Genomic DNA, 55294 nt, shown 5'->3' on the forward strand with positions numbered 1-55294 from the left:
TTAAGTACGATTCAGGCGGCTTACAGACGGATTTACGAGCGTGGTTTATTCCAGGTAGGGCAAGCTTATTGGGGGATGATTCTGGCGCATCTAGGTGTGGCAACTACGGTAATTGGTATTGCGGTGTCCACAGCTTATGGTGTGCAGGATGATGTGCAAATGGAGCCCGGAAAAAAAGTTACTCTGCAAGGCTATTCTATTGAGTTTATGCAGCAAGAGCCATTATCAGGCCCTAATTATAAAGGAACCAAAGCGCAATTTAAAATAAATTATCAAGGCAAGACGAAGATGATTTATCCTGAGAAACGGCTGTATACAATAGGTCAAATGCCTATGACTGAATCGGCAATTGATGTGACACCTTTTCGAGATATTTACATTGCCCTCGGTGAGCCATTAACTAATGATTCATGGTCAGTAAGACTCTATTATAAACCTTTAATTCGCTGGATTTGGGCGGGTGGATTTATGATTTTAGCGGGTGGATTTTTTGCATTGACTGACAGACGATATTATCGAAAAAGGCAGTCGGTAGCAGTTGGTGTACAGGAGTTAAAAGTATGAAAAAAATAGGATGGAAGGTGATTCCAATTACTCTTTTTTTGCTGCTTTGTGTTTTTCTGTGGCGTGGTTTATCTCTAAATCCACATGAATTACCTTCCGTTCAGTTGGGAAAGCCATTGCCTCAGTTTAGCCTGCCTCAATTGCAGGATCCGAATTCCTTTTTTAATTCCAATCAATTACGCGATCAGGTGATTTTATTAAATGTTTGGGCCAGTTGGTGCTCGGCCTGTATTGATGAGCAAGTCTTTATGTTGCAACTGGCGCGCCAAGGAATACCAATTTATGGGTTAAATTATAAAGACAAACCAAATGATGCGCTCCGATGGTTAAAACAATGGGGAAATCCCTATAAACTTATTCTCCAGGACCAAGATGGTAAGGTTGCGATTGATTTAGGAGTTTACGGGGCACCGGAGACTTTTGTGGTGGACAAGAAAGGAGTAATTCGGTATCGACATGCAGGAGTGATGACTCAAGAAGTCTGGTTAAAAGAGGTTTCGCCCTTGATAAAGCAATTGGAGCAGATCTCATGAGAATAGACCACATTTTGTTTGGATTTTTGCTTTTTCTATGTTCATCACTTTGGGCAAATAGCACTTATCCTTTGGATTCAGTTCAAAAAGAAGCTCAGTTTAATCATCTACTCAAAGATTTACGGTGTCTGGTTTGTCAAAATCAAGACTTGGCTGATTCTAATGCTGAATTAGCCAAAGACTTGCGTGCTCAAGTGTATCAAATGGTTAAAGAAGGTAAGAGTGATAGTGAAATTACAGATTATCTAACTGCTCGTTATGGCGATTTTATCCTATTCAAACCACCTGTTAAGGCGGTGACCTTTTTGCTGTGGTTTGGACCCCTTTTATTTTTATTATTAGGATTTGTTATTTTCTGGCGAACTTGTTTTAGAACTCGAGAGAAGAAGTATATTTCACTTGAACTAGGATAGTCAGTCATGGAATGGGATCTCGAACCCAAGTATTATTTAAAATGAGTGAGTTTCTTATGAATGAATGGTGGTTATTGGGATTATTAGCAGGTCTAGCAGGGTTGGCTTGTATGTTCATAATTTATCCATTCAGACGTCATTTTCTAGCTGGCGTGTTGCTGGTTCCGGCTATATTTTTGGTTGCGTTTACTGGATACTTTTATTGGGGTGGTTTTGGTGGATGGCAAGAACACATTCATCAACTTAATTCTCAGGAACAAGCTAAAAAAATGCTGAAATCAGTACAAAGTCCGCAAGAGTTAATCGATAAATTACGTGCAAAATTAGATGATACTCCCAAGAGTGCTAAAGGATGGTATCTTTTAGGGCGTTTGTATGGTAGCCAAAATAGACCGCAAAATGCTGTAGATGCCTTTGCAAAAGCATACCAATTTAATCCAGACGATGAACAATACGCTGTCAATTATGCGCATAGCCTGTGGGTCTTGAATAATCAGCAATTTACTGAACAAATTACGGAGATATTTAGTCGATTATTAAAAAATAACCCAAATCAGCCAGATGCATTAGCCATGCTTGCGATGGATGCTTTCGTGAGTCATGCTTATGAGGATGCAATAAGTTATTGGCAACGCTTGTTAAAGCTGGCGCCAGAACAATCAGAAGAAGCGAATGCAATTCGGAACGCTATTGCTAAAGCTGAAGAGCATATTAAATTAAGAGATAAAAATCTGGATTAATTGTTGAATCTGATGGGATGAAGCAACGTGCCTGAAATGAGGCACGCTGAATTTTAAGAATAGGTCAAGAGAGCAGGGATTTCAAAGTGTGCTCATGGATGGTGTATCATGGTAACCTGAATCCTTAGAATTATCCTTATTGGAAAGGAAAAATCCTCGTTTGAATCCTCCGAAAGTAGGTTTATCATCTTTCTGCTTAGTAGCAGGAGCAACAACCGAAGTTTGCTTTGTTGTAAGATCTTCTTTAGGAAGAGTATTCGCATCATGATATGCTTGTACAAAGCTTTGATGTTCTTCGTCTGAAATAATAGAATATTTTTGCAATACACCTAAAATGCTATCTAATTTACCTTCATTAATGGTTATTGAAAATTGAGCATGATAATGATCATCCTCCATTTCAAAATCATCTTGATGATATAAATAATGATCCGTATCTTCGCGATGTACAAAGCGATAAACACCTAACTCGTTTGAGCGCTGCATAAAAAAATTACGGACCTCAGCGCTAGAGCAATTCATTTTAGAGAACAATAGAAGAAAAAGTAAGCTTAATTCATCTTTTACTGGAGGTAGGCTACTTTGTTGTAGGCTAGGCTTGGGATAAACAGTCAAGGTATCATTATATAAACTTAGATTAACTTTTTTGCATAAATGGGTAAAAGCCTTAGGCATGAAAAACTCCTAATTGTTGGATGGTTCTGGTACAAAATTGCTCCAATAGCTTATTGTAAAAACATTAAGGTTTTATTAAGAAAAGTTTAAATTTGGCAAGAACCGAATTCATCTACTTATTAAAGTGGGACCTATCTGCATTAAGAAAATAATTACAAAACTGGTTATAAATCTATAATACTTTCGATACGATAGAGAACACGTTCTATTTGTAATGCAATTAATTTTAAATCTGCTAGTCTATAAGTAGGCATCAGAATTTTAAGGAGAAAATGATGTATAAGAGGGTATTGTTTGCTACTGACTTTGACGAAGTTGGTATTATAGCAGCGCATAAGGCAAAAAAAATTGCCGATGAGAATGGCGCTGATTTGATATTAGTTCATGTCGTAGAGCCCATTCCTGCATATGCTTATCCTGGTTTTGCAGGATTTGCTGAAGTTGAATTATCTATTCGTGAGCAAGCCGAAAAAGAACTCAATGAACTAGGTGAAAAGTTGGGAGTGGATGCAAAACACCGATTTATTGAATTTGGTTCCACCAAAAATGAAATATTAAGAGTCGCACAGGAGCGACATATCGATTTGATTGTTACAGGAAGTCATGGAAAGCACGGTCTTTCATTATTATTAGGCTCAACAGCAAACTCTATTTTGCATGGAGCTCAATGTGATGTTTTGATTGTCCGCTCTATTCATCCAGAAAAATCATAAGAATGCATCTCGGGGCAACGAAGCGAAATTAAGAGAATATAAGAAACATTTAAAACCTGATTTATGCTTTTGTTTGCTCCTGCGTCTGCATTGATTTCTAAAAGTTTATTTTCAATCGTCTTATTATTTCTCAACTGGGCAGAAAACAAGTATACTACTACGTTTCGAGTTACACGATTGAATTATTATGAAATTGTTGCGCGGGATTCAACATTTTTCTGCTTTTGATAAAGGTGTGGTAGCTACTATTGGTAATTTTGATGGTGTGCATTTAGGTCATCAAAATCTTATTAGAACTTTAAGAGCTAAAGCAAATGACTTAAAGTTGCCTTTAGTCCTTATTCTATTTGAGCCACAGCCCAGAGAATATTTCCAACAGGAGAAAGCACCTGCAAGACTCTCCAGTTTAAGAGAAAAATTAGATGCATTACGCTCATGTCAAATTGATTATATATACTGTTTAAAATTTGATAGTGGACTAGCGCATACATCAGCAACTGATTTTGCACGTACTTATTTGTTTTCTACGCTCAATGTGAAATATCTACTCATAGGTGAGGATTTTCGTTTTGGCAAAAATAGAGAAGGCGATGTGAGCTTGTTGAAGGAACTCAGTTCTGAATATGCCTGCGATGTGAATATTTATTCAAATTTTTGTATTAACGAAAATCGAATCAGCTCAACTCGAATTAGAACAGCCTTACAGCATGGTGAGCTGAGCACAGCTACCAAATATCTGGGTAGACCTTATAGTATTTGTGGGCGTGTATTACATGGAGATGGACGAGGACGTCAGTGGGGAATTCCTACAGCGAATCTGGCTCTTCATCGATCCTCGTTACCTTTACAAGGAGTATTTGCAGTTCAGGTTCGAATTGCCTCCAAAATGGTTTATGGTGTGGCTAACGTTGGACGCCGTCCTACGGTAGACGGCAGCAAGAATATTTTGGAAGTTCATTTATTCGATTTTGAACAGTCAATATATGGTGAATTATTGCAGGTGTTTTTCTTGCACAAATTGCGTGATGAGGTTAAATTCACTTCGGTGGATGCTTTAATTGCACAGATTTATGATGATATTGCGGTGGCGAAAGAATTCCTCAAGAATTGTAATGAAATTACCTCTATATCTAAGCTAGGTGTAGATTTGAGTGCAGGTTGAATGAAAAACATTTTGGAAGGGCATGGATGCGTGCTTTTCCAAAATGTTTTTCATACTGAGATGCACCAAAAACGAGCTATATCCTGATACGGGGTGAGAAGTCACCAAAAGTTTAACGATTTTGCAGAGCGAACTCTTATGGCAGAATATAAAGATACATTAAATCTTCCTAATACTTCATTTCCGATGAAGGCAAGCCTGGCTACCCGAGAACCTGAGGTTTTGGCAGATTGGCAGGCAAAAAAAGTATATGAAAAAATTCGTAAAGCCCGATCCGGAAGTAAGCGTTTCATTCTGCATGATGGCCCTCCTTATGCGAATGGACACTTGCACTGCGGACACGCGTTAAATAAGATTCTTAAAGATATTATCATTAAATCAAAATCACTTAGTGGATATGACGCACCATTTGTTCCTGGATGGGATTGTCACGGGTTACCCATTGAACTTAATGTAGAAAAAAAAATAGGCCGAGTCGGTGATAAGGTATCCGCTCGAGAGTTTCGTGCTAAATGCCGTGAGTATGCTGCGAGCCAAATTGATATTCAGCGTGATGAGTTTCAAAGGCTTGGAGTTTTTGGTGATTGGTATAATCCCTATATCACTATGGATTTTCGTTATGAAGCCAATATCGTTCGTGCATTGGGTCTAATGATTAAAAATGGTCATTTGCAGCAAGGTTTTAAGCCAGTTCATTGGTGTATTGATTGTGGTTCTGCTTTAGCTGAAGCAGAGGTCGACTATGACGATAAAACTTCTCCATCGATTGATGTCGCTTTTTTTGCAGTAAATCCTGAAGAATTTATTCATTCATTTCAAGTAAATGCAGAAATAAAGCCACTAGGTCTTCCTATTTGGACAACTACTCCATGGACTTTGCCTGCTAATGAAGCGGTATGTTTGCACCCCGAGATTGATTACTCCTTGGTTGATACTGGTGATGCATATTGGATACTTGCTACTGATTTGGTTGAGTCTGCCATGGCTCGTTATGGGATGAGTCAATATACAATTTGTGGATCTGCAAAAGGAAAGGTATTTGAACATTTGAAATTGAAACATCCTTTTTATAATCGCTTTGTACCTGTGGTATTAGGTGAGCACGTAACTACCGAATCCGGAACTGGAAGTGTACATACTGCACCGGCTCATGGGCCAGATGATTATCTGGTTGGTAAAGCGTATAATTTGCCTTTGATTAATCCAGTTAAAGGAAATGGTTGTTTTGCGGATGATGTTGAACTCTTTGCAGGCCTTTCTGTATTAAAGGCTAATGAGACCATCTTGGGTGTTTTAGCTGAAAAAGGGGTCCTTTTAGCCAAAGAAAATATTAGACATAGCTACCCTCATTGCTGGCGGCATAAATCACCGATGATTTTTTTGGCTACACCTCAATGGTTCATCTCGATGGATAAAAGCCAGCTAAGAGAACATATTGTCAAAGAAATTGATAAAGTAACTTGGGTTCCTGATTGGGGCAAGGCTCGTATTAGCAATATGGTTGAAAATAGGCCTGATTGGTGTATATCAAGGCAAAGAGCCTGGGGTACTCCCATGCCTTTATTTGTACATAGCACGACGCGTGAATTGCATCCTAATACACTTGAGCTGATTGAAAAGGTCGCTTTACTTATCGAGAAGTCAGGGATTGATGCCTGGTTCGAAATGGATGTAAAAGAGTTACTTGGGGATGATGCTGAATTTTATGAAAAAATTACTGATACCATGGATGTGTGGTTTGACTCAGGCGTAACCCATTTCTGTGTTTTACAACAAAATAATGCATTGGCTTTTCCTGCAGATATTTATTTTGAGGGCTCAGACCAGCATCGCGGTTGGTTTAACTCCTCGTTAACTACTTCTGTGGCGATGTATGGTGTTGCTCCTTATAAAACCGTATTGACTCATGGCTATACGGTTGATGCTGAAGGTAAGAAACTTTCTAAATCGAAAGGAAATTATGTTGCTTTGGATCAATTGGTTAAGCAACACGGTGCTGATATTTTACGTTTATGGGTAGCCTCTACTGATTACCGGCATGAAGTGAGCATTTCAGATGAAATTATTAAGAGAAATGCAGATGCTTATCGCAGAATTCGTAATACGGCTCGCTTTTTGTTAGCTAATTTATTTGATTTTGATCCAGCAAGTGATTGTGTCCAAGATAAGGATCTTTTGGAGTTGGATAAATGGGCATTAAAGCGAAGTCAGCTCTTGCAAAAGGAAATTATAGAAGCTTATGAAAGCTATCAATTTCATATTATTTACCAGAAGATTCATAATTTCTGTGCAGTAGATATGGGAAGTTTTTATCTTGATTTGATTAAGGACAGACAATATACCACCGCAAAAGAAAGCAAAGCCCGTCGTTCTTGTCAAACTGCGATGTACCATATCATTAAGGCATTCTCTCTTTGGTTAGCCCCTATATTATCCTTTACGGCTGAGGAGATAGGGCGCTATATACCTGGAAATACCCAGGAGTCAGTCTTTACTGAGCTTTGGTATGAGGCTTGGCCAAAGATTGATGATGTAAACATGGCGGATTGGGATGAATTGCATTTAATTCGTGATGAAGTAAATAAAGCTTTGGAGGAAACACGTCAAAAAGGAGAAATCGGTTCTGCTTTGGCTGCAGAGGTAACTTTATATGCAGACAACAAAGTGTTACCTAAACTGACTCGTTTGGGCGAGGAATTGCGCTTTTTATTAATTACATCAGCTGCGGCAGTTCATCCCATGAGTTCAGCCCCTGTCGGCTTGTCTGCTACGGCATATGGTGTTTCGATTGCTGTTTCAGCAAGTACTCATGAAAAGTGTGCTCGTTGTTGGCATAGACGACCCGATGTAGGGCAAAATACTCAACATCCTGAGCTCTGTTTACGTTGTGTTGGCAATATCAGTGCTCAAGAGGAAATGAGGCAATTTATATGAAAAAATGGCCATGGTTTATATTAAGTCTTGTAGTAATTATTTGTGATCAAGCAAGCAAATACTTGGTGAGTGCTTTTTTAACTCCCTATAAACCATTACCTGTTTTTCCAATGTTTAATCTTACCCTGGCTTATAATTCTGGTGCTGCTTTTAGCTTTTTAAGCGGTGCCGGAGATTGGCACAGATGGTTTTTTGCCGTATTTAGCTTAATAGTGAGTAGTATACTTGCTATCTGGCTATATCGTACTGCGAGTCATGCTAAGTTACTTTTGGCAGGAATAAGCCTTATTTTAGGTGGGGCTATAGGTAATCTGTTCGATAGAGCGTATCATGGTTATGTAATTGATTTTATAGATGTCTATTATAAACACCATCATTTTGCTACTTTTAACATAGCAGACAGTGCGATTTGTATCGGAGCTGGATTTTTCATTTTGGACTTATTGGTTAATAAAAGCAATTAATCAGACTCTGAGCGAGCTTATTATTGGTATCTCTTCTATAGGTTCCTCACTTAAAACTTCTTGTGCTTCTTCTTTTAGTTTCTGAAATTGACTTGCAATTTCTTTATTATGATGCGGTTCATTAGTGATGCCTAATGCCGCTTTCATTTTATTTAAACAATCCTCTGTTGATTTCTCATTTAGAGCATCCTTTAACTCGTTAAACATTATATTATAAGAAGATGAAAAAAAGGATAGTAATAAATGGCCTAGCGTATTTTCTTTGGCATGAATAAATTGCGTTACCAATTCAATTATATTCATCTTTTGATGATTAAATGCTTTAACCATCTGATTGAGACTTAGTTGGAGTCCCAATACATTAGATTGGGCTCTAGCCACTGAGTGTTCCAAAGTAGTGATTATTTTTGCTGTTTGCAAGTCAACGGGAAAAGGTTGTGATGTCTGGTTTATTGTATTGCTTGCTTCATTTAGGAATAATCTAAAAGTATCTTCTACACGACTACAATCCACGTGTTTCTTCAATACTTCTATTTTTTCATGAATGCTTTTGAGAGATTGAACTATTTTCTTATGTTGTTCCAAACGCTTGTTCAATTCCTCAATCTCACTATTTATCTTTGTCAATGCATTCGTTGTTTTATGCTCCAGAACATCGACGAGTTCTTCTCCTAGTAAATCCATATTAATATTTTTTAATCCTCCTATGCTTTCCAAGTCTTCTTTTATACTGTTTAAAAGTTGAGATGGATTTTCTTTATCCGGAATCATTTTTTGCATTTCAATTCGAGTGTGAATTACTAGTAGAGGTTTTATAGCTGTATCACTTTTGCGACGTAACACGTCTATACAAATCGTATTACTTGGTATGCCACCCATAAATTGAGGCAGTCCCCAACCCCCTGTCCATAATGTTGAGGTAGCCTGTTCTCGATAGGAGCCATGTTGGTATTTAAAATATTCGCGCCATCCAGTTCTCTCATTTTCAGGTATATCAAGGTCGCTCAGAAGTTGATTGAATCGCTCTTGAGTATCATACTGTTTCCAAAATTGTTCCATTTGGTTATTTTCGCTTTCTGAGGATTGCTTCTTTAATAATTGCTGTAATTGAGCAATTCGTTTAAATTGTTCTTGAGGAAAGGTACGTATATTTTGCTGAATTTGCTCTTGTTGCTTTTTTAAGTGATCTAATTGTTCTTTGAACTGTCGATATAAAATATCTTCTCTAGGAGCCAGTCCTTTTAATGGCTCGATTAGTTGAACCGAAGCTCTATTTTTAATTTCCAAATTACATTTTAATTCATTAAATTTATCAATCAACTGGGCTTTTATGGTTCCCATTTCATCTTTAAATCTTTTAGGAGTTAAGTATGAGCTTGAAAATTTTTCCTCAAGTGAAGATATAGAAGTGTAAAGACCCAATAAGGTATCATGATTGGATTGTTCTCCTTGCATGATATCGTATTTTTGAAGCCAACTTTTCATTCCAATTAGTATGTTATTAGTTGCTTCTTCATTAAGTGTTAATCCAAACCCTATAGAACCAAATTCATTTACCCACCCATTGCTTAATCCGGATAATAGCATATCAATAGATGCGTTTTCTTGATGATCTTTAGGTAAATCTTGTTTTCGTTCGATTGCTAATGCCGCTAAAGCAAAAATTAAAGTCCAACTACGCTTTTTATTACTTTCATTGTCAATTTTGGCAGACATACTACCGGTTTTTTCTTTCATTTCTTTGGTAATATGATCCAATTGTTGTGCAAGAGGCAAGCTCTTACATTGATTAATAAAATCAACAAGTGCTTTTTTTATGCCTTGTTTGTATTTATCAAAAGAAGGATCATTTTTAGTTTTTCCATTATAACTAGAAAGAGTCGCTATTGTTTCATCTAATATAGCGTCAGACAGCATGGTAGAAAGCCTATAAACACGGTGATTAGCCTATTATAGGCAGGGTAACATTAAGGAAATATTATATACAGGTATACTTCTCAAGATTAGATTTTGAATTCATTAACAAAACATAAAATCATGCCAAAATACTTGTTGTAAGCAGGTCTAGCTGTTTTGTATCAGGATTATGTATACTCACTGCGGCTACGGAGGGTAAATTAAGAAAATGTTCTGCTTCTTCCCATTCAATTTCAGCTGGAAATAGTTTTAAGTGGGGAAGGCATTTGTTCAATAGAGTACAAAAGGCCAAGTCAGCGGGAAAAGGGCGCACGTGTACAAACCCAAGGCTCATCACAGCCATTGCTTCTGAAATCGTAGCGACTCCTGGCAAGTAATTGAATGAATAGACACTCGCTGTTTGTGCAATTGCTGGTAAGTAACCAGGACTGGTAGCAAAATGTACACCTGCTTGATAGCAGTTTTCAAGTTGCTGGGTATCAATAACACCACCGGCACCAATTTTAAGAGAAGGGCATCGATCGATTGTTTGAGCTAATAATTTTTGATCTGTTGAATTAATTTCAACTAAATCGAAACCGGCTGCTTTAATTTGCTCTAACCGTTCAAACAAAAAATTGTCTACATCCAGTGATATAATCACAGATTGCTTTCCCAGTAACTTATCTAAGATCATATTGAGTCCTACGGTGATGTATTTTTTTTAGTAAACTTTGCTTAAGTCACAAGTTTTAATGTTAGAAGAGTTAGTTTGTATTGGCAAGTATATTTGTGATTCTCATTAGAAGAAATTAGGGTTATTAAGTAGTTTTGCAACAAAAAGATAGCTTATATAAAAAGTACCCCAATTATCCAGGTCGATAATATCGAGGTACATTTTTTCTATGATGAACTGTGTGGAGAAAGGGGTTGTGTTTGCTCGCGCTGTGCCACAGGACTTTCTTCTGAAGTAACATTAGGTTTATAGGCATCTTCAAATTCAGCCATATGCTTTAAGAAACTATTCATTGCAACCTCAGGAATAGGAGCCTTTTCTAACATACTCATCAGTTTTCGTTTTAGAGCTTCAGGGTTAAACTTATCCAGTTCATTTTTTTGCTCTTCTGGCAAGTTTTTCTTAGCTTCTTCAGTAAGAAATTTATCTAAATCTTTTTGGGCTCTTGGATCCTGTATCGTTTTAACTTTAGAAAACATAAAGCCCCAAGTCGGTTTTGGTTCATTACTTATAGTTTGTACAAAGGCGGCGGCATTAAAAATCTGTGGTGATGGCGCTGAAGATATCTTAGGTGATTGAGTAGCGGTTGGAATTGATGTGAGACCTAGGCCAATCTTTTGAGTCGTGATTGTTGAGCCTGGCGACTGCATAGGTAAATCAAGGGCTGATTTAAACGCCGCTTGTTGTGCATTTGCGCGGGCAGATTGGAGCAAGGTAATTTGGTTTTCAACCATTAATTGTTCTGCTTTATTAACCGCAATTTTTGAACGAGTTTCTTCTTGTCGAGTTGTATTTAGTTCGACTTCTTGCTTTTTTACGTGTTGAACTACATTTTTTACACTCATGATCTCCGGTTTGGTTTTTTCAAAGCGGGCTTGGGCATTTGCTAATTTTGACGAATCACTTTTGACGTCTTCCCAATTTTCTCCTTTATCAAGAAGAAAATACTCACCGTTGTGTTTTACAAGTCCTTGGGCTTGATCTTTCGGAAGAGCAAATAATGCTTTGTCATAGGTAACACCTTCAGAGTTTAAGTCAGCATCAAAAAATACTTTCTCATTTCCAACTTTTGATTTTATGTCCTTTAGGCTTGCCAATTGCAGGTTTAAAGCATTTTGTTGATTCAATATCTTACGCGCTTCCTTTTCATTGCCTTTGTCTAATTCGTTAAATACACTCTGAGTCATTCTATCTATTTGTCTTTCAAGTGAGCTAATTTCCAGCTCTAACATTTCCGGATTATTTTCAAAGGTTGGAGCAGATCTATCATATGCATTCAAAACGTTATTATAAGTGTTATGCCTTTCATCTATGGCCACACTTTCCTCTTCAAGCATACTTAGCTCTAGGGTAAGTGCTTTCTCTTCTTCTTTAAGATTTGCTTGCTGTTTTTGAAAACTTCTAATGGAGCTGTCATAACGGTCTAAAGTATCTTTAAGCGCTTCATTCTCCTTTGGGGTCGTTTTATTCTGCGGAGTTTGTTGATTGGATTTTAGAATTTTCTCCTGTTGCATCTCAATTAACTCATTTTGAGCTTTTTTAGCTTCGGCTTCTTCCGCGAGCAGCAAATGAAATAGTAAACCTCTTCTTCGTTCCTGCATTGTGATTTGTTCTTGTATTTGCAGCTGCCGTTCTTCTTCAGTGGCTCGCTCAAGAGCTAACTCAGTACCAATTTCATGGGTCACGGTTTCCCCAGCAGGTGACAATAAGAAGATCTTTATGTCTTCAGGATTATGTAAGCCAAATTGGCTAAGATCGATTGTAGAGGGATTAGGATCTGCTACGTCCTCAGGTGAAGAAAAACTAAGCGCCCCAGTGTCTATTTGTGATTGTATGGCAACATCAAGCCTTTCATTTATACGGGCGAATTCATCTGAGGCAAGATATTCTGTTAGGTTTTCTTTTGAAATCGACATAGATCTATATCCTCTTACACCATATTATAATTATATACAAAATTGTTCAATAAATCACCAGCCTCATGTGGCTTGCAATAAGCACGTTAAATACTATAGCTGATTGTTTCCTTTTGCAAAGGGACTTTTGAGTTACTTTTCGAATTTTTTACCGCTAATATGGGAGCATGATGAGAAATCGGCTCATGATTTTTTTCTTTTAAATGCGGTTCACTGCTTTTGTCCAGGAGAGTTTGTAAAAGACAGTGGCTTTCTGAGTGCGGGATTAATTCGTAACGTCTAGGGTCGCTAGAGTAATATTCTGTATCATCCAAAGTAGAATGTAATTTTAGATCTTCTTCTGAAAATGCCCAATAATATAAATGGCCGCGTTGACTTTCTATAAATGATAATGAGGTTTGTTTTAATGCACTGGCTTGATTATCGATCCAATTACAAATTAAAGTGATTCCTTTTGCACTTTTTGTAAATAGAAATCCAAACGAATGATCCCAGAACTCGCCAATAGTGCAGATAATACTTCCTAAAGCATAGGCAAAAATACGTGTTATAGGATCTAAAATGGTAAGTGTTATGCGCACAGAAAAAGAAATAAAATCAAAAATGGGCAAAATAAAGAGATTTTTTATTGATTGTAATAGTGGAATGCATAAACCACGAACCGTGTTAATACAGAGATTGAGCAATGGATTATCTGAAAAGTGTCCGAATGGCCAGCTAAAACCATAAAGTGGTGATAATCTAAAATTGGCGATTAAGTTATCTGATGGGGATCTTGTTGAAAAGAAAAGTAATAATTCTCCAATCGCACTGATATTTCCAGGAATAGCAAGCATTTTAGTCAGTAAATTTGTAATGCCACGGAATGGTACATGAATAAAAAGGGCGCTGACTTCGATAAGTGGAATAGTGAGTAGCGCTAAAACAAAATCAGCAGATGCTGCAAGAATTTGCTTGCTGAAGCTCTTGAAAAGGATTCCACTTTTTTTCCAACCGCTAAGAAACCCTTCATGAAATCCATAATGATATCCTTCAAAAAATGGCGCGATACACAATTTTCCTAAAGTGACAAAAATTTTACACACCCATTTGCAGGTACCAAGAAACCAATCCTCACCAGGATGCATAATGGTATCATAAATCGCCGCGCCACCTTTTCCACCTAAAGCGGCATAATTGGTGTAAGGAAAATCCCCCATTTCATGGCCTAATGATGGAATCATTTTGGTTAATCCATAACCGAGGCTAAGGGCTAATGAAGCGATAATCGCAATTTCTGCTGGATCCTCTTTGAGTACATTGAATGCTTCAACAAAAAATTTATCCAGGTTTCCACCGGCTACGATGCTTTGCCAGTAGGTCATCGATGCAGAAATCGCTTCAGAGATTGTTCCATGACTCATCCAGTGAGCCAGTTTTTGTGTTGGTTCAATCCCTGCAATTAAGCCGTGTAAGTGTAATTTGGTTAAAATTGATTTAAGAAACTCTGGAGCAAGTACTGCTCCACCGCCGTAAGCATATGCAGCCATTGCCAAAGTACCGATCAATGGATTTTGCTCGCTTACATCGATGAAAAAACTGGCGATGTGGCGTATTATTTCTAAGATTCGATGAAATGGATTATCATAAGCATGGTGGCTTGGTGGATGATTAGGACGAGCAATGATGTAAGGGCTGTTGTTAATCTGCTCTTTAATGAATTCCTCCAAAGTTTGGCCATTAGCTAAAAGACCCTTATTTTCCAAAGCTAATCTCAGTGAATTCCTTACTTTGCTGTTTTTGCTTCGTTGTTCGTTAAGCTCATCTGATTTTGGAATGTGCTTGTCATGAATATGGTTGGAAAAATCATCACGCAGATCATGAATAATAAAGTGGCGCATACTTTTGTAGAACTTATAAAAAAACCTGGGTATACGTGATATAAACGCATTCAGTCTGAGGCTAACACGCTCTGGTAAGTAGAGATGACGTTTACTGATTTGTCCTAAAGTATATAAATCCTGACCTTCTGGCAAAGGGTAGAAGAGCCTATCATGAACAAAATAGCGTAATTTCATTATTTTGTTTTCCTGCCTGATTAGGATAAGTTCCTCATCAGCAATAATTATACAACTGCCATGCGGCAGTTTACTGATCATTTTATTCGCTTTTTTTGTGGTATGAACAAGTATTGGTTTGCTGGTGCTTTTGATGAGTTTGCTGATTAGGGTTTGTAAATCGGAGTAACCTTTTTGTGGAAATCCTTGTAACTTATAGTAAGGTGTGATTTTCGTTATAGTGAGGCCGTCTAATCGTTGTAGTATTTCTGTTTTGTGTTCTGGTTTCGTATCTATTGCCAGATAATTGATCCAATCATGGCCATCTTGCCATAATTTACTAAAAAAAGCGGCAAGTTGTGCAAATCGATTTGCAGGGATATTGCTCAAGTTTGCTGCAGGAACTAATTTATAATAGCCACAAATCGCGTTTAATGCATCATCTAAATCTTTGCTGTTATGTCCTATATGAAGCTCGCTATCCCACACAAGGCATGGTTGTTTTACTTCATGATTTTTTACTACATGGCTAAAATCCATTTGATCTTGCCGTGACACAGAATAGACACGATTAAAAGAATAATGTTGTGCTGTTTTATGGGCTTCATAAAGAATGTTTCCCAAGGTGCCTTCGGATATCAGGGGAGAAGTTGCTAACAAACGATTTTGATCGGAACAATGACCGATAATTTTAATCACTTGTTTTCTTAATGCTTCATGGCCTTCATGATCCTGACTGGCTAATCGACGCTCTTTTTTTAACAATATTTTTAAAGAATCAATGCATTCATGAGCAAGCTGTAGTTTTTGTTCTTGTGCCGAAGTGAGTGGCTGGCTGTAACTTGCTGAACGTATACGGTAGCGATGAATTTTACTAATAACATTTGCTACTAATGAAGAGGATCGATCTCCTGGAAGAAGTTTAATTACCTCTGCATTGTAGGTAAATAACATGAGTTGCACTGTTTTTTTATCATGATTGGCGATTAAGCGTAGTCTATCTCCTCCAGGAAGGAGGTATTCCATATTATAATGACCGTATACTACTGCTCCTGCTTCACTGCTAAATGGACTTCCTGTTATTGTAGGCAGTGCTTGATGGCTAGAGGGCGTAATGGTTAAGGGGACGATAAGTTGAGTGTGGCCTTTTGATGTTACAAAATAAGACATTGGAACTATCCTTTGTTCACATACTGCACAGGATACTTGGTTTTTTAGTGAAATATCAAGTAGGAACGCTACAAATCTGGAAATTTTATAGTGTCACTGATAAAATGTTTTAAAAATAAACAGGAATATATTTTAATGATTAGTTATTGTGGTTATATCGCTTTAGTTGGCAGACCTAATGTAGGTAAATCAACTCTTCTTAATTGTATTATGCAGCAGAAAGTTAGTATTACCTCAAGAAAGCCACAAACAACTCGGCACAGTATCTTGGGGATACGCACTGAAGGTGATTATCAATTTGTTTATGTGGATACTCCTGGAATTCACCAAGGAACTAAAAAAGCAATGAATCGCATGATGAATAAAACTGCGATTAGCGTATTGCGGGATGTTGATGTGATTGCTTTTTTAGTTGATGGAACGCATTGGCAAGAAGAAGATGAATATGTTTTGAATTTAGTAAAACAAGCTAAAGTACCTTGTATTCTAGTCGTGAATAAAGTGGATAAAATTGATGATAAAGCTCAGTTGTTACCCTGGATAGAGCAAATAAGCCAAAAACATGAATTTGCAGCAATTATTCCAATATCAGCAAAAACAGGGGTACAGGTCGATGAATTACAAGAAAAATTGCAGAATTATTTGCCTGAGGGGCCGCATTTATTTCCAGATGATCAATTGACCGATCGACCGATAAAATTTTTATGTGCGGAATTACTGCGTGAAAAAATTTTCCGCTTTTGCGGACAAGAATTACCTTATTCTGTTACTGTAGACATTGAATCATTTAAAGATGAAGGCGCGCTCGTACGTATCCATGCACTAATTCTTGTGGATAAAGACAATCACAAACGAATGATCATTGGAGATAAGGGGCAAAAATTAAAAGAGATGGCAACGAATGCGCGAGTGGATATGGAAAAACTATTAGGCAAGAAAGTATTCTTACAGTGCTGGTGCAAGGTAAAATCAGGCTGGTCGGATGACGAGCGTATACTAAAACAATTAGGTTATGACCACTAGGACAATAGCAGGTTGGGTTTTACACAAAAAATGGTCTGGGGATACCAGTGCTCAAGTCAGTTTTTTTACACGTGAATTAGGCGTGATTCAATGCCTTTATAAGGGCGGGCGTACTCCTAAAAAGCAAGCCCTTTTACAACCTTTTACTCCGTTATGGATCAATCTTGTCGAGCGTCGTGAGCGATATTATGCACAAACTGTTGAAAGTACTTCGCCATCACTTCAACTCGCAGGCAGCTCACTTTTTGCAGGTTTATATATAAACGAAATTCTTTATTATGCGCTAAGTCGCAATTATTCTGACCCGGCATTATTTGATGCTTATTTGTTTACTTTAAATGGTCTTACGTTAGCAAAAGAACGATTAGTTATTGAAGCGTTATTAAGACGTTTTGAGTGGGCTTTGCTTCATGCATGCGGTTATTCCTTCTCATTAACACAGGAGGCGGGAACAGCAAATTCGATTGTCCCGAACTCGTATTACCAATTTGTCGCAGGCGCAGGTTTTATTCTCGACAGCAAAGGAATTCCGGGGGAGCATATTCTTGCTCTGGCACAAAATAATTTAAATGAGGTCCTCTATCTTAAATCAGCAAAAATGATTATGCGTCAAGCGATCGATCATCTTCTTGGCGGACGAGAGATTAAGACAAGAGCCTTGTATCTTGCTGATGTTAAATAAACAGTTGGAAGGTCGTTGTATGCATTCATGGATTTTTACCGCGTTTAACTGATGTAACGAATATATATGTTTTCAAGCAACTTGAGTTTAGGTCAGAATGGACTTTATACTCTTTATTTTATTTGTAAGGTGTAAAATGAAGAAGCCGATACTATTGGGTGTCAATATTGATCATATAGCTACTGTACGCCAGGCACGTGGTACCCGTTATCCAGATCCTGTTCAAGCGGCTATGGATGCGGAAGAAGCGGGGGCTGATGGTATTACTTTGCATATGAGAGAAGATCTAAGGCATATTCAAGCTCGTGATGTACGTTTGATTAAACAAGTCTTACAAACGCGAATGAATCTTGAATTGGCAGTTACCAATGCCATGCTTGATTTTGCAGAAGAAATTTCACCCGAGCATACCTGTTTGGTTCCGGAAAAACGAGAGGAATTAACAACAGAAGGGGGCCTGGATGTAATAACACACCAGAAATCAGTAGAACATGCAGTACGACGATTGCAATCCATGGGTAGTGAGGTATCTTTATTTATTGACCCAGATCGTGAGCAGATTAAAGCTGCAGCAGATATTGGCGCCCCTGTGATTGAATTACATACTGGTTGTTATGCTGATGCTACTGATGTGGAGCAGCAGCAGTATGAATTAGCGCGAATAAAAAACGCTGCGGAGTATGCAGCCAGTTTAAATTTGATTGTCAATGCAGGTCATGGTCTTAATTATCATAATGTACAGCCTATAGCGTCTATAAAAGAATTGCATGAACTTAACATAGGCCATGCAATTATTGCCCGAGCTTTATTTTGTGGTATGAAAGAGGCAGTAAGACACATGCGTCAACTAATGCAGGAAGCAAGACTTTATGTCAACCTCTGACGTGATTGCTATTCGTATTACTGGAAATTCAGGTGATGGTGTGTTTATTATCAAAAAACGATCTAACTGAAGAGGTAAAAAAGACTGTAAATGACTTACCCGAACTATGCAGGGCAAAAGCCACTTGGCAACAGAGTTAAGCCTGGATGAAGTCGCAAGCCGTACCCCGGGATTTTATTAGCAGGAATCCCGGGTTCTGCTTGATTGTACCAAAGTTATATCTTAGCTTTCTTTAAACCAATATCATGAGCAGTTATTTTAATAATAGCCAACACTCTGTAAGCAGCTCTGTCTCAGCTACCTCATGGTCAAAGTTGTAATAGCAAAAAATACAGGGTAAATCACCTAATTGCTCACCCGAGTCAGGTAACCAATCACGATATAAACTATAGACAGTGTTCCCAATAGCATCTCGTGAGCCCTTATGCACTGCCACAGCATAACGTCCTGCTGGGAGACGCTTTTCAATGATATAACCTTCAAGTTTTATCGGTTCTGGCACTGTAATTCCTAAGTCGAAACGAAAATCTTCAGGATCAGTTACTTTAGGATCGTCATAAGCAAATCCAAACGCCTCTCCTGCTTTCGGTTTTAGGTTCATCGATTGAGATTTTGCCCAATGAATTAACTTATTGACACTCTCGCCCAATGTTGCAGGTGAACCTCGATGTTCAAATACAGCCAAACGTCTGGCTGGTATATCTTTGATCAATACATTCATGATGTTGCCTTGTTTTGGCAAAAAATACGGTGGATTTTCCCAAGAATCCCAATTTGACTGTAATCTAAATTCACTTGGGTTCAGACCACAAGCTTGTTTAAATACACGAGTAAAGGCCTCATGGGATTCGAATCCCGCATTTATTGCAATTTCAATAATGGTCTTATCCTTATCAACAATTAATTGATGAGCTGCCCGTTTTAGGCGAAGCCAACGAATATACTGTTGTAGTGATAACCCTGTATAAGCAGTAAATAAACGATGAAAATGATATTTAGAAAAGCAGGCAATCTTGCTTAATTGAGCCAAATCAAGCTTTTCATCAAGATGTTTGCCAATAAACTCAATTACTTTTTCTAATTGGTACTTATAATTCATACTGTTCTCAACTTTAGGTCATCAATTTATTTACACAAGTAATGCTATCGAATTTAGGAAAGAATGCTTTGACCATTTTTGCTAACTTAAGCAAACAGGAAATTGGTTACAGGAAAACACGGGTTACATTCCATTTCACCCTGGTAATAGACTATATTGACAGCTCGTGATTTGGCGCTTCAGCTAGCTACTAAAAAAAATCCCGGCAAAACATAACCGGGATTCAGGTAGAGGAGAACGATAACTAGTCGCGGCCTGAAAATGCACTGAGTATATTGAGCAAGCTGACGAACAAGTTATAAATTGATACAAAAAGACCTACTGTAGCCGAAATGTAATTTGTTTCACCTTCATGAATAATTGCACTCGTTTGCATGAGAATTAATCCTGAAGATATAAGTATAAAAATCGCTGAAATAGCTAATTGTAGCGCAGGTATATGAATGAAAATTCCGGCTATCATTGCCAATAAAGCGACCATTACACCAACAAAAAGAAATCCGCCTAAGAAACTGAAGTCTTTTTTAGTTGTTAAAGCATAACCTGATAATGCAAAGAAAATGATTCCTGTACCGCCTAAGGCAGTTGCAATAATTTGTGGGCCGTTAGTAAAGTGGCTGATATAAAAATTAAGCACAGGGCCTAGGGTATAACCCAGGAATCCAGTGAAAGCAAAAACACTGACTAGTCCCCAAACACTATTTCGTAACGCTTGAGTCAAAAACATTAAACCATAAACGCCAACGATCATCAGAAGAGGATTCATAGGGCGTGCACCGCTTGTTAGAGATAAAACTGCCATACCTGCACTGAACAGAAATGTCAGACTTAGTAATAGATAGGTGTTTCGCAGTACCTTATTGCTCGAAAGCGCAGATTCATGGCCTCGCGTAAGTATAGTGACATTATTTCGGTTCATTGTTTAGAGCTCCTCTATGTTTATATTTAGTCTAGCATATCTATGGGGTAGTTTCCCATATTTCAAGTTTAAAACGAATTATTTTTGTTTTGAGGTTCTACGGTACTATAGTAGTATTATAAATAAATTTTGATAGAACAAGTATACTGGTTATTGCCGTTTTGATTATCGTAACCAGGGTAGGGTTAAGAGGCATCTAGGTTTAACCAATTCATATCAGTAACCTGGTTTGGCGATGCCCCGCAGACTCAGAGTATGGAAAAAATCTCGACATTTTTGATGTCATAAATTTTAGGATTTGGTATGGCACGGGCAGCTTTGGTACAAATGGTTTCTTCAGCAGATGTTGCTGACAATTTGCAACAAGTAGAAAAATTAATGATCCACGCTCGTGAAGAGCAAGTTGAACTAGTAGTCCTGCCTGAAAATTTTGCGTTCATGGGACTTCATGAAACAGATAAATTGCAGATTGGCGAAGTGTATGGAGACGGTCCCATACAACAAAAAATGAGTCAATTGGCAAAAAAATTAGGCTTATGGATAATCGCAGGGACTATTCCTCTTAAAAGTTCAGGTTCCAAAGTACGTGCCAGTTGCCTGGTATATGATGCGCAAGGCAAGTGCGTAGCTCGCTATGATAAAATTCATTTATTTGATGTGAACGTCTCATCAAATGAAGCATATCAAGAGTCAATGTCCATTGAACGCGGACAGGAGCTGGCTCTTGTTGATACTCCAGCTGGAAAAATAGGATTAACGGTTTGTTACGATCTACGTTTCCCTGAGCTTTATCAACAGTTGATGTTGCAAGGGGCGCAGATCTTTACAGTTCCTTCTGCATTTACGGCCATCACAGGTCTTGCCCACTGGGAGGTATTATTGCGCGCTAGAGCCATTGAAAATTTATGTTACGTTTTGGCCGCAAATCAAGGGGGGCGACATCAAAATGGACGAAGCACTTTTGGTCATAGCATGATTGTTGATCCCTGGGGAATAGTACTTACTCAAAAAGAAATGGGTTCTGGATTAGTGACAGCAGATATTGATTTACAACACCAAAAGGAAATACGCCGAAAATTCCCCTGTATAGAACATCATGTATTAAACTTATAAAGTAGATGCTATTTTTATAGCAAAAACCAACAGACACTATTTTTATATATTAAAGGTAATTAAATGACAGAAGCCCTTACTACAGCAAAAAAGATTTTACTAGCTCCTGCCTCACTGGATGAAACGGGTATAGATAAATTATTTAAAACAATGATGCATCATCATATTGATGATGCAGACCTCTATTTTCAAAGTTGCAGTTATGAGTCCTGGTATTTGGAAGATTCGGTTGTGAAAAGCGGGAGCTATTCCCTCGATCGGGGTGTAGGGATTCGTGCTGTTAGTGGTGATAAAACAGGATTTGCTTATTGTGATGACATTTTATTACCTTCCATGTTGCGAGCTGCCGATGCAGCACGTTCTATTGCACTGACTGGTTCGAGACCAACTCAATCCGTCCAGGTAAAGGGAGCCGCTGTAAGTCGCTATCAAGGTTTAAATCCTATTGAAGGCATGAGCAAGCAAGAAAAAATTGCTTTGTTGGAAGCGATTGATAAAGAAGCGCGTAGTATTGATCCTCGCGTAATTCAGGTTAATGCTTCATTAAGTGGCTGCTATGAAGTTGTGATGGTAGCTGGAATGCACGGACAGATGATTGCTGATGTCCGACCGCTGGTGAGTATCAATGTAAGCGTTATCGTAGAAGATAAAAATGGGAGAAGAGAATCTGCACGTTCTGGTGGTGGGGGCCGGGTACCTTATTCCTATTTTCATGAAAAGGAAAATGCCTTAAGTTATGCTCGTGAAGCAGTACGTGAGGCCTTGATTAACCTGGAAGCACAACCTGCACCAGCAGGAACAATGCCTGTGGTTTTGGGCCCGGGCTGGCCGGGTGTTTTATTGCATGAAGCAGTAGGGCATGGTTTGGAAGGAGATTTTAATCGCAAAGGATTATCTGCATTCTCTGGCCGTATTGGTCAACAAGTCGCAGCGCCAGGAGTCACTGTAGTTGATGACGGTACTTTGAAAGACAGACGTGGTTCCATAACTATTGATGATGAAGGCACTCCATCACAGTGCACTACATTGATTGAGAATGGTGTCTTAGTGAATTACATGCAAGATAAACTAAATGCCAAATTGATGGGGATGAACTCTACAGGAAACTGTCGTCGTGAGTCTTATGCGCATGTACCTATGCCCAGGATGACCAATACCTATATGTTGGCAGGACAGCATGATCCTGAAGAAATTATTCGTTCTGTACAACGTGGTTTATACGCAGTTAATTTTGGTGGTGGACAAGTTGATATTACCTCTGGTCAATTTGTATTCTCTGCCAGCGAAGCTTATCTCATTGAGAATGGAAAAATTACGGCGCCTGTCAAAGGAGCTACTCTGATTGGCAATGGTCCGGATGTGATGAAAAAAATCAGCATGATTGGAAATGATTTGGGATTAGATCGGGGAATAGGTGTTTGCGGTAAAGAAGGGCAATCCGTTCCAGTTGGAGTGGGGCAACCTACTTTGAAAATCGATGCATTGACCGTAGGTGGAACAAGTTAAAGCAGGTAGTTAGTAACCTCGCTGATGCGAAAGCAGAACCCGGGGTTTACCCAGGGAAACGCTCCCTGGGGGCGGCGGTGACTTTCACGCCCTAGTCGCTGAGTGTCTTTATTTGGCGCGTATTGCGCGAAATTAAAGCTTGGTAAGCCCGCACATACTGTGACGTACGCTTCGTTTTATTAGCGCTAATTTCGCACAACCCGCGCTTAAATTCAACCGCTCCGAAGATTCAAGCATACCCTCTGAACGTTTCAGTTCGACTAGCACATTCACCCGGGTCTTTTATGCCGCACTTAACCTCTCAACCCAGCAGGAATTCGAACACTGATGGAGTTGTTGGATTGCGCTTGCACAGTGCCTCCCATACCATTAGTTACGGTGTACGCTACGGTAAATCTTGGATCGGCAGGATTATTGCTTTGATAACTACAAATGATGTTTCCTGACGCACTGTTATAAGTAACTGAATCATTATTATAGTTTATTAAATTAGCGGGAACATCTTGAACGGATCCAGTTGATCGAAAGTATACTTGCAGTGTTTGGGATAATACGTATTCTACGCCATAGCCACCAATGTAGTTTCCAAAATGGGTTACAGCGTTTGGTCCTTGAGTAGCAGGGCAATAAACATTAATATCATATGCTGTGGGGTCCGCCATTGCTATTCCAGGAATGAAACTTGAAAGCAATAACAATGAGCTTAAAGAAAAATTCTTAATCATAATAGTTCCTTCTATATCAATTAAAAAAACGATGATTTATTTATATTGGCCAACTAGATTGTTAATTAATTGATTTGGGCTGTCAATGAAAACGATCTAAGGGTTTACCTCATAGTCTTCTAAAAATGGAAAATCCATTTTTTTGCAGTTATTGAACAAGGTACCCAAAATTATTTCCTCGCCATTCCTTGGCACTTCACTAGGTATTTTTCTCTCCAGTTAATTTGTTAAGTAAAGAGCTGATTTCAAAAATACGCTCTTCCGAAGATGTACTATCCAGGTTAAAACGCAAGCGCTGGGGGCCTTCCATTTGATATCTTTTGGCATGCACTTGAATTAAATGAATCAACACGCCTGGATCGATAGAGGGTTTTTCACCAAATTCCAGCTTGCCTTGCTGTGCTCCGGCACTGATTTTTTGAATACCCATTTGTTCCGCTTTTAATTTTAACTCAGTAATCAGTAATAAATGTTTGACTTGTTGGGGTAATAAACCAAATCGGTCAATCAACTCAATTTGTAAATCATGCAGTTGTTCTTTACTTTTCGCATTCGCAATTCGTTTATACATAATAAGTCGATTGTGAATATCGGGAATGTATTCCTCAGGAATAATGGCGCTGATTCGTAAATCAATCTCAGGTCCTTGATGCATCGGTGCCGATAATTCAGGTGTTTTTCCTTCCTTTAAATCATGGACTGCTTTATCAAGCAGTTCCATAAATAAGCTAAATCCAATTGCCTGCATGTTCCCGCTTTGCTCTTCTCCTAAAAGCTCACCTGCGCCACGAATTTCCATATCATGGGTTGCCAGCGTGAATCCTGCACCTAGGTCTTCTAGTGATACAATCGCTTCTAAACGTTTGACTGCGTCGGCAGTTAATACCTTTTCATGGGGGGTAAGCAAGTAGGCATAGGCCTGGTGATGGGAGCGACCAACGCGTCCACGTAACTGATGCAATTGGGCTAAACCAAATTTATCCGCGCGATCAATAATAATTGTGTTGGCAGTAGGAATATCAATACCCGTTTCAATGATTGTTGTGCAGACTAACACATTAAAACGGTGATGATAAAAATCAGACATTACCCGCTCTAGCTCGCGTTCACGCATTTGTCCATGGGCACTACGGATTTTTGCTTCTGGAACTAGAGTTTGCAAATCCTGACATATTCGTTCAATTGTTTCTACATTATTATGCAAGAAAAAAACCTGACCGCCTCTGAGAATTTCTCTTAGAATGGCCTCACGGATGGTGGCATCTTTCTTCTCTTGCCAAAAGGTTTTAATTGCCAGACGTTTGGCAGGAGGTGTAGTCATCAGGGAAATATCCCTGATTCCAGCCATAGCCATATTCAGTGTTCTTGGAATTGGGGTAGCAGTCATGGACAAAATATCAACATGAGTCCGCAGCGCTTTGATGTGTTCTTTTTGTTTGACGCCAAAGCGATGTTCTTCATCAATGATGAGTAGTCCTAAATTTTTAAAGGCAATATTACTCTGGAATAATTTATGAGTTCCTATGACGATATCAACGGTTCCTGATTTCAGAGCTGCAAGAACCGCTTCGGTTTCTTTGTTTGAACGAAATCGAGACAGCAACTCGATGTTGATGGGGAAGTCAGCAAATCGGTCCCGAAATGATTCAAAATGTTGTCCTGCCAAGAGGGTGGTAGGTGCCAGAATGCAGACTTGTTTATTGCTTTGCACTGCAATAAACGCTGCACGCATTGCGACTTCTGTTTTGCCAAAACCTACATCCCCACAAATTAAACGATCCATAGGTCTTGGAGACTGCATATCCTTTATGATTTGATCAATAGCGTGTAATTGATCGGGGGTCTCTGTAAACGGGAACGCGCTGGCAAATTTAACATATTCATTGTTATCTATTTGATATTGGTATCCTGGTTGTGCCTCTCTTTTGGCGTAGAGATCCAGTAATTCGACCGCGACATCATGAATTTTTTCGACGGCCTTTTTCTTTTCTTTTTGCCATTGATCCGAACCCAGTTTATGCAATGGAGCATGATCACTATCCATCCCAGTGTATCGACTAATAAGATGGAGTGAGGTCACAGGAACATATATTTTATCCTCACCCGCATAGGTAAGAACTAAAAATTCACTGGAAAACCCGCTGGATTCAATATGTTGCAATCCCTGATAACGCCCGACACCAAACTGCAAATGGACTACCGGATCGCCAACACGGAGCTCGGCCATATCACGGATAATTAAATCGGGATCAATTGTCTTTTGTGCGCCTCGTCTTTGAGGGGTGCTTTGCTCTCCAAATAATTGAGACTCAACGATGATTGCGATATGATTTTGCTTTAATTCACATCCATAAATAAGGTCTCCAGTGCTGATGTTGAGCGGAGCCGTATCATTAATAAAATCGTACCATGAAGATTGTACTTTAGCGGAAATGCCACTTGGTTTGAGCAAATCAAGTAACACTTCACGTCGTCCAGCACTTTCGACCACAATTAAATAGCGGCGTGTGGAATTAGCACAATATTCACGGAGTTGACTTAAAGGTTCCTGGGTTTTCCTGTCTATAGGCAATTGTGGGCCGGGGACAATATCAAAATTAACCACCGCACCTTTTTTATCTGAGGGGTTTTGGAATAAGCGAAGTTGTTCGTAGGTATTTGCCTTGGTTAATAATTCAATTGGATTAATGAAACAGGCTTCAGGAGATAAAATAGGCCTGCTGACATCATATCGTCTTTGTTCAAAGCGCTCATTCAGTTCTTGCCAGAATTGTTCTGCATTATTTTGAATGTTTTCTATCAAACAAACCTTGGCATTTGCTGGTAGATAGTCAAAAAAAGTAACGGTTTTTTCAAAAAATAAAGGTAGGTAATATTCTATCCCCGAAGGAAACTGACCTTCACTGATTGCTTCATAAATAGGGCACTGGCTAGGATTTCCTGGAAATAATTCTCTAAAAGCACGTCGAAAGAGCAGTTGACTTTGTTCATTTAAAGGAAATTCTCGTGCAGGTAACACATTGATTTCTTTTATTTTTTCTATTGTACGTTGCGTTTCGGTATCAAACTCCCTCAGGTTTTCAATTTCATCATCAAAGAGTTCAATACGAAATGGTAAGCCTGAGCCCATGGGATAAACATCGATAATTGAACCGCGTAAGGCAAACTCTCCATGTTCAAGTACTTTATTGACACAATGATAACCGGACTGTTGTAACTGGTTACGAAAGGCAGTTAAATCCAGTTTTTGTCCTTCTTTGAGCATCAAAGCATATTGATTCAAAAATTCAGGAGGACATAGCCTATGCATTAGTGTGCTTGCCGAAGTAATGACAATTGCATCAGTGACTTGTTGAATACGGCTTAATGTATATAACCGTTCAGAAATGATGTCCTGATGTGGTGAGAATTGATCGTAAGGAAGTGTTTCCCAATCAGGAAAAAACAATAATTCCTGGGGAATATTGGGGTTGAGAAAGAAATTCAATTCCGCCTGCAACTGATTTGCACTGAGATTGTCTTGGGCAATCAATAACTTAATTCCAGGAGTTTGTTGACAATACTCTGCCAGTGCTAGTGCTAAGCTGCTTCCGTGGAGTTGTCCCCATATTTGTTTAACGTGCGTCGGTTTATAGAGTAAGGTATTAATGGGCATAGCTTAGGCAATCGGATTTAAAAGTTATCGATTATACCTTATGTGTTGTCTTGGTTCATCTTAAAATTGCGGATTATTTATGATTAATTGGATAATAAATCAATTTATTCCTGTTCCTTATTTAAAATGTGTGTTTAAAACACTCAGCCCGCTCTTTTTCTTTGTTCTCATCTTTTTTGACATCATCTCCCACACCAAGTTTTTCTCGAGTCGCTTTAATTTGAGCTTTCATCTCGGCAAATTTACTGTCTAAACGTCCTGTAGTACCCTTTAGTTGTTCAAGCTTTTCTGAATATCTTGTTATTATTGAATCGAGACACTCAAGAGCTACTTTTGTAGCGGTCAACGAAGAAGAGTCTTTCATTGTATCCATCGTATATACAAGCTCATCATGAAGTTCTTGTGCAATTTCAGACTTTGCTTGAGTCAATTCATTTTTGAATACATCTCTTAATAATTTTGTTTTGGTACTGTTAAAATATTCATAAAGAGAATTTAAATTGCTCGTCATAATCGCTTTAACACTATGTACAATATCAGTTGCGGAAACTTCACGGAATGGTTGTCCATATAAAGAAACCGTTTTAGATGGAAGGCCAGATTCTTTACTGGGCGCTCTTCGTAGATATACTTTTGTTTCTGAAATATCTACGCCACGATCGCTTAAATATTCTAAGAAGCGTGATATAGAATACAAAGAAGGTTGGTAATGTCCACTATGAGTATTAATACTGATTAATTTGCCATTTCTTATCTCCATTTCCCCAGCTCCTAATACAGGAGCACCTGCATTCATTGATGAGTGCGCTAGTTTTCTACCTTGTTTATCCCTTCTTACAAATAAATGTTCAAAAGCCGAAAGCTCACCATTTGCATTTAAAGTGAATGCAACAAATCCAGGCTTGCCGTGGGCACTTAATTTGGAAGAATCAAAAAGCGTACCTTCTTTATGAAGTAGGCCATTGTGGATTTCAATACGATACTCTGCCCTTTGCTCTGGGGTTAAATAGGTAGTCCCATGTGTTCTATCAATATTTTTAGACTTTTGGTTAACATCGAGTAATTCACTTGCATCAAAAGCTTTTTGAATATCTGCTTGTGAAGAAACTTTAGAACGAGTCGTGGCTTCCAAGACTCTATTACTTTCAAATTGATATGTTCCTCTAGTGAGCATTGGGATATAGTCTGGATCGTTTTGTTTTTTCTTCTCCCGCTCCTCCATTAGATTGGTTAAGAGCTTGTTAAGCTCATTTTTTTCATTGGAAAATTTTTTAATATCAAACACATAGATCATAAAATCAAGAGCATTTAATCGATCTTTCTTGGATAACGAATTGTTTTTATAATCAGCCCAAGCCTGATCTAGTCGTGTTGCTAGAGTTCCTCCTTTACTTGAAAAATAATTCTTAGGCATTTTAGAGCTCTTAAAAATAATCTGTATAATTAATTATATGCCGAATTGAGCTACATTATTTTTGAACTGATGATATTTCTCGAGCAGCTACAGATCAGTCGTTCTCAGGCCAATCATTAATTTTAATGTCGAAATGATTTAATAATGCGATGACTTCTGGGAAGGAAAAGCGTGCTTGTTTGATTTTATTTTCATTCGGATCAATTGTGTAGTTGATGGCATTTGTAAGGTCAGCAGAATTTAGATTCGTATGGAGAAATAGGCTATTTAGCAGATCGGAATCCACAAAGCTTGCATGACTTAAATTTGCTTCTCTGAAATCGATATCATGCGCTTTACATTCTTCGAGAATCAAATTAGGAAGTTCCAACCCATAAAAACTGGAGTGGCTTAAGTTGCTGCTATAAAAATAGAGGGGACTTGTCAGTTTGACTAAAGGCCAGCTTAATTCAGTCCAGTTTACTCCTATAATTTTTGAATTTTTAAATGAAACTTCTGAAAACTTACAATTTGGAAATTTTGCTAGCCCAAGATCACAGGATTCAAAATCGCAATCAGTGAATTTTATATTACTGAAAATAACGTCAATAAATTTGCATTGCTTGAACTGGCAGTTTTCAAAATTAATCTGCTCGATTCGTGTTTGTTCAATAATTAATTGGGTGAAGGTTTTATTAATATAAGTTTTTCCCGTAAATGGAGACGTCATAGATCTACTCTCTATATAAGCTCGTGATGGGCATTTTGTAGACTGGGTGAAGCGTAGCGAAACCCGGGATTAAGAGGTTTATTTAGATGGAATTCCCGGATTAGGGCTGCGCTTCACCCAGGCTACAAAATTTTATTTATGTTTCATTTGTTGTATCAGTTTCAATCAGTTCCAACTCATCCAATTCAATATCTACTGACTCGATTTTTTGAAAACGCGATGTAATTTTTTTAGCGGAAGTATTTACTTCACTGACATCTTGATGTGCCAAATTAATATGTTTGGAGAGTTTATCCATTCTTTTTTCAAAACGCTGGAAATCATCTGCCAAAGCCTGTAGATGTTTTTGAATGATGTGAACTTGTTTGCGAGTCGCATCATCTTTGAGTACCGCTTTAGCAGTAGTAAGTACCGCCATTAATGTACTTGGGGAAACTAGCCATACTTTTAGTCTTTGAGACAGTGAAATTAAGTCTGGATAATTGGCATGAATTTCTGCGAAAATGGATTCTGCGGGAATGAACATCATGGCACCATCAGTCGTTTCATTGGGAATGATGTATTTTTCTGCAATATCTTTAATATGTTTTTGAATATCCTGACGAAACTGCTGTTGTAATGATTTTTTTTCGACTGAACCTGCATCAGTACTGATCAGTCGCTGGTAGGTTTCTAAAGGGAATTTAGCATCAATAACAACATTACCCGTGGGCTCAGGCAAAAACAAAATGCAATCAGCGCGTTTTTGATTGCTTAATGTATATTGCATGGCAAAATGATTGGGAGGAATCATATTACTAATTAGTGTTGCCAGTTGTACCTCACCAAAAGCGCCCCGCGCTTTTTTATCGACTAATACATCTTGCAAACTGACTACGTGATTCGATAATTCAGTGATTTTCTTTTGCGCTTCATCAATGATTGTTAATCGCTTCACTACATCGATAAAAGTTGAAGATGTTTTTTCAAAGCCCTCAGTTAATTTATGATTGACTTGTTGGGTTAAACTATGGAGATGATTGCGAATTTCTTCAGTAAGCAACTGTAAATGAGAGGTCAGCGAGCTGGCATGTTGTTTGAAACTATGACTTATTTGCTCTCGAACATCAGTCATTTGTTTCTGGACCGTATCGTGGATTAGTTGTTGCGTCATTAATTGTCCTTGGGCAATTTTCTCACTTACATCCAAATGCACTTGGTGTAATTGCATAGTAAAAGCCTCAAGGGTTTTTTCATTAAATTGCCTGCTCAGTTTTCTTTGTTGACTTTGATTGATTAAAAGCCAAATTAAGATTAAAAATTGAAAGGCTAAAGCCCATGCTACGCCCTCAAGTAACGTAATTGAAGATAAAAATTGCATTCATTAGTCCAAAAGTTGACTGAGTTTAATTGGTTTATCGTATTGATAAACTGGTTTTAATTGCCCGTAATCAGTCAGGTGCAAATAACCAACAGATAGCTGATCCTCTGCTAAATGTGCAGAATTGTCAAAACTAAATTTAATTATTTGCTTTCCTGGTTCGAGCCACTGGGCACTCTGGGCTGTTTCAATAGGAATATTCGCTCCCTTTGCATTTTTCTTGTATAAAACGCTTTGTAATGCATACCGACTTGCTGTAGCAACCTCTACAGTAGCAGCTAAAGTTAAAGGATTGGATGAAATTTTTTTGATGCTAACTAGACTGGCAGAAGGTATTGCATAGGAAAACGCGGCGCGTCCAGTGCGATGAATGCGGCTATTGTCGTTAAGTTCGCACAATACATCAACATCAATATACCAATTCACTCCATGAGCATTCTCATAAGAGGATAAAAGGGCACTGGCCTGGAATTGGTTGCGCTTTACTTCTTTTATTTTGAGAGGAATTATTTGGTTGTCAGGACCTACTAATGAAGCATTGATATCATCTGCAGGATAGGATGATATATTATCTTTTAAGGTAATGAGCGCGTTAAATTGATCTCCATATTGATATTGCAATGCAGACGGCTCGATTTGTAAATAAATTAAAGAGTATTTTTCAAAGACATGAATTAGATAATTATCTGCTGCATTTGCAGAATCTGTTGCGCTGCTTTTGATAACGAAATTACCAATGCCTAATTCTGGTTTGATTTGCAGCATGGCCTGATGCGACCCGATTTTCAGCGATTCATCTATGGCCTCATCCTGACTATATAGAGAAGACGCCTCTTTTAAACTCATGAATTTACTGGAGGCACTTTTTAGTTGCAATTCAGGTAGGGATTTATTTTTTTGCAAAGGAATAATCCGTATTAATGCTTCCGGGGCTTGAATAGGTACGATGATCCCCCTTTGCAATTGGGCAGCAGTAACTTGTTGCTCATAACTGTAACTTTTTTGAATGTTGCTTTCTGCTTTATTTAAAGAAGTTGCTGTAATGCTCCAGCGATCCTGCAGGTTTTCATGAGATAAACTATCGCAAATCTCACAATCATAAGATTTAACTGGATTTTGCGGTAAAGTGAATGCGTTGACTTGTGCGCAACAAAATAAAGACAGAAAAGTAAGAGTGGTTCTCATTGTGCAGCTCCTTCTGAATCTAAGGCGGAAATCAGTATTTTATCCAGTCCAAAACATGAGTGACGGCTTTGGTTATGACTCAGGGTTGTTTGATCATCAGTTTTTTCCTTATCGTAAAACCAAACCGATCCTGCGGCAGTTTGGGAACTACAATTTAAAAAACCATCCGCACAAGAATCCAAATAGATTTTAGCAAGCCTTAAACCACTATTGAGTAAATAACCGTTACAGTAACTGGCTGAAGATAAAGGTGATGAGATGACATCAGTTCCTATCACTGAATTAAAAGGTACAGGCAAGGAGGGGCGATTTTTAGTGCCAAATAAAAGTTCTTCATTGTAGATATGCATGTCACCGATGCGTTGTTGCTTCACTGCTTCTCCTGTATATCCTAATAACCAACTCAAGCTGGCTTCGAAAAGGCCTCCATTAAGGAGCATATCAGCAAGCGGGGTTCCTCCACTTGAAGGCGCTAATGCGACAATGTGCTTTATTTTACTTTTTAATTGCATGTATCGTTTGTCATACGTTGGGTTTGAGAGAATCCAGCGCATTACATTGCCCCCATTAGAATGCGTATAGAGAACCAGGGAATCAATTTTTTTATGATTTATAAATTCTAATAACTGATTTGCAGTACATCCGGCAGCATCTTCATCCCACATATATTTGCTGTAATCACAATGAACTACATAGTAATTTTCAGGATTAGGGAGTGCCTGAGCAATATTTTGGATAAAATCGGTTTTCCAATAATTACCCTCGGCATCTTCTCGATGGTCATTTGTTCCATGTACAAACGCAATGCCCAAATTGCCATATCCATAAGCCTGAGAAAAAGCATAATTTAAGGTGGTGGATACAAGTAAAAATACTGCGACTAAGATACGTTTAAAATCCATTTTTATCACGCCTCGGTTCCTGTTGAATCGATATGTATCTATAGCATATTTTTTAATGATAAACTAATGATTTTAGAATCATTGCTGCCCCACCTGCAAGGTTATAAATTGATGCGTAAAACGGGTGGAGATACAGCTCATTGAAGGCAATGACTTCTTGGTTTGAATTATGGATGGAAATGAATGAGTATTGATGAGATAGAGGGACAAATTGCTGAGCTTAAGGATAAAATAAGGAAGTATGATTATCACTATTATGTCCTGGATGAGCCATTGGTTCCTGATGCAGAATACGATAGATGTTTTCGTGCATTACACGATTTAGAAGTGAGCTACCCTGAATTATTGACAACCGACTCACCCACTCAACGTGTCGGAGGTACTCCTGCAGACGCATTTATGCCAGTAACTCACCGGCAACCCATGTTGTCCTTATCGAACGTATTTACTGAAGAGGAGCTGCAAGCATTTATTAAACGAGTTACCGAAAAGCTGGATGAACCAATCCAGCAACTGGTTTTTACTTGTGAACCTAAATTAGATGGACTTGCCGTCAATCTTACCTACGAAAATGGGACTTTGGTTTCTGCTGCAACACGAGGGGATGGGACTACAGGAGAAAACATTACTGCCAATATTAAAACAATTGCAGCGGTTCCTTTGATTTTAAGAGTGGAAAAACCTCCACGTCTTATCGAAATCCGTGGTGAAGTGTATATGCCAAAAGCAGGTTTTGACGAGTACAATAAAAAAGCGAAAGAAGCGGGAGAAAAAGTTTTTGCTAATCCTCGTAATGCGGCAGCGGGGAGTTTGCGGCAATTAAATCCTGCGGTAACAGCAAGCAGACCTTTGGCTATTTACTGCTATGGGATAGGGGCTTGCGAAGGGTATAGTTTACCCAATACTCATTGGGAGCAATTGCAGTTACTTAAAGAGTTTGGTTTTAGGGTCTCTTTGGATACCAAAAAAGAGGTTGGCATTAAAGGGTGTTTGGAATATTACCATGATATTTTAGCGAAGCGTGCTCAACTTCCCTTCGAAATTGATGGAGTTGTCTATAAGGTTGACAGTATTCCTTTGCAACAACAACTGGGTTTTATCTCGAGAGCACCTCGCTTTGCTTGTGCCCATAAATTTCCGGCTACAGAGGAAATGACTGAACTTTTAGCTGTTGATTTTCAAGTAGGAAGAACTGGCGCTTTAACGCCAGTGGCTCGTTTGGCACCGGTTAATGTTGCAGGTGTTACTGTAAGTAATGCGACGCTACATAATATGGATGAAATCATTAGAAAAGACATTCGTATCGGTGATATTGTCATTATTCGACGAGCTGGTGATGTTATTCCAGAAGTGGTTTCTGTCGTTCTAGAACGACGCCCTAAACATACCAAGGAGATTCATTTACCTAAAACGTGTCCTGTTTGTGGTTCTGAAGTGGTGCGTGAGGAAGGTGAGGCAGTTGCTCGTTGCGTTGGTGGTTTATTTTGCAAGGCTCAATTAAAAAGAATGATGTGGCATTTTGCTTCGCGTAAAGCGATGTATATAGAGGGATTAGGGGCTGTGCTTATTGAACAGTTGGTTGATGAAGGAATTATCCGTCATTTACCTGATCTGTATAAGCTTGATGTTGCTACTTTGGCAAATCTTCCCCGGATGGGGGCGAAATCAGCAAATAACTTATTAGACGCTTTAGAACAAAGCAAGAACACAACTTTTAGTCGTTTTCTTTATGCCCTTGGTATTCGTGAGATTGGTGAATCGAGTGCACGAATGTTGGCTGAGCATTATGGAGATATTGACGCGATCTCTAAAGCAACAGAAGAAGAGTTGATGAGTTTGCAAGATATGGGGCCTGTAGGTGCGTTTAATGTGGTTCATTTTTTCGCCCAAGATCATAACCGCAAAGTTATTGAGGATTTATTAGCTCTTGGCATTCATTGGACAAAGGTTGAGAAAAAGAAAGTCAATAAAGAACATCTTTTGTTTGGAAAAACTGTAGTATTAACCGGGACTTTGAGTAGTATGGGACGCGAAGAAGCCAAAACAAAATTGTTAGCTTTAGGCGCTAAAGTAAGTGGCAGTGTCTCATCGAAAACAGATTATGTGATTGCTGGAAGTGAAGCTGGATCCAAACTGGATAAAGCAAATGATTTGGGTGTTGCGGTTTTGGATGAAGATCAATTTCTAAAAATATTAGCGAGTTAGAAGTTATAAACCGTCGTTCCCGCGAAGGCGGGAACCCATTGCTAGAGCGGCACAATGCCACCATAAGAATAGATTCCGCCTGCGCGGGAATGACTAGAATTTTAACTTGATGGTAGTGGAGAAGTCCGTTAGTGTCGAATGAGGGCATGGATTGTGATACTTATTTCGCTCCTCATATTGAGATGGGATTTTTTCAGTACTAATCTGTCGTTATCGAAGCGACTTGAGATAAGGATATTTTTTTGAATCGTATACAGCGAATAATTCTAATTGTTCTGCTTTTAAAAAATTTTAGCCTCGCTTATGCTTGGTCTTGGGTTTTGAATAATCCATATCCTCAAGAGCAATCAAAAGAAAATATTTATTATTCATCATTTTCCGAACAGCCTAAAACTCTGGATCCGGCGCTATCTTATTCAACAAATGAGTCTATTTTTCTTGCTCAAATATATGAACCTTTGCTGCAATATGATTATTTAAAAAGACCATATCAATTAATTCCATTAATAGCGACACAAATGCCACAGTTAAGGTACCTTGATGCGCAAGGTAATCCGCTGCCTGAAAACAGTCTGCAAACTCCTGCTTTTAGTGTTTATACAGTAAATATTAAAAAAGGAATTTATTACCAGCCTCATCCGGCGTTTGCAAAGGACAATAAAGGTGAATACCTTTATCATCATGTAACTCCGGAATATCTAGATGATGAAGGTATTAATCAATTATCAGATTTTAAGCATACGGGTACACGAGAATTGATTGTTGATGATTATATTTACCAAATAAAACGCTTAGCGAATCCTCAATTAAGTTCCCCGATTTATGGTTTAATGAATGACTATATTGTAGGTTTTGCGGAATATGGGCAGGCACTACCTAAAAATAATGAATACATTGATCTGCGTAAATATCCTTTAAAAGGCCTTAATAAAATAGATGATTATTCGTTTGAGATCACCTTAAAGGGAGAATACGCGCAATTTCTATTTTGGCTGGCTATGAATTTTTTTTCACCAGTTCCATGGGAAGCTGATTTTTTTTATTCTCAACCGGGCATGTTGGACAATAACATTACTTTGAGTTGGTTCCCGGTTGGTACGGGACCTTTTATGTTAGTCAAAAACAATCCCAACCGAAGTATGATATTACAAAAAAATCCAAATTTTCGTGAAGAGTATTATCCAAGTATAGGTTCTGATGAAGATAGGAAATTAGGATATTTGGATAATGCAGGCAAACGGATACCTTTTATTGAAAAAGCAGTTTTTACTCTTGAAAAAGAATCTATTCCTCGATGGAATAAATTCTTGCAAGGTTACTATGATAATTCGGTAGTTGGTGCAGACAGTTTTGATCAGGCTATCCATACGAATCGATATGGAAACGCAGAACTTACACCCGAGATGCAAAAAAAACAGATGTATCTCACCGAAGAATTACAACCTACCACATACTATATGGGCTTTAATATGCTCGATAAAGTAGTGGGTGGATCCAGTGAGCGCGCCCGCAAATTAAGAAGGGCAATTTCAATTGCGGTAAACTATGATGAAAATATTGCAATTTTTCATAATGGCCGCGGTATTGCCGCTCAAGGACCGATTCCCCCCGGAATTTTTGGTTATAAGGAGGGTAAAGATGGAATTAATCCTTATGTTTATGAATGGAAGAATGGGGAGGTGGAACGACGTCCCATCAGCGACGCCAAAAAACTTATGGTAGAAGCTGGCTATCCCGATGGGGTTGATCCAGCAACTGGAAATCATTTAATTCTACATTATGATGTTACTACATCAGGTGCCCCTCAGGACAAATCATTATTTGATTGGATGCGTAAACAATTTGCCCAAATAGGCATTGATTTGAATGTACGAGCAACCTTATATAATCGTTTTCAGGAAAAAATGCGCACTGGAGATACACAAATCTTTAGTTGGGGGTGGGTGGCAGATTATCCGGATCCTGAAAACTTCCTGTTTCAATTGTATGGTGCCAATGGTAAGGTGAAGTTTAGTGGTGAAAATGCTGCAAACTATCAAAATCCTGAATTTGATCGCCTCTTTAACTTAATGAAAAATAGGAAAAATGATGAACAAAGGCAGCAGATTATTGATGAGATGCTCCAAATTGTTCGAAGTGATGCGCCATGGATTTGGGGGATACATCCCGAAGAGCTTGTTTTATCCCAGAACTGGGTTTCACGCGTTAAACCTAACACTATGTCTTCTGCAAACTTAAAATATATTGCCATCAATGTGCCAGAACGCAATAAATTGAGGTTACTCTGGAACCAACCTGTTTTTTGGCCATTAGGTATATTGTTGGTGCTTATTCTAATTCTAGTTCTTCCTTTGGTTGTTGCGTATTACAAGAAAGAAAGAAAATCAGCAGAAAGGAAGCTCATATCATGATCAAATATTTATTCCGTCGAGTTACTTATTCGCTCCCTATTCTTTTTGGAATTAATCTCATCACCTTTATTTTATTTTTTATGGTGAATACCCCTGATGATATTGCGCGAATGCACTTAGGGCAGAAACATGTCGAGCAGCAAGTGATCGAAGATTGGAAAACAGCGCATGGTTATGATTTACCCTTGTTTTATAATGAACAAAAAACTGGAATCCAAAAAATACAAACGACATTGTTTTTTCAAAAATCAATGAAACTCTTTACTTTTGACTTTGGTGTTTCCGATTCTGGACGAGATATCAGTGAAGATATTACCTACAGAATGTGGCCCAGTCTTTCAATTGCATTCCCAGTTTTATTACTGGATATTGTTGCTAATATTATTGTGGCTATGGCCATGGCTTTTTTTAGAGGGACTTACCTCGATTTAACTGGTGTCGTGCTGTGTATTATTTTAATGTCGATATCCAGTTTATTTTATATTATTGGTGGCCAATATCTTTTTGGTAAATTATTGCGTCTCGTACCCATTTCAGGGTACGACGGTGGGTTTGAAGCATTGAAGTTTGTTATTTTGCCAATTACCGTAGCGGTACTTAGCGGCTTGGGAGCTGGAGGTCGTTGGTATCGTACGTTGTTTTTGGAGGAAATGCACAAAGACTATGTTAAAACGGCTAGAGCCAAGGGGCTATCTGAGCAAAAAGTGATGTTTAAACATGTATTGAAAAATGCAATGCTTCCAATATTAACTGGCATCGTAGTGCTCATTCCTTCGTTATTTATGGGCAGTTTGATCCTGGAGTCTTTCTTTGGGGTTCCTGGATTGGGTAGTTATACAATTGATGCGATTCAACAACAAGATTTTGCTATAGTCAGGGCTATGGTGTTCTTGGGCTCAATTCTTTACATAGTTGGCTTGGTGTTAACTGATATCTCTTACATGGTGGTCGATCCCCGAGTGAGGTTATCTTAAAAAATTCCCTGGTTTGGATGCGGCGGTACTTGGGTCGAGAAATTTAATTCAAATCTATAAATCCCGAGCTCCGCTGCACTGCGTCTAGGCTACATGATTGATGAGATTAGTTGAGAAGAAAAAATGACTTTTGAGTTTCTATGGACTGATAAATGCTTTCTCACCTTATTGGCCTTAAGCATATTGGTTATATTATCAAGCTTGCGTAAGCAGCATATAAGACGTTCCTTTTCCATAATTTTGCATAAGCCCTTGGCTGTTAGTGCGGGTATCATCTTATTATTTTTCATTATTATTGGGGTTTTGGATTCAATTCATGTTGCCTCTGTACGTAATGAATCAGAAACCGCAACTACTGTGTTGGACAGGATTTTGGCCCCTATCGATCAGATTTCCGAAAAAACCTATTCGGCTCCATTAGCTTTAACGCAGTTTATCAGTGAAACCACCTTAGTGAATGGTGTTGTTAAGCAAACTTATCCATTATTGATATATCCTGGGCAATGGGTAAAAACCGAAGCAGAAAGAAATAAGGTTATAAAGGGTTCAATTAGAACTGCATTGAAATTTAGTATATTAGCAGCATTTTTTATAGGAATGGCTCTGCTCTTTATCCGGTCGCTCAGGCGATTAGAACCTCTTTTTGCTTTAAGTGCTTCAAGCTTAAGTACCATAATTACCATTGGTGTCCTTACATTTTTTATTGTGCTTGGCTATGAGCTGTCAAGAGTATTTCATGTATTTGGCACAGGACAAATTGGGCAAGATATTTTTTACTTTACAATTAAGAGTATCCGTACTGGCTTGGTCATTGGTCTGTTAACCACTTTATTTATGTTGCCTTTGGCTTTATTTTTGGGGGTTGCTGCTGGGTATTTTGGTGGTTTTACAGATGATTTGATTCAGTATGCTTACACTACTTTAAGTTCGATACCTGGTGTTTTATTAATTACCGCCTCAGTTTTGTCTTTGCAAGTGTATATTGCCAATCACCCCGAGCAGTTTACGACTTTGGCTCAGAGTGCAGATGCACGTTTATTAGCTCTTTGTTTCATTCTTGGAGTAACCAGTTGGACTAGTTTATGCCGACTTTTACGTGCTGAAACTTTGAAGTTGCGTGAAGTGGATTACGTACAAGCGGCGCGTGCTTTAGGATCTAATTGGTTTACCATTATTCGCAAACATTTATTACCGAATGTGATGCATATTGTGGTAATTACCCTGGTTTTGGATTTTAGTTTTCTAGTCATGGCGGAGGCATTACTTTCTTATGTAGGGGTAGGCGTTTCTCCGATGACCATTAGTTGGGGAAACATGATTAACAGTGCACGTTTTGAGCTGGCACGAAATCCCGTAATTTGGTGGCCTATGCTGGCTGCGTTTGTGTTTATGTTTTTGTTAGTTTTAGCAATTAATTTATTCGCAGATGCGGTCAGGGATGCTTTTGACCCACATCAATCACATATTTGATATAAAAGTAGCCTGGGTATCCAATGTTATTGGGCTTTTTTTATCGTGATGATGCAGGTATGCAAAACTCTTGATTTAGGTTAAAGTTCATCAATTAAGCTTAATGAGTTACTTTCCTTATGCAACAACGTTTTGTCCATTTACGTGTTCACACTGAATTTTCATTGGTTGATGGTTTAGTTCGGGTTAAGCCATTAATGAAGGCTTTACCATCTCGAGGAATGTGTGCCGTTGCGATAACTGATCACTGCAATTTGTTTGCGGCAGTGAAGCATTATAAAAGTGCTGTTGATGCGGGAATTAAACCTATTATTGGAAGTGATTTACCTTGTCATGACCCTGATCAGCCAGATCGAGTTTCTTCTATAGTTCTTTTATGCCTTAATTCGGAAGGGTATAAAAATTTAACCTGCCTTGTATCCAAAGCGTACCAGGAAGGCCAGTATCAAGGACAGCCTAGAGTACAAAATCAGTGGATTAAAGAATATTCAGCGGGGCTTATTGCTTTATCAGGTGGACGATTTGGTGATATTGGACAGGCTTTATTAGCCAATGATGATGCTTTGGCCAAAAGCCGGGCATTATATTGGCAATCACTTTTTCCCAATCGTTTCTATTTGGAAATTCAACGTACAGGACGTCCCGATGAATCCCGTTATAATGAAAAATTAATTTCATTAGCCGATGAGTTGAAATTACCGTTAGTCGCAACCAATGATGTACGTTTCCTTGATCAAGAAGATTTTGAGGCCCATGAGGCTCGTGTTTGCATTCATGAAGGCTACTCATTAGCAGATCCCAGAAGAACGCAAAAATATAGTGCACAACAGTACTTACGCTCAGCTGATGAAATGGTTGCTTTATTTACTGATTTACCCTCAGCAATAGAAAATACCGTTGAAATCAGTAAACGTTGCACAGTAAAACTGGACTTGGGTAATAATTATCTGCCTAATTTCCCTATACCGGAAGGATCTACTGTTGAGGAGTATTTATCTCATCTATCTCAAGTGGGTTTGGAAGAGCGTTTACTGCAAATATTTAAAAACAAATCGCCTGAAGAACTGCAGGCATCTCGAGAAGAATACGATAAACGCTTGCAAATCGAGTTGAACGTTATTAATAACATGGGTTTTGCTGGCTACTTCCTCATCGTGGCTGATTTTATTCAATGGGCCAAAAAAAATGGTGTACCTGTTGGACCTGGACGAGGATCTGGAGCCGGATCTCTGGTTGCCTATGCACTAAAAATTACCGATTTGGATCCCTTGGAGTATGAATTACTTTTCGAGCGTTTTTTGAATCCAGAACGGGTATCCATGCCTGACTTTGATATCGATTTTTGCATGGAAGGGCGTGATCGAGTCATTGATTATGTAGCGGAGAAATACGGCAGACAAAGTGTTTCACAAATTATCACCTTTGGTACCATGGCTGCAAAAGCGGTGGTACGTGATGTGGGACGTGTCTTAGGGCATCCTTATGGATTTGTTGATAAATTAGCCAAATTAATTCCTTTTGAAATTGGTATTACATTAAGCAAGGCTTTGGAGCAGGAAGAAGAACTAAAACGTCGTTATAACGAAGAAGAAGAAGTCAAAGAGCTGATTGATTTAGCTCTAAAGCTCGAAGGAATTACCCGTAATGCAGGAAAACATGCTGGAGGCGTAGTTATTGCACCATCACAGCTTACAGATTTTACTGCTATTTATTGTGAAGAAGGTTCCAACCAAATTGTTAGCCAATTCGATAAAGATGACGTTGAGGCAGCAGGTTTGGTCAAATTTGACTTTTTAGGGCTACGCACTCTGACGATTATCGATTGGGCATTAGCCACAATAAATAAGAAAAAGGCTGCGGAAGGGTTACCACCAGTTGATATCAGTCAAATTCCCACAGATGATGCAGCAACTTTTGATTTATTAAAAGCGTGTAAAACAACAGCGGTGTTTCAGCTGGAATCCCGCGGTATGAAGGAGTTAATTGGTCGTTTACAACCAGATTGCTTTGAAGACATTATCGCTTTGGTGGCTTTATTCAGACCAGGACCTTTACAATCTGGAATGGTGGATGATTTTATTGATCGTAAGCATGGGCGTGCGGCAGTTGATTATCCTCATCCTGATTTAGAACCAATTTTAAAACCAACTTATGGCGTTATCTTGTACCAAGAGCAGGTGATGCAAATTGCTCAGGTATTGGCAAACTATACTTTAGGGGCCGCTGATTTATTACGTCGCGCCATGGGAAAGAAAAAGCCAGAAGAAATGGCAAAACAACGAGAAATTTTTACTGAAGGAGCGACTGCCAGAGGGGTTGATGAAAAAGTTGCAACCCATATTTTTGATTTAATGGAAAAATTTGCCGGTTATGGTTTCAATAAATCACATTCTGCAGCTTATGCCTTGGTCGCTTATCAAACTGCTTGGTTAAAGGCACATTATCCAGCGGCATTTATGGCAGCGGTAATGTCTTCAGATATGGATAATACAGATAAAGTCGTCACCTTTATTGATGAGTGTGCTCATATGAAATTGAAGGTGTTACCCCCTTCGATCAATCATTCCATGTATCCTTTTACCACCGTCGATGATACCACCATCATTTATGGTCTTGGTGCGATAAAAGGAGTGGGAGAATCAGCTATTGATTGCATTACCGAAGAGCGGAATGCCAGAGGAATATATACTGACTTATTTAGTTTTTGCCAACGCCTCGATCTGCGTAAAGTAAATCGCCGAGTATTGGAAGCAACCATTAAAAGTGGTGCTTTTGATGATTGGAATGTGGAACGCGCCATATTGACCGCTTCTTTGGAAAAAGCGTTAAAAGTGGCAGAAAAAGAGCATCAAAATCAATCCAGTGGTCAATTTGATTTGTTTTCATTATTGGAAGACGAGAGCAATGAGCATAAATATGTACAATGTAAACCATGGTCTGAGGCTCAACGCCTGGAAGGGGAGCGGGAAGTATTAGGTTTTTATCTAACCGGACATCCAGCAGATCAATATCGTCGTGAGTTTGGTGATTTTATCGTTTCAATCAGTCAACTCAATCCTTCTATGCATAAAAAAGCCATCATATGTGCGCAAATAGTAGGGATTCGCAAGATTGTGACCAAGCGTGGTAAAAAGTTGGTAATTCTGGGTATGGATGATTCTACGGCGCGACTTGATGTTGTTGTATTTGGGGAGCTTTTTGAGTCTTCTGCAGCGAACTTGGCGACTGGAGATATGCTCGTGATCGAAGGCGAAGTCGCGCATGATGATTATAATGGCGGCGTGAAAATGACTGCAAATTCTCTCTACGATGTGCCTACAGCTCGTACTAAATTTGCTCGGTGTCTGGAGTTGCGTTTGCATGCTGAAAGCCAAGGGATTTTAGCCTCCATTAAGTCCCTGTTAAGCGCTCATGTTGGTCGTTGCTCGGTGCAGTTTTCATACAGCAATGATTGTGCAAAAGCGCAGTTGAGTCTGGCACCGCAATGGCAAGTAATGCCCAGTGATGAATTACTTGAACTTTTGAGCAATCTCTTGGGTGATGAGCAAGTGGTGATGAAGTATTAGTATTTCACAGCAAGGAGCCTGGGGGGGAGAGAGCAACCCCGGGTTTTGTTTTGCCGTACCCGGGATTTTCAATTTTTAGTCCGCTAACAATTTATCCATTTTTGCAGCACAAATAAAATCATTATGACTTAAGCCATTAAGTGCATGGGTCATGAAACTTACGTGACAATAATTATAACCTACCTCTAAATCAGGATGATGATTTTCAATATTTGCTATCCATGCCAGAGCATTGACAAAGGCCATTGTTTCATAAAAATTGTTAAAAGATAAACTACGCTTAATGATTCGGTTATCTGCACTGACTTCCCAATTTTTATTTAATTGAGGCATTAAATTTTTAATTTGTTCTGCATTTAATGCAGCCCCTATGCCTTCACATGCTTCGCAATGTTTACTGCTTAAGTCACTAGTCATTTCATTTCCTTACTTTCAGGGGGCGATTCTACTATCTTGGCCAAAATGGTGCTCTAAAATCCCACCATTTTGGCTCAATCTAGCGAATTGTCAATAGACTCTGATAATTACCCAGTGTATCTAGAAAACGGCTGTTCTGTTCCTTGGTTCCTACTGTTACTCGTAAGTAATTGTTCATCTTATATGGATGCAGCGGTCGCACTATGATACCTCTATCGAGTAGATAGTTGTACAGCGACATGCCGTCTTCCTTGCAGTCGATAGTAAGGAAGTTGCACGCGGAGGGTAGGTAATTGATATCCAATTGATTTAACCCTTCTTTCATTTGCAGCATTCCTTCAGCATTAGTCCGTAAACTTAATTGAATAAACTGATCATCATCCAAAGCCGCATGGGCGGTAGTGAGGGCCACCTGATTAACGGTAAATGGTAGTTGTATACGGCGCATGAGTTCAATTATTGAGGGATGGGCCATTGCATAACCTAATCGTACGCCAGCTAATCCATATATTTTTGAAAAAGTGCGTGTGATTACTAAATTAGGATGATGAGCGAGCCAATCAATACTGTTTTCATTTAATTGGGACGCAGCGTATTCATAATAAGCTTCATCAATGACTAATAAGGTGCTTTCAGGAATATTTTCTAACAGGCGTTTTATTTCCCTCTGACTAACAAGTATGCCAGTAGGATTATTCGGATTCGCTAAAAAAATAATAGCCGTTTTTGGGGTGCATGCCTGAATTAATTTATCTACGTTGACATGCCAATTTGCATCAACCTCAATAGTATGGACCGGGATATTTAAAGTATTTGCTTGAATCGCATAGGTGCTAAATGCATATTCGTGGGTGATGATGTGTTTGTCATTATGTAATGCAAAACAGTTAAGCAGAATCGTGTATATATAATCTGAACCATTACTTACAAAAAGCTGATCCGTATTGATTTCAAGTTTATGCGCCAGTTTAGGAATCAAGGGATGATTGAGGGGAGATGGATAAGTTGCCAGAGTATGGGAGGACATTTCTTTTAAAGCGGCCAAAGCTAAAGGACTACAGCCTAAAGGATTTTCATTGCTGGCCAGTTTGATAATATTCTGGTCATTAATCCCTTTTTCTCGAGCTAATTCTTCTATGGATTTTCCTGGTTTATAGGGGACTAAAGATTGTATGCCTGGATGAGGTAATTGTTGAAAGTGAACCGTCATAATTTTCCCTAACTAATAATTTATATCATATTATCCAAGCTTTAGCGTTCTGTCACGAGCCTATCAGGTTAAAAATCATTTAATTGATTACCGGATGATGAACATCCGGTATGAGATTATTGTTTCGAAAAATTTATTTGGGATGCCAAGTCATTAAAAGCACGATTGGGGATTAAATCTCCTTCTGTTAGATATTGGCGATCAATGGGGCATGAACGGTGGTTGCGTACCCAAAATCGAATACCTTTAGCTCCATTTTTTTGATCATCATTAAATGTATGTCCATGAGGATCAATAACTGTAGGGGTTCCATTTACTCCCAGAGGTTCAAATGTGATTGGATCTAGAAGTTCATTATTTGAGCCAGAGTCTTTTTCTTTCTTGGCAGAAGATGCTTCTCCTTTTAATGGGCCAAAAATAAGTTTTGCCCATGAAGTGCGCCTATAATGTTCCACTTGTTCAAGAAATTCATCTGAATGAACTGCTTTATCCGGTACGCAACAGTCCGACCGATGTCCTGGAGCACCAACAGGAGCTTCCTCTGATTTTGCATAAACAAGTGCAACACTCTTAAATATCGCATTTCTGCCTAGTTCAATTAAGTCGGTACATCTATTTAGTAAATAGGCTGGCATATAGAGTAGTGCCCCAATAGCCCAGCCCGCAAGACCACCTAGTTCAGAACCGATGTAAGCAATAGGACCAGATAAGGGTAAAAAAGGTAAGAAAAATTCAAGCGCTTTTGCGGCGATATAAGGGATGGTAGTTAACACCATACCTATAGTAGCTACGCCAAGATTCCAGGCTTTTTGAGAGTAACTGCTTGGAGCTTCATAAACATTGAGGTTTTCGAAAAAAGTTGTTTTGCCAATAAAAACAGCGAACTCATCAAGTGAATCATAAAGCTTCGTTTTTAGCAAAAGAAATCCTCGAAGTAGTAAATCAGGAAAAAATAATGCAGTACCGATAATGGCTCCGATAGGAGCACCAATCACAAAGCCTAATAGTTCACCTATCCAACCAAAAAAACCACGCATGACACCATGCATACGCGTGCCATCAGCATATTCGATATAGGCGCTATTTGTATCCCAATAAGAGGTATAATCCGGGATCCAGAACATAGCAAACATAAAGTCAAGCATTATTCCGGGAATGCTTGTAATTTCTCTTAAAATTCGACGGGTTAATAGTTGACCTACAGTTGCACCTTTAGCGAAATAAGCATACATCGTTTGACCCCTTTGATTTGCTAATTATTTTGTTTGTATCTCTTCCAGGCTTGTATCCAGCGACATTTTAAGCACATTAAAGATTAATAACAATCTAATGGGACATATATAAATCATTTTGGTTCGCATAGAGGCTTTTATAGTCTGTATGTAGTGATCGAGATCTTGAATTTTTATTTCCATGGCGCTAACCTGTGCCTGCAAACCAACCACAGGATAATGGAATATGAATTGTCAAAAGGGATTTTCCCTAACTGAAGTACTGGTATCTTTAGTACTGGTCACCACTTTGACTCTGGCATTATTACAGCAACAATCGCAGAGCAAACAATTATTGAATCAATTGGTTTTTCGAACACAAGGATCTCAATTTCTGGATCAAATTGAGGAAACGTTGGTAGCCAGAGTTTCAAGACTTCCTCCAATTCCTTCTTCGTATCATTTGGAAATACAGCAAAATAATCACCAGGTACTGATTCATCTTGCATGGCTTCAACAACTAGGCACCATAACTCGTGAACGTAATCCCATAGGTCGTATTAGATGAAGAAACAGATGGGGCTCAGCTTGACCGAGGTATTAATAAGTCTTTTTCTGGGAAGCGTGATTATGACTGAATTAATCCAGCTTTTTATAGAAAGTAAGCATCAATATCTTGAGACAGAAAAAGTTTTAGCAATGCGTTTTGATTTGCAATGGGTGACTGATTTACTGAGTGATAGTATTAGACGAGCAGGTTTTACGCCATGTTTGGGGATAGATCGCCTGCAAATTATTGATCAACGAAATCATCACAACAAGATTCGTGGATTGCATGTTGGCAATCATCCGGATCAATTCATTCAAGTCAATCGCATGAACGAATATTTTGCAAAAATAGTCAAAATTCAAAGTTCAACAAGAATATTGGTACAGAATTCGGTGACATTTCATAAAAAGCGTCCAATACTTATTGCAGATTGTGAGCATGCTGAAATACAAGAAATATTCGATATGGAACAACAAGGTGAGCATTTACTTATTATTCTTAAAAAGCCTCTTTATTTTTCCTATGATACATCACTCTATGTTGGTGAGTATCTTGAAGAAAAATGGTTTATTAAGAACAATGCCAATCATGAAGATACGTTACATTATCAGTTGGTTCATACAGAAGAAATAACTCCGTTAATTCATTTCATGCATACCCGAAATCGAGTCGTCAGAGAGAGGCAGTTTCTCGAAATTAGTATGGGTTTGGATGAGAATAAAACTCATGAGCTTAGGGTTTGGGTGCGTGGATGAGTAGAACAAATAAAGGATTTATTTTATTGGTAACCTTACTTATTATTGGCGTGATTAGTTTACTTATATTGACCTCAATGCAGCATACTTTGCTCTATTATAAGGCAATTAATAAACAAGAAATGTTACATCAGAATTTTTATCAATTAGAGGATGTAACTTTGCAATTACTGCATCAACATCAAACATTCAATCACGATTGTTTGGTCCGTTCGGACTCTGCAAATCAGGCGATCCATCATTTGCTTCATCAAAAAGGATGTTCTTTGATAAGTGGGTTAACCAAGTACAAGTATTACATTGAGGATTTAGGAGAGTTTCCTTGTTTGGTAGTTCGGTATAAAGGGCGGAAGTCTGCAACACATCATCAACGAGTTACTGTGGTACCTATGGAAGATGGGGTTCCTGCATCGCTATTACAAGTACGATTTATCAGTGCAGGAAGGGTGCTCCCTTGTTTTGCAAAGGAGCGCACAGTTTCTTTAGGAGTGAGTAGTTGGCGGTATTTCCCTTCTATTTATTAAAATTTTTTATATTGAATATTTATGGAATTTATTGTTTGTGACTTTCATAAATATTATTTAAAATCAATTTCTTATTAAAAGAATTTTTTGCTTGCCAAAAGTTTTCAATAAGAACTTTATGGTTGAATTCTGCTATACTTTGTTGCAAAATATTCCACAACGTGTAAAAATTGTCCGCTATGAAAACGAAAACTATATCTATTACACTTTTTTTTACCTTCATTGCCTTAAGTAGTTTGGCATGGTGGTTTTGGCCGGCAAAACAGCCTTCAAAGATGTTCAGACAAGCTGATTTTGAGCGTTTGCCTGGTTGGAAATCAGCAGATTTAAACAAATCTTTACTGACTTTTCAGACGTCATGTCGTGCTTTTATTAAGCAAAACCCAGAGGAAGTTGTCGGAACAGATCATATTGACTTACAAGTAAAGGATTGGCAACCGGCTTGTAAAGCTGCTTTAGAAATTTCTCCTTCATCAGAGCAGGAAACAAAGCAATTTTTTGAAAAATGGTTTACTCCGGTAGAGTTCACTGATACTGGCGAAAAACCTGGTTTATTTACCGGATATTATGTTCCTATAATTAAAGGAAGTTATAAAAAATCCAAAGAATTCCATGTTCCTCTCTATGAAACACCAGATGATCTTGTGACTTCTGATTTGGGGCTATTTTTTAACGATTTAAAAAGTCGCCGTATTGTAGGTCGTTTAGAGGGTAAAAAGCTGGTCCCTTATTATACTCGTGAAGAAATTAATAATGGAGCACTTAAAGGTAAAGCACGCGTATTGGTATGGATTAATAGTCCTATAGATCGTTTGTTTTTGGAAATTCAAGGCTCGGGGGTGATTGAACTTGAAGATGGCAGCAATCTTTACATCGGTTATGATTCTCAAAATGGAAAACCTTATACTGCGATTGCCGGAGTATTGATCAAAAAAGGGGTAATGACTAAAGATAATGCATCCATGCAGGCAATAAAGCGTTATTTGGAAGCTCATCCCAAGCAGATGGATAAAATAATTAATCAAAATAAATCCTTTGTTTTTTTCCATAAGATGTCTTATGGGGTCGCTTTAGGTTCGCAAGGTGTGGCATTAACCCCTGGTTATTCGCTTGCTATTGATAAACAATGGGTACCTATGGGCGCTCCTCTTTGGTTAACTACGACACGCCCTGATAGCAACAACCCGAATGAGAATAAGCCCATGCAACGCTTGATGATCGCTCAAGATACTGGTGGAGCAATTCGCGGTAAAGTACGCGGGGATGTTTTTTGGGGTGGTGGTGAAAAAGCAACTTTAATCGCCGGACATATGAAGAATCATGGCCATTACTGGATTCTTCTGCCCAAGCAAGCGATATTTCGCTTAGAGAAAAATAAGTTGATTTCTGGGTAATTCTTCTCAACCTTAGCCCCTTTCTCGGTGATGGGAGAGGGGAGCACCTAAGTATTTCCCTTCTCCCCTATGAGGAGAAGGTGTCCGTAAGGCTCTTAACTATTATCGTTATTTTTTATCTGCTGTAGATTGTTCCAAAGTCCCTTTCACCGGTGGTATAACACTATTTAACGCTTCGGTATTGCCATTCAATGGTTGAACGGCATCGTCTCTTAAAGCATCAGCCAGGCTTATGAATTTGTATCCATTTTTTCTGTATAATTCAATAATATCTTCTAAACATAAACTGTTAAGAAGGTTTGCGTGGATTAATAAGATTTGTTTTACGGGTTGGCCATCAACTTTTTTCACTCTTCGCTCTGCGAGTAAGGTTTGTTTCCAGATGTAAGCCAGGTAGCGTTTTTTAAATTCTGGAAGACTTTGAGCCCTTTTTCTATAAGGGATTTTGTAGAAACGAGCATTAAACTCATAATCTTTACTGTCGATTGTTACGGGGGCGATAGTATATTGATGTGCAGCCAAGTAGTCATACACTTTCTGTTTTTTTTGCCCAGTCCCTTCAGCGAGGTAGGGGTAGCGAAAATATTTAGGTTCTGTCATTACAGGCGCTAAAACCGTATCAGCGTGATCGATATCAGCAATGTATTTATCTGCGCTCATACTATTCAAGCTTTTGTGAGTATAAGTATGATTTCCTAGAGCAAAACCTTGATTTCGGAATGTTTCCAGAAGATCCCATTCACTTTTCGGGATGGCACCTCCAATGGCAAATCCAGTAGCTGGGACTTGATTGTCAACAAGAGCTTTGACTATAGCCATAAATCGGGCTTGGGTTCTTTTTAAGCTTGCTGGTGTAGCAGCACCAGAGCCAACAAAGGGTAAATCATCAATTGTAATTGCAATTTCTTTTTCTTCTGCAAAACATGGAGAATTCAGTATGCAAAACAAAAGGGTTACAGCGCTCCATCGAAGTAACATGATATCCCCTAATTTATTTTTATTATTTTAAAATAACTATAGTAGACAATTTTTAAAAAGGTATATTTTTTTGATAATTTCTTATTTATCAAGAGAATTATTAGTGATAGAATGAAAAGTTTTTTGATGAGCGCAAGAGAACTGCTTACGAAAATCCCTTATCTCGCCTGAGTTAATTATTATTCTAATTTTTGTTTTGTTTTCCGCAATCCTTCAAATATAGATTCGGAAATGTTACTAGGAAATTGAGATGGTAATTTCTTTGAGACCTCTTGGATAACAGAGTCCGTTCGCTCCAACATCTCATTGAGAATGAGTTCAGCTCGTTCCGGAGAATAATTTGCATCTTTTGCAGTGTCTATAAAATGTCGACGTTGTAGGGTATGCCAATGGTAATGATTATTTTTTCCTTTTAAAGCCATAGCCATTTTAATTTTCTGGATTTGTAATTGGTTTTTCTTTATTAGTGGATACGCGGACATGATGTCGTATAATGGTGTTAATCTATATTTTCCTTCGGGTTCAATAAAAAGGCTGAAATTTTTAGCATGCCCATCAATTCCAGCAATAAGCCAGAAGAAAACCTGGGCGCGATAAAACATATCACGGTCAGCAATTGAATTCGCTGAACCGAGCAATAATTTCATAATCTCTCTAATGCCAGGACCTCCATCCGATTGATATTTGATATTGTAAGAAACCCCTAATGCTTGACATGTATCTTCTTGAGGTAATCGCATGAACCAGCTTTTATCACGAGACAATCGGCGATCAAAACGTTCTACTGATAAAACCTTTATATCTTCAAATTGAAGAATTTCACAATCGGCCGCGGGCAGTCCATAGCTTTTTGCAAGTAGAGAACACAACCATTCATTTTCACAACTATCTCGTAAATCCATTTGTTGGTGTGCAATCATGCCAATAGGTAATTTAAAAATGTGTGTGGTTGGTGTCTCTTGAAGTGGTTCACACCATTGATTCTGATGATATAGAAATGCAGTTTTTTCCTGTGCTCCAGCAATAGAAATCCGGAAATCCTCGTCTTCTTGACTCATGCCTAATGGATTTATTTGATAATTTCGTAAAATAGAGGCAATTTTTTGCTCTGTTACTGGTTTAAATTTAATCGTTTTTTCAAATTTAGTTAATGGCCCCGTCATGAGTTGAATGGCTCCCACACAATCTCTGCCAATACCCGCGAGTAAATCAAAGGGCTGGCTTGTTGCTATTTGAAAGCGGGCTTGGATTCGTGCGCGAATTTGTTGATTATCTGGAAGCAAATTATCAAAAAAATTATATACCACATCACCAGTATAGGTTTGCTCAATAAGTGGTAAAGATAATGAAATGGGGCGAGCTCCTGCTTGATTTAACCAGTCTTGATGATAAGTAAATTTCAATCCACCCTGAGATGTTTTCTCAAGCATTCCCACCAAAATGCCATTCATTAAGACATAAAGAATTTTATTTTTCCTTACCATTCATCGTTCCATTGATTGATTGTTGTATCTGATTTACTTTTTGTTGATGTTTTTAAATCCAAATCCAGCGCGGATAATATCCTAAATAAAGTACTTAACCTCATATTTTCTGGATTATTTTCGCTTGCAGAAATGGTTTTTTGCTTTAAACCCACTAAATCGGCTACTTCAGCTTGGCTCAATTTGAGTTTTTTTCGTTGATTTTTTATCAACAAGGCCAGCTCCACAGGTGAGTGAATCAGCATAAACGCTCCTGAATAAATTAATACCTTATTGGGTATATTTTTAATTGTATACCCTAAAATGGATAATTTCAATTTTATCCTTTTGAGGGTATAAATTTGAGTCGATACCTTATCGGGGATAAATTAAATGAGTAGGTACGTTCTGAAACGAATAACTTCTTTAAGTAAGCTATACTAATACAATTCATTTGACTCAGAATGTTTTTATTTTCCTGATATAAGCGGGAATTAAGGTAGGGATATGAAAAGAAGGCCTATTTTGATTCGCAATACTTTATTAATCAATACAGAAAACTCCCATTACCCACAAAAAATGGATCTTTTAATCGTTAATGACACGATAGAAGATATTGCTCCACAACTTGATAATGCGGATGCTGAAATTATAGATGCTCAAGATATGGTGGCTATGCCTGGTCTAATCAATACGCATATTCATGTATGGCAAGCGGGATTGCATGGTGTTGCGGGAAATTGGAGTTTAGCTAATTATTTTGAAAAAATGCTTGATGATCTTGGTCGCGAATTTTCTCCTGAAGATATGTACCTGGCAAATAGGTGTGGAGCATTAGAGCAGATTGATGCAGGTGTAACGTGTGTACTCGACTGGTGTAATAGTATTAATAGTATTGAACATGCCAGACACGCAATAAGGGGATTGGAAGATTCTGGGATTCGTGCTGTTTTTGCCTATGGTACTCCCGGGGTTAATTCATCAATGTGGTGGTTTGATAGTTCCGAAAAACACCCATATGATGCAATTGAGTTTTTTAAGGAACATGCATTCCAAATTAATAATCGAATACAAATGGCACTCGCTTTGCGAGGTCCTGATTTTACACAAGATGAGGTATTTGTTAACGATATTAAATTAGCTCGAGAATTAAATGTATTAGCTTCGATGCACGTAGGTGTAAGTTCCTCAAAATTCGGGGTAAAAAAAATATATGAAACTGGATTGCTTAATGACTATATTAATTTTGTACATGGAAATAATTTAACTCAAGAAGAATATCAATTAATCGCAGATCATGGTGCATCACTGAGCATCACACCCGAGGTTGAAATGCAAATGGGGCATGGTTTTCCAGCAACTGGAAAATTATTATGCGCTGGTGGTGAACCTGTTTTAGGTACAGATATCCCCTCAAACATGAGTGGAGATTTATTTACTCAGCTACGTTTTGCTATTCAAACACAGCGTGCACTTGATAATCAAAAGGAGCTTGATTTAGGTAGGTCAGTCAAAAACATTAATCTAACATGCGATAAAGCTTTGGATTGGATTACAATCAATGGTGCAAAAGCGCTTCATTTGGATAAATTAATAGGTACGTTGGCTCCAGGCAAGAAGGCTGATCTGATACTTATTAATCTTAAAGATATAAATCTTTGGCCAGTGCATCGCCTTTATGAGTCCATTATTTTTTATTCGAACAGACATAATGTAGATACAGTTATTATTGATGGAAAGATTATGAAGCACCAGGGAAAATTGGTGTGTTCTGATCTCGATAAATTAAGGGTACGATTACTTGAATCAAGTGAACGTATCGTCAAGAACGCAAAGCTATTATAATGCTTAAGGTTGAAGGTAGTATGCGTGAGGAAAGCCATGATAAAGAGCAGTCTTCCCCAACGAATTGTCTGCCGGAATTAAAATTTCTCCTGGAAGAACATGAGTCGCAAAGATTCTTATATCAAAATAATTAGGTGGCCCCTAGAAAAACTTGAGGGTCAAGGATTTATCTCGAGCCTAAAATCCTCAGAATCTGAATCCTCTTCTTCATCATAACTCCAATTCTCCCAGGGATCCCCTATAGAAAATGCTACAGCTAATTTTTCATATTGCTCTTGAACTAAAGAATGCGCATAATCAAAGTATTTACAATTTAATGTTCTATCAGATTTATCCCATGTCATTGCGACTACATTATCATGGAATTCTGAGAGGGAGTTATGTAGATTCACTGCTAACTCATAGTCTTCAATATCAAATTCATGATTATTGAATAAAATATGATATAGCATAAATTTTGTTTTTAATTGCAGTATATTTATCTTTAACTGAAAAATATCTTTGAGTAAACCTTGACTATCTTTTATATAAGAACCAGTAAAATTAGACAGAAGATTAGTAATTTTCTTTTGTATTTCTTCTTTTTCTTTTAATAAATCAGCATTGCTTTTTTTATCACTAAGTATTTCATTGTAAGTTGATTCGATATGTGACAAATCTTTCTTAAATTCTTTACTAATCGTCTGATAGATACCTATCATTTTTTTATTAGATGAATTGATAAAAAAGCGTTTTGCATAAACCATAAATACACCAAAAGAACTAGATTCAAAAAAGAACTTATTATACAATTAAATTATTAAGTGAGCATTAAGTAATCAGATTTGTGGCCTGTTCGCATTGCCTCAAATTACCTGTTGCCGAAGCCGAAGCCAGATAAGCATATAAATTGCATCGTTGCCTCAATATCACTGTTGCCGAAGGAGGGAGAATGGCATGGGAGAATTGAGGATGGATTTATATTTAAAAACACAACGTTGGCGTTATCGCTGTGGTAATCGTGCTGTAAAAAAACGTATGTTGGATGAGTTTTGCGAAACCCATGGTTATCATCGTAAAGCTGCAGCTAGGTTATTAAGGCAGTTACCCATCGCTGATAAAAAACCTAAAAAACCAGGCAAAAAGAAAATTTATGACCCTAGTATATTATTGGAGCCGCTTAAAAAGATTTGGCTTGCTACGGATCAGATGTGT

The 55294-nt window shown here is 38.3% G+C and carries 44 protein-coding genes and 1 pseudogene (1 of these 45 running past the window's edge); 24 read left to right on the forward strand and 21 right to left on the reverse strand.

Going from position 1 to position 55294, the window contains the following annotated elements; all coding sequences use genetic code 11:
* The 4 genes in view from BW930_RS09040 to BW930_RS09055 are tightly spaced (at most 56 nt apart) and all read left to right on the forward strand, a layout consistent with a single transcriptional unit that may run on beyond the window.
* Positions 1 to 564, forward strand: the end of a protein-coding gene (locus BW930_RS09040; protein WP_058468301.1) for a heme lyase CcmF/NrfE family subunit. Its footprint begins 1389 nt before the window's first position; the window shows 564 of its 1953 coding nt (coding positions 1390-1953); its start codon lies off the left edge, out of view; it ends in the stop codon at positions 562 to 564.
* Positions 561 to 1097 carry a DsbE family thiol:disulfide interchange protein gene (locus BW930_RS09045; protein ID WP_058468300.1) on the forward strand — a complete coding sequence of 179 codons (537 nt, stop codon included), beginning with the start codon at positions 561 to 563 and terminating at the stop codon, positions 1095 to 1097. The genes BW930_RS09040 and BW930_RS09045 overlap by 4 nt, the downstream gene beginning before the upstream one ends.
* Positions 1094 to 1510 (forward strand): cytochrome c-type biogenesis protein, encoded by a 417-nt coding sequence (locus BW930_RS09050; RefSeq protein WP_058468299.1) that lies wholly within the window; start codon positions 1094 to 1096, stop codon positions 1508 to 1510. Before BW930_RS09045 ends, BW930_RS09050 begins: the two co-directional genes overlap by 4 nt.
* 56 nt (positions 1511 to 1566) lie before the next feature.
* Positions 1567 to 2250, forward strand: a complete 684-nt coding sequence (locus tag BW930_RS09055; RefSeq protein ID WP_058468357.1) for a tetratricopeptide repeat protein — start codon at positions 1567 to 1569, stop codon at positions 2248 to 2250.
* Between the two features lie 81 nt (positions 2251 to 2331).
* On the opposite strand, the gene BW930_RS09060 is transcribed toward BW930_RS09055, so the two are convergent.
* A complete protein-coding gene (locus tag BW930_RS09060; RefSeq protein ID WP_058468298.1) occupies positions 2332 to 2925 on the reverse strand; it encodes a hypothetical protein in 594 nt (197 codons plus the stop codon).
* A 275-nt stretch (positions 2926 to 3200) separates the two neighbouring features.
* Between BW930_RS09060 and BW930_RS09065 the strand changes: the two genes are divergently transcribed.
* From BW930_RS09065 to lspA, 4 genes are all read left to right on the forward strand, one after another.
* Positions 3201 to 3638: a universal stress protein gene (locus BW930_RS09065; protein ID WP_058468297.1), complete on the forward strand. Its 438-nt coding sequence runs from the start codon at positions 3201 to 3203 to the stop codon at positions 3636 to 3638.
* Positions 3639 to 3825: 187 nt separating this feature from the next.
* A complete protein-coding gene (ribF, locus tag BW930_RS09070; protein ID WP_058468296.1) occupies positions 3826 to 4800 on the forward strand; it encodes a bifunctional riboflavin kinase/FAD synthetase in 975 nt (324 codons plus the stop codon).
* Positions 4801 to 4938: 138 nt separating this feature from the next.
* Complete coding sequence (ileS, locus tag BW930_RS09075) at positions 4939 to 7734, forward strand: isoleucine--tRNA ligase (RefSeq protein ID WP_058468295.1); 2796 nt, start codon at positions 4939 to 4941, stop codon at positions 7732 to 7734.
* Positions 7731 to 8198: a signal peptidase II gene (gene lspA / locus BW930_RS09080; protein ID WP_058468294.1), complete on the forward strand. Its 468-nt coding sequence runs from the start codon at positions 7731 to 7733 to the stop codon at positions 8196 to 8198. Before ileS ends, lspA begins: the two co-directional genes overlap by 4 nt.
* On the opposite strand, the gene BW930_RS09085 is transcribed toward lspA, so the two are convergent.
* The 4 genes from BW930_RS09085 to BW930_RS09100 form a co-directional block, all read right to left on the reverse strand.
* Complete coding sequence (locus BW930_RS09085) at positions 8199 to 10115, reverse strand: hypothetical protein (RefSeq protein WP_058468293.1); 1917 nt, start codon at positions 10113 to 10115, stop codon at positions 8199 to 8201. It lies immediately after the preceding gene.
* 118 nt (positions 10116 to 10233) lie between these two features.
* The gene (locus BW930_RS09090) at positions 10234 to 10791 is read right to left on the reverse strand and encodes a beta/alpha barrel domain-containing protein (protein ID WP_058468292.1); all 558 of its coding nucleotides are present in this window, start codon (positions 10789 to 10791) and stop codon (positions 10234 to 10236) included.
* Positions 10792 to 10997: 206 nt separating this feature from the next.
* Entirely contained in the window at positions 10998 to 12746 is a 1749-nt protein-coding gene (locus BW930_RS09095) for a hypothetical protein (protein WP_058468291.1), read from the reverse strand.
* An 86-nt stretch (positions 12747 to 12832) separates the two neighbouring features.
* A complete protein-coding gene (locus tag BW930_RS09100; RefSeq protein WP_058468290.1) occupies positions 12833 to 15952 on the reverse strand; it encodes a hypothetical protein in 3120 nt (1039 codons plus the stop codon).
* Between the two features lie 135 nt (positions 15953 to 16087).
* On the opposite strand from BW930_RS09100, the gene era reads away from it, so the two are divergent.
* The 3 genes from era to pdxJ all read left to right on the forward strand — a co-directional run bounded on the left by era (position 16088) and on the right by pdxJ (position 18540).
* The gene (gene era, locus BW930_RS09105) at positions 16088 to 16975 is read left to right on the forward strand and encodes a GTPase Era (RefSeq protein WP_058468289.1); all 888 of its coding nucleotides are present in this window, start codon (positions 16088 to 16090) and stop codon (positions 16973 to 16975) included.
* On the forward strand, positions 16965 to 17657 hold the full coding sequence (gene recO / locus BW930_RS09110) for a DNA repair protein RecO (RefSeq protein WP_058468288.1): 693 nt from the start codon (positions 16965 to 16967) through the stop codon (positions 17655 to 17657). Before era ends, recO begins: the two co-directional genes overlap by 11 nt.
* A gap of 136 nt (positions 17658 to 17793) precedes the next feature.
* Entirely contained in the window at positions 17794 to 18540 is a 747-nt protein-coding gene (pdxJ, locus tag BW930_RS09115; RefSeq protein ID WP_058468287.1) for a pyridoxine 5'-phosphate synthase, read from the forward strand.
* A 253-nt stretch (positions 18541 to 18793) separates the two neighbouring features.
* Here the strand turns inward: pdxJ and BW930_RS09120 are convergent, their stop codons facing one another.
* A complete protein-coding gene (locus BW930_RS09120; protein WP_058468286.1) occupies positions 18794 to 19639 on the reverse strand; it encodes an AraC family transcriptional regulator in 846 nt (281 codons plus the stop codon).
* Between the two features lie 244 nt (positions 19640 to 19883).
* Positions 19884 to 20558, reverse strand: coding sequence for a Bax inhibitor-1/YccA family protein (locus BW930_RS09125; RefSeq protein WP_058468285.1), 675 nt, complete (start codon positions 20556 to 20558; stop codon positions 19884 to 19886).
* Between the two features lie 303 nt (positions 20559 to 20861).
* Here BW930_RS09125 and BW930_RS09130 point away from each other — a divergent pair, with 303 nt between their 5' ends.
* Together BW930_RS09130 and tldD are read left to right on the forward strand one after the other, a co-directional pair.
* Positions 20862 to 21671 carry a carbon-nitrogen hydrolase family protein gene (locus BW930_RS09130; protein WP_058468284.1) on the forward strand — a complete coding sequence of 270 codons (810 nt, stop codon included), beginning with the start codon at positions 20862 to 20864 and terminating at the stop codon, positions 21669 to 21671.
* Between the two features lie 63 nt (positions 21672 to 21734).
* On the forward strand, positions 21735 to 23177 hold the full coding sequence (gene tldD / locus BW930_RS09135) for a metalloprotease TldD (RefSeq protein ID WP_058468283.1): 1443 nt from the start codon (positions 21735 to 21737) through the stop codon (positions 23175 to 23177).
* Between the two features lie 293 nt (positions 23178 to 23470).
* On the opposite strand, the gene BW930_RS09140 is transcribed toward tldD, so the two are convergent.
* The 7 genes from BW930_RS09140 to BW930_RS09170 form a co-directional block, all read right to left on the reverse strand.
* Complete coding sequence (locus BW930_RS09140; protein WP_058468282.1) at positions 23471 to 23902, reverse strand: hypothetical protein; 432 nt, start codon at positions 23900 to 23902, stop codon at positions 23471 to 23473.
* A 199-nt stretch (positions 23903 to 24101) separates the two neighbouring features.
* Complete coding sequence (gene mfd, locus BW930_RS09145) at positions 24102 to 27557, reverse strand: transcription-repair coupling factor (protein WP_058468281.1); 3456 nt, start codon at positions 27555 to 27557, stop codon at positions 24102 to 24104.
* A gap of 121 nt (positions 27558 to 27678) precedes the next feature.
* A complete protein-coding gene (locus tag BW930_RS09150) occupies positions 27679 to 28971 on the reverse strand; it encodes a hypothetical protein (protein WP_058468280.1) in 1293 nt (430 codons plus the stop codon).
* A 94-nt stretch (positions 28972 to 29065) separates the two neighbouring features.
* Positions 29066 to 29680 (reverse strand): pentapeptide repeat-containing protein, encoded by a 615-nt coding sequence (locus tag BW930_RS09155; protein WP_058468279.1) that lies wholly within the window; start codon positions 29678 to 29680, stop codon positions 29066 to 29068.
* A gap of 136 nt (positions 29681 to 29816) precedes the next feature.
* On the reverse strand, positions 29817 to 31040 hold the full coding sequence (locus BW930_RS09160; RefSeq protein ID WP_058468278.1) for a DNA recombination protein RmuC: 1224 nt from the start codon (positions 31038 to 31040) through the stop codon (positions 29817 to 29819).
* 3 nt (positions 31041 to 31043) lie between these two features.
* A complete protein-coding gene (locus tag BW930_RS09165) occupies positions 31044 to 32225 on the reverse strand; it encodes a DUF4785 domain-containing protein (protein WP_058468277.1) in 1182 nt (393 codons plus the stop codon).
* Positions 32222 to 33127 (reverse strand): hypothetical protein, encoded by a 906-nt coding sequence (locus BW930_RS09170; RefSeq protein WP_058468276.1) that lies wholly within the window; start codon positions 33125 to 33127, stop codon positions 32222 to 32224. The genes BW930_RS09165 and BW930_RS09170 overlap by 4 nt, the downstream gene beginning before the upstream one ends.
* A 183-nt stretch (positions 33128 to 33310) precedes the next feature.
* Between BW930_RS09170 and ligA the strand changes: the two genes are divergently transcribed.
* The 5 genes from ligA (at position 33311) to dnaE (ending at position 43753) form a co-directional block, all read left to right on the forward strand.
* Positions 33311 to 35332, forward strand: a complete 2022-nt coding sequence (gene ligA / locus BW930_RS09175; RefSeq protein ID WP_058468275.1) for an NAD-dependent DNA ligase LigA — start codon at positions 33311 to 33313, stop codon at positions 35330 to 35332.
* 242 nt (positions 35333 to 35574) lie between these two features.
* On the forward strand, positions 35575 to 37743 hold the full coding sequence (locus tag BW930_RS09180) for an ABC transporter substrate-binding protein (RefSeq protein ID WP_058468274.1): 2169 nt from the start codon (positions 35575 to 35577) through the stop codon (positions 37741 to 37743).
* Positions 37740 to 38717: an ABC transporter permease gene (locus BW930_RS09185; protein WP_058468273.1), complete on the forward strand. Its 978-nt coding sequence runs from the start codon at positions 37740 to 37742 to the stop codon at positions 38715 to 38717. The genes BW930_RS09180 and BW930_RS09185 overlap by 4 nt, the downstream gene beginning before the upstream one ends.
* A 123-nt stretch (positions 38718 to 38840) precedes the next feature.
* A complete protein-coding gene (locus tag BW930_RS09190; protein ID WP_058468272.1) occupies positions 38841 to 40187 on the forward strand; it encodes an ABC transporter permease in 1347 nt (448 codons plus the stop codon).
* Between the two features lie 119 nt (positions 40188 to 40306).
* Entirely contained in the window at positions 40307 to 43753 is a 3447-nt protein-coding gene (gene dnaE, locus BW930_RS09195) for a DNA polymerase III subunit alpha (RefSeq protein WP_058468271.1), read from the forward strand.
* Positions 43754 to 43828: 75 nt separating this feature from the next.
* On the opposite strand, the gene BW930_RS09200 is transcribed toward dnaE, so the two are convergent.
* The 3 genes from BW930_RS09200 to BW930_RS09210 all read right to left on the reverse strand — a co-directional run bounded on the left by BW930_RS09200 (position 43829) and on the right by BW930_RS09210 (position 46612).
* A complete protein-coding gene (locus BW930_RS09200; protein ID WP_058468270.1) occupies positions 43829 to 44170 on the reverse strand; it encodes a 4a-hydroxytetrahydrobiopterin dehydratase in 342 nt (113 codons plus the stop codon).
* A gap of 79 nt (positions 44171 to 44249) precedes the next feature.
* Positions 44250 to 45380 (reverse strand): histidinol-phosphate transaminase, encoded by a 1131-nt coding sequence (gene hisC, locus BW930_RS09205; RefSeq protein WP_058468269.1) that lies wholly within the window; start codon positions 45378 to 45380, stop codon positions 44250 to 44252.
* A gap of 116 nt (positions 45381 to 45496) precedes the next feature.
* A complete protein-coding gene (locus tag BW930_RS09210) occupies positions 45497 to 46612 on the reverse strand; it encodes an RING finger protein (RefSeq protein WP_058468268.1) in 1116 nt (371 codons plus the stop codon).
* 226 nt (positions 46613 to 46838) lie between these two features.
* Between BW930_RS09210 and BW930_RS09215 the strand changes: the two genes are divergently transcribed.
* The 4 genes from BW930_RS09215 (at position 46839) to mltA (ending at position 49814) form a co-directional block, all read left to right on the forward strand.
* The gene (locus BW930_RS09215; RefSeq protein ID WP_058468267.1) at positions 46839 to 47159 is read left to right on the forward strand and encodes a prepilin-type N-terminal cleavage/methylation domain-containing protein; all 321 of its coding nucleotides are present in this window, start codon (positions 46839 to 46841) and stop codon (positions 47157 to 47159) included.
* Between the two features lie 62 nt (positions 47160 to 47221).
* Positions 47222 to 47896 carry a PilW family protein gene (locus BW930_RS09220; protein WP_238587872.1) on the forward strand — a complete coding sequence of 225 codons (675 nt, stop codon included), beginning with the start codon at positions 47222 to 47224 and terminating at the stop codon, positions 47894 to 47896.
* Entirely contained in the window at positions 47893 to 48420 is a 528-nt protein-coding gene (locus BW930_RS09225; protein WP_058468265.1) for a hypothetical protein, read from the forward strand. Before BW930_RS09220 ends, BW930_RS09225 begins: the two co-directional genes overlap by 4 nt.
* Positions 48421 to 48599: 179 nt before the next feature.
* A complete protein-coding gene (mltA, locus tag BW930_RS09230; RefSeq protein WP_058468263.1) occupies positions 48600 to 49814 on the forward strand; it encodes a murein transglycosylase A in 1215 nt (404 codons plus the stop codon).
* A gap of 108 nt (positions 49815 to 49922) precedes the next feature.
* Here the strand turns inward: mltA and BW930_RS09235 are convergent, their stop codons facing one another.
* The 3 genes from BW930_RS09235 to BW930_RS09245 all read right to left on the reverse strand — a co-directional run bounded on the left by BW930_RS09235 (position 49923) and on the right by BW930_RS09245 (position 52593).
* Positions 49923 to 50792, reverse strand: a complete 870-nt coding sequence (locus BW930_RS09235; protein WP_058468262.1) for a polysaccharide deacetylase family protein — start codon at positions 50790 to 50792, stop codon at positions 49923 to 49925.
* Positions 50793 to 50971: 179 nt separating this feature from the next.
* Complete coding sequence (locus BW930_RS09240) at positions 50972 to 52276, reverse strand: type II toxin-antitoxin system HipA family toxin (RefSeq protein ID WP_058468261.1); 1305 nt, start codon at positions 52274 to 52276, stop codon at positions 50972 to 50974.
* Positions 52270 to 52593 (reverse strand): helix-turn-helix domain-containing protein, encoded by a 324-nt coding sequence (locus BW930_RS09245; protein WP_238587871.1) that lies wholly within the window; start codon positions 52591 to 52593, stop codon positions 52270 to 52272. Before BW930_RS09245 ends, BW930_RS09240 begins: the two co-directional genes overlap by 7 nt.
* A gap of 169 nt (positions 52594 to 52762) precedes the next feature.
* On the opposite strand from BW930_RS09245, the gene BW930_RS09250 reads away from it, so the two are divergent.
* Entirely contained in the window at positions 52763 to 54100 is a 1338-nt protein-coding gene (locus BW930_RS09250) for an amidohydrolase family protein (RefSeq protein WP_058468259.1), read from the forward strand.
* A gap of 158 nt (positions 54101 to 54258) precedes the next feature.
* On the opposite strand, the gene BW930_RS09255 is transcribed toward BW930_RS09250, so the two are convergent.
* Positions 54259 to 54846, reverse strand: coding sequence for a hypothetical protein (locus BW930_RS09255; protein WP_058468258.1), 588 nt, complete (start codon positions 54844 to 54846; stop codon positions 54259 to 54261).
* 190 nt (positions 54847 to 55036) lie between these two features.
* Here BW930_RS09255 and BW930_RS09260 point away from each other — a divergent pair.
* Positions 55037 to 55294: pseudogene (locus tag BW930_RS09260) on the forward strand (integrase); the annotation flags it as partial.

It is taken from the genome of Fluoribacter gormanii (assembly GCF_900156395.1).
Taxonomy (GTDB): Bacteria; Pseudomonadota; Gammaproteobacteria; order Legionellales; family Legionellaceae; genus Legionella; species Legionella gormanii.

What these genes read in the sequence shown, in the direction of transcription:
- BW930_RS09045 (WP_058468300.1), top strand. Translation starts at nt 561, where the DNA reads ATGAAAAAAATAGGATGGAAGGTGATTCCAATTACTCTTTTTTTGCTG.
- BW930_RS09050 (WP_058468299.1), top strand. Translation starts at nt 1,094, where the DNA reads ATGAGAATAGACCACATTTTGTTTGGATTTTTGCTTTTTCTATGTTCA.
- BW930_RS09055 (WP_058468357.1), top strand. Translation starts at nt 1,567, where the DNA reads ATGAATGAATGGTGGTTATTGGGATTATTAGCAGGTCTAGCAGGGTTG.
- BW930_RS09060 (WP_058468298.1), bottom strand. Translation starts at nt 2,925, where the DNA reads ATGCCTAAGGCTTTTACCCATTTATGCAAAAAAGTTAATCTAAGTTTA.
- BW930_RS09065 (WP_058468297.1), top strand. Translation starts at nt 3,201, where the DNA reads ATGTATAAGAGGGTATTGTTTGCTACTGACTTTGACGAAGTTGGTATT.
- ribF (WP_058468296.1), top strand. Translation starts at nt 3,826, where the DNA reads ATGAAATTGTTGCGCGGGATTCAACATTTTTCTGCTTTTGATAAAGGT.
- ileS (WP_058468295.1), top strand. Translation starts at nt 4,939, where the DNA reads ATGGCAGAATATAAAGATACATTAAATCTTCCTAATACTTCATTTCCG.
- lspA (WP_058468294.1), top strand. Translation starts at nt 7,731, where the DNA reads ATGAAAAAATGGCCATGGTTTATATTAAGTCTTGTAGTAATTATTTGT.
- BW930_RS09085 (WP_058468293.1), bottom strand. Translation starts at nt 10,115, where the DNA reads ATGCTGTCTGACGCTATATTAGATGAAACAATAGCGACTCTTTCTAGT.
- BW930_RS09090 (WP_058468292.1), bottom strand. Translation starts at nt 10,791, where the DNA reads ATGATCTTAGATAAGTTACTGGGAAAGCAATCTGTGATTATATCACTG.
- BW930_RS09095 (WP_058468291.1), bottom strand. Translation starts at nt 12,746, where the DNA reads ATGTCGATTTCAAAAGAAAACCTAACAGAATATCTTGCCTCAGATGAA.
- BW930_RS09100 (WP_058468290.1), bottom strand. Translation starts at nt 15,952, where the DNA reads ATGTCTTATTTTGTAACATCAAAAGGCCACACTCAACTTATCGTCCCC.
- era (WP_058468289.1), top strand. Translation starts at nt 16,088, where the DNA reads ATGATTAGTTATTGTGGTTATATCGCTTTAGTTGGCAGACCTAATGTA.
- recO (WP_058468288.1), top strand. Translation starts at nt 16,965, where the DNA reads ATGACCACTAGGACAATAGCAGGTTGGGTTTTACACAAAAAATGGTCT.
- pdxJ (WP_058468287.1), top strand. Translation starts at nt 17,794, where the DNA reads ATGAAGAAGCCGATACTATTGGGTGTCAATATTGATCATATAGCTACT.
- BW930_RS09120 (WP_058468286.1), bottom strand. Translation starts at nt 19,639, where the DNA reads ATGAATTATAAGTACCAATTAGAAAAAGTAATTGAGTTTATTGGCAAA.
- BW930_RS09125 (WP_058468285.1), bottom strand. Translation starts at nt 20,558, where the DNA reads ATGAACCGAAATAATGTCACTATACTTACGCGAGGCCATGAATCTGCG.
- BW930_RS09130 (WP_058468284.1), top strand. Translation starts at nt 20,862, where the DNA reads ATGGCACGGGCAGCTTTGGTACAAATGGTTTCTTCAGCAGATGTTGCT.
- tldD (WP_058468283.1), top strand. Translation starts at nt 21,735, where the DNA reads ATGACAGAAGCCCTTACTACAGCAAAAAAGATTTTACTAGCTCCTGCC.
- BW930_RS09140 (WP_058468282.1), bottom strand. Translation starts at nt 23,902, where the DNA reads ATGATTAAGAATTTTTCTTTAAGCTCATTGTTATTGCTTTCAAGTTTC.
- mfd (WP_058468281.1), bottom strand. Translation starts at nt 27,557, where the DNA reads ATGCCCATTAATACCTTACTCTATAAACCGACGCACGTTAAACAAATA.
- BW930_RS09150 (WP_058468280.1), bottom strand. Translation starts at nt 28,971, where the DNA reads ATGCCTAAGAATTATTTTTCAAGTAAAGGAGGAACTCTAGCAACACGA.
- BW930_RS09155 (WP_058468279.1), bottom strand. Translation starts at nt 29,680, where the DNA reads ATGACGTCTCCATTTACGGGAAAAACTTATATTAATAAAACCTTCACC.
- BW930_RS09160 (WP_058468278.1), bottom strand. Translation starts at nt 31,040, where the DNA reads ATGCAATTTTTATCTTCAATTACGTTACTTGAGGGCGTAGCATGGGCT.
- BW930_RS09165 (WP_058468277.1), bottom strand. Translation starts at nt 32,225, where the DNA reads ATGAGAACCACTCTTACTTTTCTGTCTTTATTTTGTTGCGCACAAGTC.
- BW930_RS09170 (WP_058468276.1), bottom strand. Translation starts at nt 33,127, where the DNA reads ATGGATTTTAAACGTATCTTAGTCGCAGTATTTTTACTTGTATCCACC.
- ligA (WP_058468275.1), top strand. Translation starts at nt 33,311, where the DNA reads ATGAGTATTGATGAGATAGAGGGACAAATTGCTGAGCTTAAGGATAAA.
- BW930_RS09185 (WP_058468273.1), top strand. Translation starts at nt 37,740, where the DNA reads ATGATCAAATATTTATTCCGTCGAGTTACTTATTCGCTCCCTATTCTT.
- BW930_RS09190 (WP_058468272.1), top strand. Translation starts at nt 38,841, where the DNA reads ATGACTTTTGAGTTTCTATGGACTGATAAATGCTTTCTCACCTTATTG.
- dnaE (WP_058468271.1), top strand. Translation starts at nt 40,307, where the DNA reads ATGCAACAACGTTTTGTCCATTTACGTGTTCACACTGAATTTTCATTG.
- BW930_RS09200 (WP_058468270.1), bottom strand. Translation starts at nt 44,170, where the DNA reads ATGACTAGTGACTTAAGCAGTAAACATTGCGAAGCATGTGAAGGCATA.
- hisC (WP_058468269.1), bottom strand. Translation starts at nt 45,380, where the DNA reads ATGACGGTTCACTTTCAACAATTACCTCATCCAGGCATACAATCTTTA.
- BW930_RS09210 (WP_058468268.1), bottom strand. Translation starts at nt 46,612, where the DNA reads ATGTATGCTTATTTCGCTAAAGGTGCAACTGTAGGTCAACTATTAACC.
- BW930_RS09215 (WP_058468267.1), top strand. Translation starts at nt 46,839, where the DNA reads ATGAATTGTCAAAAGGGATTTTCCCTAACTGAAGTACTGGTATCTTTA.
- BW930_RS09220 (WP_238587872.1), top strand. Translation starts at nt 47,222, where the DNA reads ATGACTGAATTAATCCAGCTTTTTATAGAAAGTAAGCATCAATATCTT.
- BW930_RS09225 (WP_058468265.1), top strand. Translation starts at nt 47,893, where the DNA reads ATGAGTAGAACAAATAAAGGATTTATTTTATTGGTAACCTTACTTATT.
- mltA (WP_058468263.1), top strand. Translation starts at nt 48,600, where the DNA reads ATGAAAACGAAAACTATATCTATTACACTTTTTTTTACCTTCATTGCC.
- BW930_RS09235 (WP_058468262.1), bottom strand. Translation starts at nt 50,792, where the DNA reads ATGTTACTTCGATGGAGCGCTGTAACCCTTTTGTTTTGCATACTGAAT.
- BW930_RS09240 (WP_058468261.1), bottom strand. Translation starts at nt 52,276, where the DNA reads ATGGTAAGGAAAAATAAAATTCTTTATGTCTTAATGAATGGCATTTTG.
- BW930_RS09250 (WP_058468259.1), top strand. Translation starts at nt 52,763, where the DNA reads ATGAAAAGAAGGCCTATTTTGATTCGCAATACTTTATTAATCAATACA.
- BW930_RS09255 (WP_058468258.1), bottom strand. Translation starts at nt 54,846, where the DNA reads ATGGTTTATGCAAAACGCTTTTTTATCAATTCATCTAATAAAAAAATG.